General features: G+C 64.0%; 54 protein-coding genes (1 of these 54 cut by a window edge). 18 read left to right on the top strand and 36 right to left on the bottom strand.

Annotated features, from left to right (window positions below; translation table 11 throughout):
- Window positions 1-503 carry the 5' portion of a redox-sensing transcriptional repressor Rex gene (locus tag FDP28_RS03105; RefSeq protein WP_144659154.1) on the bottom strand. 205 nt of this gene lie to the left of the window's left edge, so 503 of the gene's 708 nt are visible here — the first part of the coding sequence; its start codon is at window positions 501-503; the stop codon falls past the left edge of the window.
- A gap of 76 nt (window positions 504-579) precedes the next feature.
- Window positions 580-834: a glutaredoxin family protein gene (locus tag FDP28_RS03100; protein WP_144659153.1), complete on the bottom strand. Its 255-nt coding sequence runs from the start codon at window positions 832-834 to the stop codon at window positions 580-582.
- A gap of 107 nt (window positions 835-941) precedes the next feature.
- On the opposite strand from FDP28_RS03100, the gene FDP28_RS03095 reads away from it, so the two are divergent.
- On the top strand, window positions 942-1760 hold the full coding sequence (locus FDP28_RS03095) for an HAD family hydrolase (RefSeq protein WP_144659152.1): 819 nt from the start codon (window positions 942-944) through the stop codon (window positions 1758-1760).
- Between the two features lie 528 nt (window positions 1761-2288).
- The gene (locus tag FDP28_RS20915; protein WP_313955637.1) at window positions 2289-2909 is read left to right on the top strand and encodes an endonuclease domain-containing protein; all 621 of its coding nucleotides are present in this window, start codon (window positions 2289-2291) and stop codon (window positions 2907-2909) included.
- Between the two features lie 300 nt (window positions 2910-3209).
- Here the strand turns inward: FDP28_RS20915 and FDP28_RS03085 are convergent, their stop codons facing one another.
- The 7 genes from FDP28_RS03085 to FDP28_RS03055 all read right to left on the bottom strand — a co-directional run bounded on the left by FDP28_RS03085 (window position 3210) and on the right by FDP28_RS03055 (window position 9801).
- Window positions 3210-3308, bottom strand: a complete 99-nt coding sequence (locus FDP28_RS03085) for a 30S ribosomal protein bS22 (protein ID WP_003792170.1) — start codon at window positions 3306-3308, stop codon at window positions 3210-3212.
- 163 nt (window positions 3309-3471) lie between these two features.
- Window positions 3472-3684: a helix-turn-helix domain-containing protein gene (locus FDP28_RS03080; RefSeq protein ID WP_017199160.1), complete on the bottom strand. Its 213-nt coding sequence runs from the start codon at window positions 3682-3684 to the stop codon at window positions 3472-3474.
- Window positions 3685-3822: 138 nt separating this feature from the next.
- Entirely contained in the window at window positions 3823-4953 is a 1131-nt protein-coding gene (locus tag FDP28_RS03075; RefSeq protein ID WP_144659150.1) for a 3-deoxy-7-phosphoheptulonate synthase, read from the bottom strand.
- A 219-nt stretch (window positions 4954-5172) separates the two neighbouring features.
- Window positions 5173-6180: an acetylxylan esterase gene (locus FDP28_RS03070; protein ID WP_144659149.1), complete on the bottom strand. Its 1008-nt coding sequence runs from the start codon at window positions 6178-6180 to the stop codon at window positions 5173-5175.
- A 139-nt stretch (window positions 6181-6319) separates the two neighbouring features.
- Window positions 6320-7696, bottom strand: coding sequence for an ABC transporter substrate-binding protein (locus FDP28_RS03065; RefSeq protein WP_144659148.1), 1377 nt, complete (start codon window positions 7694-7696; stop codon window positions 6320-6322).
- 235 nt (window positions 7697-7931) lie between these two features.
- Complete coding sequence (locus FDP28_RS03060) at window positions 7932-8864, bottom strand: carbohydrate ABC transporter permease (RefSeq protein WP_144659147.1); 933 nt, start codon at window positions 8862-8864, stop codon at window positions 7932-7934.
- Window positions 8857-9801 carry a carbohydrate ABC transporter permease gene (locus FDP28_RS03055; protein ID WP_144659146.1) on the bottom strand — a complete coding sequence of 315 codons (945 nt, stop codon included), beginning with the start codon at window positions 9799-9801 and terminating at the stop codon, window positions 8857-8859. The genes FDP28_RS03060 and FDP28_RS03055 overlap by 8 nt, the downstream gene beginning before the upstream one ends.
- Window positions 9802-10128: 327 nt before the next feature.
- Here FDP28_RS03055 and FDP28_RS03050 point away from each other — a divergent pair, with 327 nt between their 5' ends.
- The gene (locus FDP28_RS03050; protein WP_144659145.1) at window positions 10129-12177 is read left to right on the top strand and encodes a DUF6807 family protein; all 2049 of its coding nucleotides are present in this window, start codon (window positions 10129-10131) and stop codon (window positions 12175-12177) included.
- On the top strand, window positions 12174-13295 hold the full coding sequence (locus FDP28_RS03045) for a M24 family metallopeptidase (RefSeq protein WP_144659144.1): 1122 nt from the start codon (window positions 12174-12176) through the stop codon (window positions 13293-13295). Before FDP28_RS03050 ends, FDP28_RS03045 begins: the two co-directional genes overlap by 4 nt.
- A gap of 134 nt (window positions 13296-13429) precedes the next feature.
- Here the strand turns inward: FDP28_RS03045 and FDP28_RS03040 are convergent, their stop codons facing one another.
- The 5 genes from FDP28_RS03040 to FDP28_RS03020 are packed head-to-tail and all read right to left on the bottom strand — an operon-like array spanning window position 13430 to window position 19348.
- Window positions 13430-14881 carry an aldehyde dehydrogenase (NADP(+)) gene (locus FDP28_RS03040; RefSeq protein WP_144659143.1) on the bottom strand — a complete coding sequence of 484 codons (1452 nt, stop codon included), beginning with the start codon at window positions 14879-14881 and terminating at the stop codon, window positions 13430-13432.
- Window positions 14862-16010: a mandelate racemase/muconate lactonizing enzyme family protein gene (locus FDP28_RS03035; RefSeq protein ID WP_144659142.1), complete on the bottom strand. Its 1149-nt coding sequence runs from the start codon at window positions 16008-16010 to the stop codon at window positions 14862-14864. Before FDP28_RS03035 ends, FDP28_RS03040 begins: the two co-directional genes overlap by 20 nt.
- Complete coding sequence (locus FDP28_RS03030) at window positions 16010-16915, bottom strand: 5-dehydro-4-deoxyglucarate dehydratase (protein WP_144659141.1); 906 nt, start codon at window positions 16913-16915, stop codon at window positions 16010-16012. Before FDP28_RS03030 ends, FDP28_RS03035 begins: the two co-directional genes overlap by 1 nt.
- On the bottom strand, window positions 16912-17907 hold the full coding sequence (locus FDP28_RS03025; protein ID WP_144659140.1) for an NAD-dependent epimerase/dehydratase family protein: 996 nt from the start codon (window positions 17905-17907) through the stop codon (window positions 16912-16914). Before FDP28_RS03025 ends, FDP28_RS03030 begins: the two co-directional genes overlap by 4 nt.
- A gap of 28 nt (window positions 17908-17935) precedes the next feature.
- Window positions 17936-19348, bottom strand: a complete 1413-nt coding sequence (locus tag FDP28_RS03020) for a Gfo/Idh/MocA family protein (protein WP_144659139.1) — start codon at window positions 19346-19348, stop codon at window positions 17936-17938.
- A 179-nt stretch (window positions 19349-19527) separates the two neighbouring features.
- Here FDP28_RS03020 and FDP28_RS03015 point away from each other — a divergent pair, with 179 nt between their 5' ends.
- Window positions 19528-20556, top strand: a complete 1029-nt coding sequence (locus tag FDP28_RS03015; RefSeq protein ID WP_144659138.1) for a LacI family DNA-binding transcriptional regulator — start codon at window positions 19528-19530, stop codon at window positions 20554-20556.
- Window positions 20557-20575: 19 nt separating this feature from the next.
- Here FDP28_RS03015 and FDP28_RS03010 read toward each other — a convergent pair whose 3' ends face one another.
- Window positions 20576-21322, bottom strand: a complete 747-nt coding sequence (locus FDP28_RS03010; RefSeq protein ID WP_144659137.1) for a FadR/GntR family transcriptional regulator — start codon at window positions 21320-21322, stop codon at window positions 20576-20578.
- Window positions 21323-21400: 78 nt separating this feature from the next.
- Here FDP28_RS03010 and FDP28_RS03005 point away from each other — a divergent pair, with 78 nt between their 5' ends.
- A complete protein-coding gene (locus tag FDP28_RS03005) occupies window positions 21401-22732 on the top strand; it encodes an alpha-hydroxy acid oxidase (protein ID WP_144659136.1) in 1332 nt (443 codons plus the stop codon).
- 77 nt (window positions 22733-22809) lie between these two features.
- On the opposite strand, the gene gdhA is transcribed toward FDP28_RS03005, so the two are convergent.
- The 3 genes from gdhA to FDP28_RS02990 all read right to left on the bottom strand — a co-directional run bounded on the left by gdhA (window position 22810) and on the right by FDP28_RS02990 (window position 26090).
- The gene (gene gdhA / locus FDP28_RS03000) at window positions 22810-24147 is read right to left on the bottom strand and encodes an NADP-specific glutamate dehydrogenase (RefSeq protein ID WP_144659135.1); all 1338 of its coding nucleotides are present in this window, start codon (window positions 24145-24147) and stop codon (window positions 22810-22812) included.
- Between the two features lie 203 nt (window positions 24148-24350).
- Complete coding sequence (locus tag FDP28_RS02995; protein ID WP_144659134.1) at window positions 24351-24875, bottom strand: ArsR/SmtB family transcription factor; 525 nt, start codon at window positions 24873-24875, stop codon at window positions 24351-24353.
- Window positions 24876-24941: 66 nt separating this feature from the next.
- A complete protein-coding gene (locus FDP28_RS02990; protein WP_260842308.1) occupies window positions 24942-26090 on the bottom strand; it encodes an acetoin utilization protein AcuC in 1149 nt (382 codons plus the stop codon).
- Here FDP28_RS02990 and FDP28_RS20715 point away from each other — a divergent pair.
- The 3 genes from FDP28_RS20715 to FDP28_RS02980 are packed head-to-tail and all read left to right on the top strand — an operon-like array spanning window position 26089 to window position 28384.
- Window positions 26089-26226 (top strand): hypothetical protein, encoded by a 138-nt coding sequence (locus FDP28_RS20715; protein ID WP_260842307.1) that lies wholly within the window; start codon window positions 26089-26091, stop codon window positions 26224-26226. The genes FDP28_RS02990 and FDP28_RS20715 overlap by 2 nt on opposite strands.
- Before the next feature lie 45 nt (window positions 26227-26271).
- Complete coding sequence (locus FDP28_RS02985) at window positions 26272-27705, top strand: TrkH family potassium uptake protein (RefSeq protein ID WP_144659132.1); 1434 nt, start codon at window positions 26272-26274, stop codon at window positions 27703-27705.
- Window positions 27706-27745: 40 nt separating this feature from the next.
- Entirely contained in the window at window positions 27746-28384 is a 639-nt protein-coding gene (locus FDP28_RS02980; RefSeq protein ID WP_011775951.1) for a potassium channel family protein, read from the top strand.
- A 69-nt stretch (window positions 28385-28453) separates the two neighbouring features.
- Here the strand turns inward: FDP28_RS02980 and proC are convergent, their stop codons facing one another.
- The 7 genes from proC to FDP28_RS02945 form a co-directional block, all read right to left on the bottom strand.
- On the bottom strand, window positions 28454-29284 hold the full coding sequence (proC, locus tag FDP28_RS02975; RefSeq protein WP_144659131.1) for a pyrroline-5-carboxylate reductase: 831 nt from the start codon (window positions 29282-29284) through the stop codon (window positions 28454-28456).
- Window positions 29285-29568: 284 nt separating this feature from the next.
- The gene (locus FDP28_RS02970; RefSeq protein WP_144659130.1) at window positions 29569-30402 is read right to left on the bottom strand and encodes a sugar phosphate isomerase/epimerase family protein; all 834 of its coding nucleotides are present in this window, start codon (window positions 30400-30402) and stop codon (window positions 29569-29571) included.
- A 1-nt stretch (window position 30403) separates the two neighbouring features.
- A complete protein-coding gene (locus tag FDP28_RS02965) occupies window positions 30404-31528 on the bottom strand; it encodes a Ppx/GppA phosphatase family protein (RefSeq protein WP_144659129.1) in 1125 nt (374 codons plus the stop codon).
- Between the two features lie 78 nt (window positions 31529-31606).
- A complete protein-coding gene (locus tag FDP28_RS02960; protein ID WP_144659128.1) occupies window positions 31607-32053 on the bottom strand; it encodes an SseB family protein in 447 nt (148 codons plus the stop codon).
- 64 nt (window positions 32054-32117) lie between these two features.
- Complete coding sequence (topA, locus tag FDP28_RS02955) at window positions 32118-34841, bottom strand: type I DNA topoisomerase (protein WP_144659127.1); 2724 nt, start codon at window positions 34839-34841, stop codon at window positions 32118-32120.
- 124 nt (window positions 34842-34965) lie between these two features.
- Window positions 34966-35676, bottom strand: a complete 711-nt coding sequence (locus FDP28_RS02950) for a helix-turn-helix domain-containing protein (RefSeq protein WP_144659126.1) — start codon at window positions 35674-35676, stop codon at window positions 34966-34968.
- Complete coding sequence (locus FDP28_RS02945) at window positions 35673-37322, bottom strand: DUF7059 domain-containing protein (RefSeq protein WP_260842305.1); 1650 nt, start codon at window positions 37320-37322, stop codon at window positions 35673-35675. Before FDP28_RS02945 ends, FDP28_RS02950 begins: the two co-directional genes overlap by 4 nt.
- A 94-nt stretch (window positions 37323-37416) precedes the next feature.
- Between FDP28_RS02945 and FDP28_RS02940 the strand changes: the two genes are divergently transcribed.
- Both FDP28_RS02940 and FDP28_RS02935 read left to right on the top strand, forming a co-directional pair.
- A complete protein-coding gene (locus FDP28_RS02940; protein ID WP_144659124.1) occupies window positions 37417-37860 on the top strand; it encodes an SH2 domain-containing protein in 444 nt (147 codons plus the stop codon).
- A gap of 62 nt (window positions 37861-37922) precedes the next feature.
- A complete protein-coding gene (locus FDP28_RS02935; RefSeq protein WP_144659123.1) occupies window positions 37923-38450 on the top strand; it encodes a hypothetical protein in 528 nt (175 codons plus the stop codon).
- Window positions 38451-38458: 8 nt separating this feature from the next.
- Here FDP28_RS02935 and trhO read toward each other — a convergent pair whose 3' ends face one another.
- A complete protein-coding gene (trhO, locus tag FDP28_RS02930) occupies window positions 38459-39355 on the bottom strand; it encodes an oxygen-dependent tRNA uridine(34) hydroxylase TrhO (RefSeq protein WP_144659122.1) in 897 nt (298 codons plus the stop codon).
- 127 nt (window positions 39356-39482) lie between these two features.
- Between trhO and FDP28_RS02925 the strand changes: the two genes are divergently transcribed.
- Together FDP28_RS02925 and FDP28_RS02920 are read left to right on the top strand one after the other, a co-directional pair.
- Window positions 39483-40178 carry a GNAT family N-acetyltransferase gene (locus FDP28_RS02925; protein ID WP_186313490.1) on the top strand — a complete coding sequence of 232 codons (696 nt, stop codon included), beginning with the start codon at window positions 39483-39485 and terminating at the stop codon, window positions 40176-40178.
- Between the two features lie 84 nt (window positions 40179-40262).
- A complete protein-coding gene (locus FDP28_RS02920; RefSeq protein ID WP_144659120.1) occupies window positions 40263-42605 on the top strand; it encodes a DEAD/DEAH box helicase in 2343 nt (780 codons plus the stop codon).
- A gap of 11 nt (window positions 42606-42616) precedes the next feature.
- On the opposite strand, the gene FDP28_RS02915 is transcribed toward FDP28_RS02920, so the two are convergent.
- The 7 genes from FDP28_RS02915 to ssd form a co-directional block, all read right to left on the bottom strand.
- Window positions 42617-42979, bottom strand: coding sequence for an Rv3654c family TadE-like protein (locus FDP28_RS02915; RefSeq protein ID WP_144659119.1), 363 nt, complete (start codon window positions 42977-42979; stop codon window positions 42617-42619).
- Window positions 42976-43302, bottom strand: a complete 327-nt coding sequence (locus tag FDP28_RS02910; RefSeq protein ID WP_397320734.1) for a TadE family type IV pilus minor pilin — start codon at window positions 43300-43302, stop codon at window positions 42976-42978. The genes FDP28_RS02915 and FDP28_RS02910 overlap by 4 nt, the downstream gene beginning before the upstream one ends.
- Before the next feature lie 56 nt (window positions 43303-43358).
- Complete coding sequence (locus FDP28_RS20960) at window positions 43359-43511, bottom strand: DUF4244 domain-containing protein (RefSeq protein ID WP_397320732.1); 153 nt, start codon at window positions 43509-43511, stop codon at window positions 43359-43361.
- Window positions 43512-43842: 331 nt separating this feature from the next.
- Entirely contained in the window at window positions 43843-44430 is a 588-nt protein-coding gene (locus FDP28_RS02900; RefSeq protein ID WP_144659117.1) for a type II secretion system F family protein, read from the bottom strand.
- Window positions 44430-45281 carry a type II secretion system F family protein gene (locus FDP28_RS02895; RefSeq protein WP_397320729.1) on the bottom strand — a complete coding sequence of 284 codons (852 nt, stop codon included), beginning with the start codon at window positions 45279-45281 and terminating at the stop codon, window positions 44430-44432. The genes FDP28_RS02900 and FDP28_RS02895 overlap by 1 nt, the downstream gene beginning before the upstream one ends.
- Entirely contained in the window at window positions 45236-46429 is a 1194-nt protein-coding gene (locus tag FDP28_RS02890; protein WP_144659116.1) for a TadA family conjugal transfer-associated ATPase, read from the bottom strand. The genes FDP28_RS02895 and FDP28_RS02890 overlap by 46 nt, the downstream gene beginning before the upstream one ends.
- Window positions 46426-47544 (bottom strand): septum site-determining protein Ssd, encoded by a 1119-nt coding sequence (gene ssd / locus FDP28_RS02885; RefSeq protein WP_186313489.1) that lies wholly within the window; start codon window positions 47542-47544, stop codon window positions 46426-46428. The genes FDP28_RS02890 and ssd overlap by 4 nt, the downstream gene beginning before the upstream one ends.
- 190 nt (window positions 47545-47734) lie before the next feature.
- Here ssd and FDP28_RS02880 point away from each other — a divergent pair, with 190 nt between their 5' ends.
- On the top strand, window positions 47735-49423 hold the full coding sequence (locus FDP28_RS02880; RefSeq protein ID WP_144659115.1) for a bifunctional 3'-5' exonuclease/DNA polymerase: 1689 nt from the start codon (window positions 47735-47737) through the stop codon (window positions 49421-49423).
- Window positions 49424-49595: 172 nt separating this feature from the next.
- On the top strand, window positions 49596-49796 hold the full coding sequence (locus FDP28_RS02875; protein ID WP_144659114.1) for a YegP family protein: 201 nt from the start codon (window positions 49596-49598) through the stop codon (window positions 49794-49796).
- 21 nt (window positions 49797-49817) lie between these two features.
- Here the strand turns inward: FDP28_RS02875 and FDP28_RS02870 are convergent, their stop codons facing one another.
- The 3 genes from FDP28_RS02870 to FDP28_RS20955 are packed head-to-tail and all read right to left on the bottom strand — an operon-like array spanning window position 49818 to window position 51912.
- The gene (locus tag FDP28_RS02870; protein WP_144659113.1) at window positions 49818-50495 is read right to left on the bottom strand and encodes an NUDIX hydrolase; all 678 of its coding nucleotides are present in this window, start codon (window positions 50493-50495) and stop codon (window positions 49818-49820) included.
- Window positions 50492-51286 carry an endonuclease III gene (gene nth, locus FDP28_RS02865; RefSeq protein WP_144659112.1) on the bottom strand — a complete coding sequence of 265 codons (795 nt, stop codon included), beginning with the start codon at window positions 51284-51286 and terminating at the stop codon, window positions 50492-50494. The genes FDP28_RS02870 and nth overlap by 4 nt, the downstream gene beginning before the upstream one ends.
- 11 nt (window positions 51287-51297) lie before the next feature.
- Window positions 51298-51912: a hypothetical protein gene (locus FDP28_RS20955; protein WP_397320725.1), complete on the bottom strand. Its 615-nt coding sequence runs from the start codon at window positions 51910-51912 to the stop codon at window positions 51298-51300.
- Window positions 51913-52227: 315 nt separating this feature from the next.
- Between FDP28_RS20955 and FDP28_RS20950 the strand changes: the two genes are divergently transcribed.
- The 3 genes from FDP28_RS20950 (at window position 52228) to FDP28_RS02850 (ending at window position 56231) form a co-directional block, all read left to right on the top strand.
- Window positions 52228-52689 (top strand): hypothetical protein, encoded by a 462-nt coding sequence (locus tag FDP28_RS20950; protein ID WP_397320723.1) that lies wholly within the window; start codon window positions 52228-52230, stop codon window positions 52687-52689.
- A 551-nt stretch (window positions 52690-53240) separates the two neighbouring features.
- Window positions 53241-55286: an acetate--CoA ligase gene (gene acs, locus FDP28_RS02855; RefSeq protein WP_144659648.1), complete on the top strand. Its 2046-nt coding sequence runs from the start codon at window positions 53241-53243 to the stop codon at window positions 55284-55286.
- A 147-nt stretch (window positions 55287-55433) separates the two neighbouring features.
- The gene (locus tag FDP28_RS02850) at window positions 55434-56231 is read left to right on the top strand and encodes a DeoR/GlpR family DNA-binding transcription regulator (protein ID WP_144659110.1); all 798 of its coding nucleotides are present in this window, start codon (window positions 55434-55436) and stop codon (window positions 56229-56231) included.
- Window positions 56232-56299: the final 68 nt, after the last annotated feature.

Here is a 56299-nt window from a genome sequence, read left to right as displayed (position 1 = left end):
ATGTTCGTGTGCGTTCGCTCCAGGACGCGCTCAAGTTCGGCAGAGTCGCTGACGCGCAGCCAACCGACCTCGTTGCCGATCACCATCGGATCGGCGTCGAAAATGGCCACGACGTCGAACCCGCGGGACTCGAACCCGCCATACCGGGCCAGCGCCTTCCCGAGGTTACCGGCACCTACGATGGCCACTTTCCAGTCATGGGTCAGGCCGAGCGCTGCGGCGATGTGGCGGCTCAGGTACTGGACCTCGTAGCCGACGCCGCGGGTTCCGTAGGAGCCGACATAGGAAAGGTCCTTGCGGAGCGTTGAGGAGCTGACGCCCGACGCTTCTGCCAGCGCTTCGGAGGAGACGCGCTCCACGCCTTCGGCCAGGAGGGAGTTCAGCGCACGCAAATAGAGGGTCATCCGGGCCACAGCCGCGGGCGGGATCTGCTTGGCGGCAGGTTCGTTGTCCACGGAAATTGCTTCCGCGGACGGTTCCAGCGCAGTCACGGTATTCTCCATTGCGTCGCTTTGTTGTTCCACTCTATGACCCCCGGCCGGACTCAACAAAAGCCACCACAGCTGGCCGGCTCCACCCTCAGCCCGCCAAGGCTTTCTTCAGGGTGCGGGTCAGCCGGTCTTCGTCAATCTTCCAGAAATCGCGCTGGATACCGTTCACCAGCACCACCGGAATCTCTTCGGCGTAGCGCTCCTGAAGTTGGGGGTCGCCGTCGATCGACTGCTCGGTCCAGCCCAGGCCAAGGGCCTGGGTAACGCGCTCGACGGCGGAACGCGCCTCGGTGCAGAGGTGGCAGTCAGCTTTGGTGAGGAGAACGACGTCGGGAATAGCCATGTGCTTAACGGTAACCGCCCCCACCAACCCTCACTCACACCCCACCCCCTAGGGGCTTGTTCGTGCGCCCTCAGCGCGGGGTACCGGCGATTGACTAGACTCAAGTCATGCCCGAGGAGAAGAACGCCGCCGTTGCCGCATCTGCCCAAGTGCAGAAGCACATCGGTGAAGCAGCTTTCTTCGACGTCGACAACACGTTGATGAAGGGCGCCAGCCTGTTCCATGTCGCGCGCAAAATGTACGAACGCAAGGCCTTTACATTGCCCCAGGCGGCTGGCTTCGCTTGGAAGCAGTTCAAGTTCGTGATGCGTGGCGAGAACATGGAAGATGTGCATGCTGTTCGCGACTCTGCCCTGACTCTGGCAGCCGGAATCAGCGTTGAGGACATCAAGGCCCTGGGTGAAGAGGTCTATGACGAGATGATCGAGTCGAGGATTTGGCCCGGAACCAAAGCTTTGGCAGAACAGCACCTCAGGGTTGGCCGTAAAGTCTGGCTGGTGACGGCTACACCCATCGAGGTCGCAACCGTGATCTCCACGCGCCTCGGATTGACAGGGGCACTGGGCACAGTAGGTGAAGTTCATGAAGGTATGTACACCGGGAAACTGGTCGGCGACATATTGCACGGTCCGGCCAAGGCGGTCGCCGTCGAGCTCGTTGCCGAACGGGAAGGCCTTGATCTGGACCACTGCTGGGCCTACAGCGATTCCGCCAATGACATTCCGCTCCTGACCATGGTGGGGCACCCCGTGGTCATCAATCCCGACGCCAAGCTGCGGCGCCACGCCCGCGACAACAACTGGCCCGTCTACGACTTCCGTTCCGGTCGGCGCGCCGCAACACTGGGGCTGAAGGCGGCTACTGTAGGCGGGGCAATCTACGGCCTATGGCGGGGCTTCTCACGGTTCCGGGGCCCACGCCTCTAACCCAACCCTCACTCACATCCCCCCGGTTTAAACCCAACCCTCACTCACATCCCCCGGTCTTAAACCCAACCCTCACTCACATCCCCCGGTCTTAAACCCAACCCTCACTCACATCGCGGAGTCGGCCCAGCATACCTGTGGATAACTTCTGCACCCCCAACGCCATCTGGGTAACAATGCCGTATGCAGATACCGATTCCCGTCCCCTCCCAGCTGAGGTCCGCTCCGTTTACCCTTTCAGAGGCCAAAGAGGCCGGCCTGACTCAACGACATCTTTGGGGACGGGTCAGCATAGAACCGGTCAGCAAGGGCATTTACCGGCCGTCAACTTGGGACTTTGACCTTGAAGCAGCTGCACGATCACTTTCGTCTGCGAGCCCAGGGGCTTGGATATCGCATGTCACTGCCGCCAGACTTCATGGGTTTCCGCTCCCTCCGTGGCTATCCGACGCACATGAACTGCACCTGAGTAAGCCGCGGAACCTCCCGGCAGCTCGGCGGAAAGGGGTCACCGGGCACACTGTGGTGGTGGCCGAGGGGGAAGTTGAAATGGTGCGCGGGCTTTGGATCAGCACACGGTCCAGGACCTGGCTGGATCTTGCCCGCACGCTGCCCTTGAAGGAACTCATTTGCGTCGGTGACCACCTCATTCGCGTGCCGCGTGCCGAGTTCGAACAACGGGACACGGCCTACGCAACCACTGACAGCCTCCGCGCGATGGTGGACCGCCACAAGAACCTGCAAGGTGTCGTCCGCGCGCGGGACGCACTCGAACTCATGCGGGTAGGAGCGGATTCAGCGCCCGAATCCCTCCTCCGCCTTGCCATGCTTGATGCCGGCTTGCCGGAACCGGAATTGCAGGTTCCCCTGCGGATTGGCGATCGGCTGTCGCCTTCAGCCGACCTTGGCTACCGCGAGCGTCGGCTCGCTATCCAGTACGACGGCGGCCATCACCTTGAGGAGGAACAGATCCACAGTGACCGGCGCAGGGACAAGGCGTTCCGCGCAGCAGGCTGGACTGTCCTTGTCTTTGGGAAAGACGACCTCGCTGACGGCTTCGCCGATGCCACAGGGGAGATCAAACGAGCCCTGCGCAAGGCCTGGGTAGACCCTGCAATCCAGGCGGGCTTCGCAAGACCCCAAGGATGAGCGAGCGTCAGCAACAAACCCCGGGGAACGTGAGCGAGCGCCAGCAACAAACCAAGGGAACATGAGCGAGCGTCAGCAACAAACCCCGGGGAACGTGAGCGAGCGTCAGCAACAAACCAAGGGATCGTGAGCGAGCGTCCGCAACAAACCAAGGGAACATGAGCGAGCGTCAGCAACAAACCAAGGGAACGTGAGCGAGCGTCCGCAGGAAACCCGGGGAACGTGAGCGAGCGTCAGTGGGGATGCAAAAATGCCCGCCGCCTTGAGAGGCAACGGGCATTCACGCTTGGTGAAGTATCTCTACTTCTTATTGCGGCGCTGGTGGCGGGTCTTGCGAAGCAGCTTGCGGTGCTTCTTCTTGGCCATACGCTTGCGGCGCTTCTTAATAACTGAACCCACGAAAGTTCCTTACAAACTAGAAGGTCCTGTCTGTTGGAACGGATCCGCGGAAGCAGACAGTACAACTGACAGATTCTTACAATGACGTAAAACGTTCCTTAACAGAGTACCGCTTCAAAGAGGTACCCCATGACCACGGTCCACTGAACGGACCCCGGCGGCCTCAGGCGGTCTCGGATTGTCCGTCGACCACAGCACCTTTGAGGTACTGGGCTACGGCTTCTTCGGGAACCCGGAAGGAACGGCCAAACCTGACGGCTGGCATTTCCCCTGAGTGAACCAGGCGATACACGGTCATTTTGGAAACACGCAGGACGTCGGCCACTTCGGCCACCGTCATGAAACGCGCATTCGAGAAGTTAGTCTCCGCGGACATTTCCCATATTCCTTTGCTCTCAGCCGACAGGACACCCCCAGGAAACGGTGTGACGATGCTGAGCCATCCAACAACCATGTGCTAGATACTCTAGAGGCTGATGGGGCCTAAGTGAAAGCTTTTCGAGGAAGTGGGACACTACTCCCCCAAGACCTCCCTGCGCTTCCGGGCCGAGGCAGCAAGCTGTTCAAGCACCGACGCCGTGACATCCCACTCCATGCAGGCGTCCGTGACGCTCTGTCCGTACACAAGTTCCTGCTCGCCTGAAAGCTGCTTGGCGACGTCCAGGTTCTGCGCGCCGCCCACCAGGAAGCTCTCGAGCATTACGCCGGCGATGGGAGAAGACGCGCCAGCTTCGAGCTGGGCACCGATTTCCAGGGCAACTTCAGCCTGGCGGTGGTGGCTCTTGCCGCTGTTCGCGTGGCTGGCGTCAACGATCAGGCGCGGGTTGAGTCCCTTGTCCGCGAGCTTTGACGAAGCTGCGGCAACGTCGGCGGCGGAGTAATTCGGCCCCTTGCGTCCACCGCGCAGGATCACGTGCGTGTCCGGGTTTCCGGCCGTCGCCACCAAAGCCGCGCGGCCGTCGTCGTCGATTCCGAGGAAGGCCTGCTCAGCGGCAGAGGCGCCACAAGCGTCGATGGCTACCTGGAGGTCGCCGTCGGTGCCGTTCTTGAAGCCGATGGGCATGGAGAGTCCCGAGGCGAGCTGGCGGTGGATCTGGCTTTCGGTGGTCCGGGCCCCGATGGCGCCCCAGGAAACGAGGTCGGCCATGTACTGGGGGCTGATGGGTTCGAGGAACTCGGTAGCGGTGGGCAGGCCGAGCGCGGTGACCTGCTTCAGGAATCCACGTGCTGCGCGCAATCCTGCGGCGATGTCGTGGCTGCCGTCCAGGTGGGGATCGTTGATGAGGCCCTTCCAGCCAACCGTGGTCCGCGGCTTCTCGAAGTAGGTCCGCATGACGATCAGGAGGTCTTCCTTGTGCTTCTCGGCCTGGCTGACCAAGCGGCGGGCGTATTCAAGCCCGGCTTTGGGGTCATGGATGGAGCACGGACCGACGATCACGAGCAGGCGGTCGTCGACGCCGTCCATGATGGCACGGACCTGGTCACGGCCACGGTCGACGACGGCAGCTGAGCGTGCGTCCAGGGGCAGCTCTGCGATGAGGTCCTGCGGGGCCGGAAGCGGCTCGAAGCGGGCCACCCGAAGGTTGGAGGTGGCGGGCTGTGCGGATTCGTCCGAGGTCACGGTTTCGGGGGCGATGCTGGTCATTTCTGGGTCCTGTCCGGGATGCGGAGCGGGCCCCTTTTCAGAACCCGCCGGATATGGCGAAGGGCAGAGAATGATCTCTGCCCTGTTGGCTCTGAAGGAAAGTTGGATGCGTGTCAGTTAGACGCGGGCCCCTCCAGAGCCAACGAAAAATACGCATACCAACGGTTAGTCATAGCCAAACCATAACCACCTCTGGTCAGACCCCGCAAATCGTGTCCGTCATGATGACAGGAGTTTGCGCAGGAACTGCAACTGCTTGATCCAGTGGTGCTCCTGCCCGCCCTCGTGGTTGTTGAAGCGGTACACCTCGATGTCCTTCTGCGGCGACCCGCCAAGCGCACCGTAGTTGTGGTAGCTCGCGAACACCGTGGACGGCGGGCAGATGTCGTCCATCTGGGCAGCCGAGAACAGCGCTGGAACCGCGGCAGCCCTGCCCAGGTGCACGCCGTCGAAGTAGTTCAGCACAGCCAGCATTGGCTCGTAGCGGTCCCGGTGCCTGCCCAGGAAGGACGCGATCTCCGGGTAGGGACCGCGCGGGGCGATGTCGATCGCACGGGGGAAGTCCTGCAGGAAGGGGACGTCGGGCAGCGCGGCGATAACGCCGTCGAGCCTTCCGGCCGCCAGCCCGGCGGCGGCGACGGTGATGCCCCCGCCCTGGCTCACGCCGGTCAACACCACGGCGGAAGGGTCGACGGCGGGATGGCTCTGTGCCGCTTCGACGGCGCGGAAGGCATCCACGTAGACCCGGCGGTAATAGTAGTTGTCCTGGTGGTCCGCGCCCCGGGTCATGAGGCCCGCATAGTTGACCTCGCCCGCTGAGGGGTGCGGATCCGGGGTATCGCCGGAGACGCCGCCGTACCCTTGGCCGCGGGTGTCCATGATGAAGTGGGCATACCCGGCCTGCGCCCAGCGGGTGTTTTGATTCGCCAGGCCGCGACCGCCCGAGTAACCGATGTACTCCACCACCACGGGAAGCTGCGTGCCGGGTTCAAGATGCGCCGGAACGTGCAGCCACCCCTTGATCCGGTCGCCGCCGAAGCCCGAGAACGTGACATCGAAGGTGTCAATGACGCTGAGGTAGTTGTCCACTGGCTCGAACACGGCATCCAGGGGCAGCGACCGCGCTTCGGCGATGGTCCGGTCCCAAAACTGGTCCAGATCGGCTGGCGGCGTTGCTGCGGAGGTGTAGTCGCGAAGTTGCTCGAGCGGAAGGTCAAAGAGAGGCATGAGGTCATCCTACGTCATGGCTTGTGCGCCCCGTCACAGCGCCTTCGGACCGGTTGACGGCGGGTTTGGGCGCAGCGAAACCGCGGCCCCGGTCGATCACTACTGACCGGCCGGGGCCGCGGTTTCTGCTCCGAAGAAGCTAGCTGATGGCGGACTTCATTTCGTCCACAGCCTTCTTGCCTGCTTCCTCCGCGGAAAGCCTGTTGAACATGACCTCCGAGGTGTAACGCTTGATGATTTCCTGGATGGCACCGGCACCCTTCGGCGGAGCAGCCGGTGCGTCGCCGAGCTCATCCTTGATGGCACTGATGAAGTCCACTACCTTGACGTCTGCCTTTGCGAGCTTGGGCGCGATTGCTTCGCGGACCTCGGAGTTCGGGTAAACACCGCGGTCTGCCAGCAGGATTTCGCCGGCCTTGACGTTGTTTGTGAGGAAGTCGATGAACTTGGCGGTCTCTTCGGGGTGCTTGGTCCGTGATGAAGCCGACCAGAACTGCGAGGCCTTGTACCAAAGCTCCGCGTCATCAGCCTTGCCGGTCTTTGACGGGAAGCGGAGGATCTGCAGTTCGCCACCGGCGGCCTTCTCCAGGGCAGGAAGCTGGTTGGACCACCAGAAGGCCATGCCGTTCTTGCCGGTAGCCAGGCCGCTTTGGTCAAGCGGTGCAGCTTCGGCCTCAACGATTTCAGACGCCGTCGGGACGGCCTTCTTGTCGCTCATGTCCTTCAGGAATTCCCAGTAGCCCTTGATGTCGGAGGGCTCGAAGCCGAGCTTGCCGTCCTGGGTGTAGAGCGACTTGCCGTTCTGTCGCAGCCATACGCCAAGGGAGGCTTCATCCGTGCCATAGGCTGCGGCGCCATACGTGCCCTTAGGCGACTTGGCCGTCACTTCCGCGGCAATGCGTTCGAAATCGTCCCAGGTCCAGGTCTTGTCATCCGGGAGCGGGACGCCGGCGGCTTGGAACACTGCCGGGTTGGCCAGGATGGTGGCGGCGTTGATGCCTGCCGCGATGCCGGTCAGCCCCTTCTCGCCCTTGCCTGCGTTCAATGCGGCCTCGTCCAACTTGGAGGTGTCGATCTTGTACTTGGAGAGGTCAAGCAATGCGCCACGCGTCGAGTACTCGGTGATGTACTTTTCGTCCATCTGAATGATGTCCGGGGCGTCGTTGGCAGCCACCTGCGTTGCCAGCTTGTCCCAGTATCCGGACCAGTCGCCGAACTCCGCCTTGATGGTGATGTTCGGGTTTTCTGCCTCGAATGCCTTGATGGCTTCCTGCGTCAGCTGGGCCCGCTTGTCGCCGCCCCACCATGAGAAACGGAGCTCGACCTTGCCGTCGGCACTCTTGGCTTCGGACCCTCCACCGCAGGCGGTGAGTGCAAGGACCGCGGCCGCCGTGGCTGCGATCACAGCAGAGGCACGGAACCTGCGCTTGCTGCGTTTGGCCTTGGCAACCAAGGATCCTCCTGTGGATGGTGCTGCTGCGGGGGCGACTGCTTCACCCTCTGGATATGCGGGCACTGATGTCTCCGATCTTCGTTGATCCTGATGCGGTGTGTGTGAGAAAGCGTTTTCTTGAGTTTATGGTACAAGTCACATTCTTGTATTACAAGATACTGTCTTGTTCCTTTTGGCAGAAGTTCGACGGCGGTCCCGGAGGGACTGCGACGTCGCGGCGAGGGACTGGCTGGCCACCGGCGAGGGACTGGCTGGCCACCCGCGAGGCGTGGCACGCGGCCCGTCCAAGCCCTGGCGCCTACTTGATACCCGTGGTTGCGATGCCCTTGATGAGGAACCTCTGTCCGAAGAGGAAAACCAGGAAGACGGGCAACAGGGACACGATGGACATCGCGAAGAGCGAGCCCCAACTGGTGGCCGACTGCGAGTCGACGAACGCCCGCAGCGCAACCGGCACGGTGAACATGTCCGGGTCCGTCAGGTAGATCAGGGCGCCGAAGAAGTCGTTCCAGGTCCAGATGAAAGTGAAGATGGTGGTGGTGGCGAGCGCCGGGACCATCAGCGGCAGGATGACCCTGAGGAAGATCCTGGGGTGGCCTGCGCCGTCGATGCGGGCCGCCTCATCCAGGTCCTTGGGAATACCACGGATGAACTGGACCATCAGGAACACAAAGAATGCGTCCGTAGCCAGCAACTTGGGCACGATCAGCGGCCAGAAGGTATTCACCCAGCCGATCTGCGAGAACAGGATGTACTGCGGAACGATCACAACGTGGAACGGCAGCATGATGGTCAGGAGCATGATGCCGAAGAACAGCTTCTTGCCGCTGAACTGGAGTCGGGCAAAAGCGTAGGCGGCCATGGAACACGAGACCAGGTTGCCCACGATCGAGCCAAGGACCACGATCGCCGAGTTGATCATGTAATGCCCGAACGGGTGGGTCAAAGCGGACCAGCCGTCCGTGTAGTTGCTCATTTCGAGGTTGTTCAGCCACAGGCCGGGCTCCCGGAAGATAAGGTCGTTCGGGCGCAGGGAGGAGATCACCATCCACAGCAACGGGTAGATCATCACGCCGCCAACGATGATCAGGATGGCGTGCTTAATCAGGCCCTTGATGCGGGCACTGCGGCTGAAAGCCAGGTTGCCGCGGGATTCACGACGGCGAGGGTTCTTGCCTGATGCGGCCACGGAATCGCCGCTGGCCGCGGGGAGAGTCTGGAGTTTAGTCATCGTAGAACACCCAATACTTTGAAGCGATGAAGTTGATGGCGGTGAAGACACCGATGATGACCAGCAGGAACCAGGCCATCGCTGAGGCGTAGCCCATATCAAACTGGCCGAAGCCCTTTTGGTAGAGGTACAGGGTGAAGAACATCGTGGAGTCGGACGGGCCACCGTTTCCGCCGGAGACGATGAACGCCTGGGTGAACGACTGGAATGAGCCGATGATCTGCAGCACCAGGTTGAAGAAGATGATGGGACTCAGCATGGGCAGCGTGATGCGCCAGAACTGCTGGAGCGTGGTGGCACCGTCAACCTTGGCTGCCTCGTAGTACATGTTCGGGATCTGGCGCAGGCCGGCAAGAAAAATGATCATGGGGCTGCCGAAGGTCCACACGTGAAGCAGGATGATGGAGCCAAGAGCTGTGTTGGGATCCGAGATCCAACCGGGCCCTTCGATCCCAATCATCGCCAGGACCTGGTTCACCAGGCCGGTGGTGCCGAAGATCTGCTTCCACAGGATGGCTACGGCCACGGAACCGCCCAAAAGCGAGGGCAAGTAGAAGATGGAGCGATAGAACGGCAACCCGCGCAGGCCCTTGTCCAGGACCAGCGCAATCAGCAGGGCAACCGCGAGCTGGAGGGGAACGCCCACCAGCACGTAGGTAAACGTAACGCGCAGCGAGTTGTGGAGCCGGGCATCGCCAAACATGCGGACGAAGTTGTCCAGGCCCACCCATTCCGGCGGCTGCAGAAGGTTGTAGTCCGTGAAGGACAGGTACAACGACATGAGCATGGGTCCCACCGTGATGACGCCCAGGCCCAGCAGCCAGGGAAGGAGGAAGACGTAGGCGGCCTTGTTGTCGCGGCCGTTTGCCTTCTTCTCTTCCTTTGTCATGGGGCCCTTGCGGCGGGTCATGGATGAGAGTTCGCCAATAGCGCTCATTGCTTCCCCCTCACCGTCCCGCGAGCGCCTTGCGGCGTCCCCGCGTGTTCATATGCGGCCATGTGGTCTCCTTTGGTCATCGTGGCCATCCACGGAGTACGAGTGTGGTTGGTGCTTGCCTGCAGGACGTCGCCGGTTCTCTGGCGCTACCCCTTCGAAGTGCCAGGATCCGGGTCCCGGTTTCAGCGGCTCCGTACCAAAGTAAACGTTTTCTTGACCCATGTACAGCCTTTTGCTAATTTTTGAGAAAGCGTTTTCTGATGAAGCCGCTCCAGACATGCTCCAGACTCCCTTGACCTCCGTCCCGGACCCAGTTAGGACAATTTCATGACGCAATCCCTGGCTGCCGTCCCATCCAAGGACCCCGCGCGTTTGCCCCGCATAGCACTGGTGGGTGTCCACGGCTTCGGCGAACGCCACCTGGAAAACCTGGAGAGACTGTCCGCCGCCGGAATCCTGGAACTGGTGGCAGTGGCCGATCCGCAACCTCCTGCCCAGGACACACTCGCAACCGACGTGGCGGTCTTCGCCTCCTTGGACGAGCTCCTGGCAACAGGCCCGGCACCGGACGTCGTTATTGTCTCCACCCCAATCCAAACCCATGCTCCTTTGGCCCTCGCGGCCATCAGGGCAGGGGCCAACGTGTACCTTGAAAAACCGCCGGTCGCCTCCCTGGCCCAATACCGGGACATCATGGCAGCAGCAGCCAACGCCGGTTGCCTGGTCCAGGTTGGCTTCCAAAGCCTGGGTTCGGACGCCCTCCCGGCCATCGACGCCATGGTGGCTGCCAAAGCCATCGGTGAAGTCCGCGGTATCAGCGCCACCGGCATGTGGCTGCGCGACAAGGCGTACTTCAAACGCTCCCGCTGGGCAGGCAAGCGCAGCCTCGACGGAACCGATGTGGTGGACGGGGTGGCCACCAACGCTCTGGCGCACGCCGTAGCTACCGGGCTTCGGCTGGCCGGCGCCCGGACCCTGGATGACGTTCAGGCCGTCGACACAGACCTCTACCGGGCCAACGACACCGAGAGTGACGACACCTCAGTCGTCCGGGTCCGGACGACGCAAGGGACTGTGCTCACCTGTGCCCTGACGCTCAGCGCCCCCGAGCAGTCAGCACCCGTCGTCACCGTGTACGGCACCCTGGGCCAACTCACGCTCTATTACACGGAAGACCGCGTGGAGATCACCACCCCGGAAGGAACCAGGGAAGAAACATTCGGACGGACCGATCTTCTGGAAAACCTCCTGGCGGCACGCAGTGAAGCCGATTTGCTCAGCCCCTTGAGCGGTTCCGGTGCCTACATGGCGGTGCTGGAAGCCGTCCGGACAGCCCACGCCCCTCGCCCGATCCCCCAGGAGTTCATTGCGTGGGAAGGCCAAGGGGACCAGTCCCATGCCGTGGTGCGGGGCATCGGGTCTCTGATCCGCCGGGCGGCATTGGGCCAGGCCACGTTCGCTGAACTCGGTGTACCGTGGACGTCCTCGATGACGCCTGAACTCACGATCAACGGTGCCGCGGTCGCCAACGTCCAGGACGGCACGCACATCCGGCCCACGTCATCGCCACGGCCCTACCTCCATCCTGTGCGGACTCTCGGCGGCACCGTGGTCACGGACCACGTGCCGGAAGACCATGTGTGGCATTTGGGGGCCGGCGTGGCCCTGCAGGATGTGGACGGGACCAACTTCTGGGGCGGCCGGACCTACACCCGCGAGGCCGGGATGTACGTCTGGCGCAAGGACCACGGCAGGATCGTCACGGACTCCGCAGAACACAGCGACGGGTACCGGCGTGAGCAGCTGAGCTGGCTCGCTCCGGACCACTCGCCCATACTCCGCGAACAGCGTCAGTGGCGGTGGGCCGCCGTCGGACGTTCAGCCTGGCAGTTGAGGCTCGACTTCACGCTGGAATCGGCCACGGGACGTCCGGTGATGCTTGGCAGTCCGGGTTCCAACGGGCGGCCGCAAGGCGGCTACGGTGGCTTCTTCTGGCGGCTGCCCGCGGTTGCCGATGCCACTATCTGGACGCCCGAGGCACGCGGCGAGGACGCGGTCCACGGGAGCGTCGCGCCGTGGCTGGCCTGGTCAGGAACGTTCGACGCCGGTACCGCCGGCGCCGCGCACGCCACCGATGATCCCGGGCTGGGCCATCCCGCAACACTCGTGTTCCTTGCCTCGCCACAGGCACCGGACCCGTGGTTCGTGCGGCACGAGGGCTATCCCGGCGTCGGACTGTCCCTGGCATGGGACAGCCCGGTGTCCACCGAACCCGGCCGGCCGGTCCAGCGGACAGTGAGGGTCCTCATCGTGGACGGGTTCCTGGCAACGCATGACATTGAACAGCTCATCACCACTTTGGGGGAACCGGCATGACCACACCTACTCAATCCGCGACGACTCACTCGACGCCGGCTCCCGCAAGCGCAGCCCCCGGCAACGTCGCCGACCGTGCCGTGAAACGCCGTCGTGTCCTGGACATCCTGGATGCCGCCGGCCGCGACTCGCTCCTCCTGTCCTCCAATACGGCCCTCACCTGGTATCTGGACGGCAGCCGGGTCCACATCAGCTTGGCCGGCGATCCGATCGCCGCGCTCCTGGTGGACCGGGCAGGCGACCACCTGGTGACGTTCAACAACGAGGCCGGACGGATCGGCGCTGAAGAACTCCCCGAGGGGGTCAGCCTCGACACGGTGCAGTGGAACGGGCAACTGCACGCTGCGGCGGCGAAGCTGGCGGTCGACGGCGACCCTCTGGTGGAAGCCGCCGTCGCTACCGAGCTGCGGGCCGCCCGCCAACAGCTTTTGCCCGGCGAAGCCTCGCGGTATGCCCGGCTTTCAGCTGACGTAGCGCGCGCCATGACGGACGTCCTCCAGGCGGTGACGCCGCAAACGACCGAATTCCAGCTGGTTTCGGAACTCGCTGCCCGCATCGTGGCGATGGGCGCCGAGCCGCTCGTGCTGCTCTGCAACGGTGAGGCCCGCAGCAGCTTCCGTCATCCGCTGGCCACGCACTCCGCCATCGGTCGCCGTGCCATGGCCGTTGTGTGTGCCCGTCGCAACGGCTTGGTTGCCAACGTGACCCGCTGGGTGGCATTCGACGCCGGCACCCCCGGGGAGCTCGACGCCGAGGCACGCATTGCGGCAGTGGAGGCCGACATTTTCCGGGCCACGGTTGCGGGAGTCCGGCTCAACCAGGTCTTCAGCGAAATCCAGAAGGCCTACACCCGCCACGGATTCGGCGAAGACCAGTGGAAGCTCCATCACCAGGGCGGTCCGGCCGGATACGCGGGCCGCGACCCCCGTGTCACAGCCGACGTCACGGACCTGGTCGTCCTCAACCAACCGTTCACGTGGAACCCCTCGGGACCCGGCGTGAAGATCGAAGACACCGTTTTGCTTACGGATTCCGGCGTGCGGATCCTGACCGTAGACGAACGCTGGCCGACCACGGAAGTGGACGGCCGCCGTCGTCCCTTGACGCTTCGCCCCTGACCGGGGCCACCACGCACGAAAGGGGCGGGTCACCATTACGGTGGCCCGCCCCTTTTGTCCGTGGCGGACCCAACTAGGGGACAGCAACTGTCGCAATGAGGGCTCAATGCGACATTTGCTGTCCCCTACTTGGGTTAGCCGAGCGTCAGGATGCCGTCCACGCGTCGCGGGATGCCCAAGGGGTTCGCGTCGCGAAGGGCCGGATGCAGCACACTTTCCGGCGCATCCTGATACGCCACGGGGCGCTGGAAGCGACGCACCGCGGTGGCGCCCACCGAGGTGAAGAGCGAGGTTGTGGCGGGGTACGGCCCGCCATGCTGCTGGGCCCAGTTCACGGCCACTCCGGTGGGCCAGCCATCGAACAGTACCCGCCCCGCCAATCCACTCAGCTGCTCCACGAGTGACGAAACATCCTCATCCGGCTCTGCGTGGACAGTGCCCGTCAGGCTGCCCGGAACCTTCGCCAGGGCGGCAGACAATTCCTCCTGGTTGGCGTACTCGATGAGCAACGTCGTGGGGCCGAAGCATTCCTCCAGCAGCTCCCCCGGGCGTTCCAGGACGTTGCCCGCCGTCGTGGAGAAGACCACCGGCGCGGCGCCGTCCGAAAGGCTGTCCTGCTCCACCGAGCCACTGACGACGGCGACTCCCGGCTGGTCTGCCACGCTCCGCAGGCCGTCCGGGTAGGCTTCCGCGATGCGCTCCGTCAGCATGGCAGCGGTCGGCTTGTCCTTGCTCGCCCGGGCAAGCTGCGAGGCAAAGTCCGTCCCGGCGGGGATGAACACGAGCCCGGGCTTGGTGCAGAACTGGCCGGCGCCCATGGTGAAGGAGCCCGCCAGGCCCGCAGCAAGCTGTTGCCCGCGTTCGGCCAAGGCTTCCGCTGTGATGACCACGGGATTCAGGCTGCCCAGCTCGCCGTAGAACGGAATAGGTTCAGGCCGTGAAGCCGCGAGATCGAACAGCGCCCTGCCGCCGGGGATGGACCCCGTGAAGCCCACGGCCTTGATGGCAGGGTCCTGGACCAGTGCGGTCCCGGCCTCCCTGCCACTGACCAAAGCGAAAATACCGTCCGGAGCTCCGGCCTTGGACAAGGCTTCGGTGACGATCTCCGCCGTCCGCTCCGAAAGCCGCAAGTGTCCGGAGTGCGCTTTGACGATCACCGGGCACCCGACGGCGAGCGCTGATGCGGTGTCGCCCCCGGCAACGGAGAAAGCGAACGGGAAGTTCGACGCCGAGAACACCGCCACCGGACCGATCGGACGCAGGATGCGGCGCAGGTCGGGCTTGGGCGGGGTGGTTGAGGGATCGGCGTGGTCGATCACCGCTTCAAGGTAGGAACCCTCGGTGATGACCTGCGCGAACAACCTGAGCTGGCCGCTGGTCCTTGCGACTTCACCGGTCAGCCGTACCGTGCCAAGGCTCGTCTCGGAGTCGGCAATGGCCACCAGCTCTGTCACATTCGCGTCCAACGCGTCGGCGACGGCGGTCAACCAGGCCGCGCGTTCGGCGTCGGAAACTGCTGCGGTCACCTTCGCCGCTGCCGTGGCTGCTGCGGTGATGGAGGTCAGATCAAGAGTTGCTGTACTCACTGCGGTTTCCTTTGCTGTCAAGGGCTGAAGTGTCATAGGCCTGCTGCGGTTCCCCCGAAAATTGGAAGCCGAGTCCGGGAAGGCCCGCTGAGCTGAGCCTGGTGGTTCCCCTCATGTTGCTGATCCGCACGGGGCTGGGGCCGGCCAGGACTCCGAGTTGTCCGAACGAGGCATCCTCCACGTCTTCGACGCTGACCGGTTCAGCCAAGGTGAGCGCGAGCTGGCCCGAAAGTTCAGGCAGCAAATGCGGGGCCACCCGGATGCTGTGGGTACGGGCCAATTCAACGATCCTACGGAACGGTGTGATGCCACCAACCCGGACGATGTTGGGCTGGATGATGTCCACGGCTTCGGCCTCGATAAAGTCGCGGAAGCGGTACACGGTGTGGACGTTTTCACCCAAGGCAATGGGCACCGGCGAGTGCTTCCGCAAGCGGCGGTAGGCCCAGAGGTCGTCGGCACGAATGGGTTCTTCCAGCCATTCCAGTCCGTACTCCCCCAAAACCTCCAAGGCACGGAAGGTGTGCGCCAGGTCCCAGCGCTGGTTCGCATCGATCATGAGGCGCCGGTCCGGACCAATGACTTCCCGGACAGCGGCCACCCGCTCGGCGTCTTCGGTGAGTTCGGGCTTCCCCACCTTGATCTTCACGGCGTGGTGCCCTGCGGCGACCCAGCGCCGGGCTTGCTCCACGAGCTGCTCCAATGAATAGTGCAGGTTCACGCCGGAGCCGTAGACCTCCACGGACTCCTGGCGTTGCCCCAAAAGACCGGTTACCGAGGTCCCCGCCTGCCGCGCCTTCAAGTCCCACAGCGCGAGGTCGACGCCGGCCATTGCGATGGTGGTCAGGCCTCCCCCACCGGCTTCATGGAGCCGCTTCCACAGTTGGTCCCACACCGTCTCCGCATTCGCCTCGAGCCCGATGATGAACGGGGCGATGTCGTGGTCCAGGAGCGCTTTGACTGCTTGGGGACCAATGGTGGGGGTCCAGGAGAAACCGTGGCCCGTGCCGCCGTCGTCCGTTGTCAGGCTGGTGACAATCACATGGTTCTCCGGCGCCTCCGCACCCCAGCTGCGCAGCAGCGGAACCGTGATCAGCCGGGTAGACAGGCCAGTGATGCGGGCTGGCATCAGCTCTCCGCCAATTCGTGGCCCTTGGCCAGGATGGCCTTGAGCTCAAGGAGCTGCTCCTCATTGGGATCAACCAGCGGCGGGCGGACCGGGCCAACCGGCAAACCTGCCAGCCGGAGACCGGCCTTGATGAGCGAGACGCCAAAGCCCGGAGTCTGGTCCCGGAGGCGGACCAGCGGCGCGTAGAACCCTTCGAGGAGGGCATGGCGTCGTTCCTCATCACCGGCCATGTAGGCGTCGTAGTAGGCCTTGGCGATCTCCGGCGCCATGGCGAAAGCTGCCGAGGAGTACAGGGGGATGCCCAGTCCGCGGTAGGCGCCCTGGGTCAGTTCGGCGGTCAACAACCCGTTGAACAAGGCAAAGTCCGTGCGGCCGCTCGCGTTGATCGCAGACACGATTTCCTGGGCCAGGCCGACGTCGCCGATCCCGTCCTTGAAGCCCACCACTTTCGGGTTCGCGGTGAGGCGGGTGATGGCTTCGGCGGTGAACTTGGCGGTGCCCCGGTGATACACGATGACGGGCAGGCTGCTGGCGGCGGCGACGGCCTCAACGTACGCCACCACACCGTCTGTGGGGCCCGTGACCAGGTAGGGCGGAAGGACCAGGAGGGCGTCCGCGCCGGCTTCTTCTGCCACCTTGGCAGCGGCAAGGGCGTGCCCCAGGGGTCCGCCGGCACCGGAGACCACCGGGACGGTTCCGGCAACGGCCTCGACGGCGGCAGTCACCACAGTGCGGATTTCATCGAGGGAAAGAGCATGGAATTCACCCGTGCCGCACGCAGGGAAGACGCCTCCCGGCCCGAACGGCAGCCGTGAGGTGATGTGCTCCTTGAGCAGGGCAACATCGACGCTGCCGTCCTCGGCGAAGGGCGTGACGGGGAAGAACAAAACGCCGTCGAAATTCATGGTGTCTCCTTGGTTGCTCCCGCCGGTACCAGGCCGGCGTGGATCTCGTCATTGAGTGGTGCTCGGTGTGCTGCAGTGTCGGGGCCCGCATACGGCGGGGTAAGTTCGGTCCGCCAGGTGCGCTTCGGCTCCCACCCCAAAAGCTCGCGGGCCTTGTCGATGGAAAACGCCGGGCTGGTTCCGGTCAGGTGCGCGGTGAGGGGTCCGCTGCCGGGCAGGAAGCGCGGGAAGAGTTCAGCCAGCGGTGCTGTGGCCAAGGCATCCTTCGCGCCAACGAAGAACACTTCTCCGTTGGGAATGGTGTCCATTTTCGCCAGCAAAACATCCAGGAATTCGGCGACATCCCGGGCGTCCACGTAGTTGAACAGGGCCGGCGCGGACAGGGCGGGATCGTCCAGGCGTTCGCGTACCGTGTGGCCTTGCTGCGTGGGTGCTCCTTCCCATTCCTCCGGGGAGATCACGAAGCAGGGACGGAAAGCGGCATAGCGGATGGCGTTGCCCTGGGCCGCTGCGAACATCTGCACCGTCTGTTCGGCAATCAGCTTCGATAGTGCATAGGCGTTCCACGGCTTGGGCGGCGTCTGCTCGTCCAAGGGAAACGACGGCGGCAACCACCCGGCCGGCGAACCATAGCCTAGGGCGGTGGGGCTGCTGGCCGTAATGATCTTCGGTATCCCGGCGTCGGTCGCCGCGGCGAGCACCGCATAGGCGAGCCGGGTGTTGGTACTGAAAATGACGTCCTCAGGCGCGCTGAAAGGTACGGCAATAGCAGCGAGGTGGATGACGGCGTCGGGCGCTGTTTCGCGGATGAGCCGCTCCGCTTCCCCGGGCGCCAGCAAATCTGCCGTGTATTGCTCGGCTCCGGCGGGCAACTGATCGGCCGGGACGGCGTCGCGGTCGACCGAAATCACCTGGTGACCGGCCTCGGCGAGGCCGGACACCACGCTGCGGCCGAGCCTGCCCGAACCGCCGGTAACGAAAATCCTGCTCATGGTCTGTCTCCTTGTGTGGGAAAAGCGGTCAGGCCTGGTTGCGGCCGAGATCGACGCCGAGGCCAAGTTCGCTGATCCGGACGGGGAGGTCAGTCTCCAGGGATTGGTTGCCTGCGATGCCGACAGACACCGAGCGAAGACCGTCGATGTAGCCGGACGGACGGCCCAGCGGGTCGATGCCGGGGCCGTTGAAGAGGTCCGAAAGCAGCAGGTTGTCTCCGCCGCCGTGGCCGCCTTCACCGTTGATGATGGGCACCTCGTAGGCGGCTTCCCAGTGTCGCTGGACCACGAGCCGCTCACCATTGCGGCGAACGGCGTCGTCTTCCTCGATGGGGGTGGCGCTCGGGTCAACCACGGTCTTCTTGTCGGTGCTGGACTCGACGGCGGCACGCTCCACCACTTCGAGTTCGGCGCGGCCCTCGGTGCCGTTGACCGTGACGCGATAGCCCTCCCAGGGGCTGTGCGCGTTCAGCGAGTAGCTCAGGGTAGGCCCGCCCTGGTAATCCACCACCAAGGCAAGGTTGTCCTCGATGGTGATGCCTTCCGTGAAGACGTCCTGGTCGCGGAGGTAACCGTCGAATTTTTCGTTGTCGTAGTACAGGGCCTTCAGGCGCTCGTCCTCGCGCATGTCCAGGCGGAAGGGGTCGTGTTCCAGGCCATCGACAGTGCCGCGCTCGGGGCGGGCTCCCAGGCCACGTTCCGCGGCGTTCTTGTCGCCATAGAAGCGAAGGCCACCGGAGGCGAACACGCGCTCCGGAACGTCATTGATCCACCAATTGACGAGGTCGAAGTGGTGCGAGGCCTTGTGGATGAGCAGCCCGCCGGAGTTCTTCTTGTCACGGTGCCAGCGGCGGAAATAGTCCGCGCCGTGCACGGTGTCCAGCACCCAGCTGAAGTCGATGGACGTGACCTTTCCAATCACGCCGTTCTGGATGACTTCCTTGAGCGCGCTGTTGCGCGGCGAGTAGCGGTAGTTGAAGGTGACCACCACGTTGCGTCCGGTTTTGGCGACTGCCTCGGTGATGCGGCGGCAACCCTCGACGTCGATGGTCAGCGGCTTTTCAACCACGACGTCGGCGCCTGCCTCGACCGCCTCGACGATGTAGTCCGCGTGGGTGTAGTCGGGGGTCGTGACGATGACGCGCTCGATGCCGTTGGACTGGATGAAACCGGTGAGGTCGCCCGGCTCGAAGGAAGCCACAGGCTCCGTTCCGCCAAGTTCCTTGATGAGCTGCCTGTAGAAGTCCACGCGGCCCTGGTTGACGTCGGACAGTGCAACAAGCTGGGCTACGTCTGCGTGCTGTCCGTAGATGGCCCGGATGTACATTTCCGAGCGGCCGCCGGTTCCAATGAGGGCGATACGGGTCCGCTGCGTGCCTCCGGTCCGGGTTGTCGCGTCCGCTGGCGCGGTGCGGGTCTCGGCTGAGTCGACGTTGACCATGATTGTGCCCCTTTCAAAAGGCAGGAGTGAACCGCTTGACGGCCCGGATACGTGTGGAAGAATATGTGAGAAAGCGTTTTCTCAGAGGGTTATAAGCTTTCTATCAAGACTCTGGTGGTCACGTCAACCAGTGCGCCAACGACGAAGCACTCGGGGGACGAACAAAGGGAAGGGGCCACATGGCACGCAGGAACACCAACAGGCGCGTTGGTATTGCCGACGTCGCGGAGAAGGCCGGCGTCTCACACGCAACGGTTTCACGCGTCATGAACGGTAACGCCGCAGTTGATCCCGGTATCGCCGAACGGGTGCGCGCCGCCGCGGCTGAGCTCAAGTACCAACCCAACCCGGTCGGGCGAAGCCTGGCCCTGGGAAAGACCGACACCATCGGCATCGTCGTCCCGGACCTTGCCAACCCAACCTTCCAGGCCATCCTTCGGGGACTCAGCATCGCGGCGGCCCAGGACGGGTACCGCGTCCTCATCGCGGACTCCTCGGAAGTCACCAGTGAGGAAGCAATCCTGGCCGGAGAAGCCAGGCGGCGCTGCGACGGCGTGGTGCTCTGCGCTCCCCGCATGGGCGATGCCGAGCTCGAGGAACTGGCACCAACCCTGCATCCACTGGTCCTTATCAACCGCACCACGGTAGCCACTAACACGCCGAGCCTTAGCGTGGACTACGGCCAGGGCATCCAGGAACTGGCGCAGCACCTGGTATCGCTCGGCCACCGCCGACTGGCCTTCCTCTCCGGCCCCGAGCACAGTGCTTCGAACCGGCAACGCCTGGTTGGCTTGGACCAGTTCCGGGCGGAGCACCCGGAGATCGAACTGCAGATGCTCCCGGGCGGCTCCAACTTTGATTCGGGCCACGAATGCACCGACGCCATCATCGCCAGCGGCGCCACGGGCATCCTTGCCTTCAACGACCTCGTGGCCATGGGCCTGCTCAGCGGCCTGCACGAGCGGGGAATCCGCGTCCCGGAGGACATTTCCGTGACGGGTTTCGACGACATTCCCTTCGCCAAATACACCACTCCTCCCCTGACCACGGCGGCCGTGCCCATCAACGAGCTCGGGAGCCTGGCGTGGCGGCGGATGCGGGAACAGATCCAACAGTCGGACACAGCCCCAAGCCAGGCACAGGACGAATTCTCACCGCGCATGGAAATCCGCAAAAGCACCGCCGCCCCGGCCCTCAAACCCGCCTAGAAAAGCAACGCGGGGTCACTTATGGCCCCTTCGGAGGGCTTCCATGGGCCATAAGTGACCCCGCGTTGCTCCAGGACGCGTGGGATGAGCCCAGTCCTGCCTCCTTGTAGAAGCCTTGGATGTGGGCTGCCACCAGCTCAGCGGCTTTGCCGCCGTCGTTGCTGTTCACGGCGGCGAGGATGGCGCGGTGTTCGAGCCGCAGCCTGGCGCAGGTCGCGTGCCAATCAGGCAGGTTTTCCGTCAGTTCGCCCGCGTAGTTTTCGATCGCGCCACGCAGCGAGGCCATCATTGCGCTGACCACCGCGTTGCCTGCCGCCTCCGCCAGGGCAACATGGAAGCGGGCATCGAGGGCCAGGAAGGTCCCAATGTCCTGCGTCGTGTCCATCCGGTCCAGCAGTTCCGCGGCCTCCCCCAGCGCGGGTACGCCCACTCTGGCGCGCGCCGCCGCCCAGGATTCCAGCAGGACGCGGGTCTCCACGATGTCGGCCACGGGAAGATGGCGGGTTGCCACATGCAGCCGAAGGGTTGAACCCAACGCCGATCCCGGCTCAGCGATGACAATGGTCCCGGCATCCTTGCCGGAACCCACGCCGGCGCGCACCACACCCATGGCTTCGAGGATCCTCACTGCCTCGCGCACGGAGGTCCGCGATACCTGCAGCTGCTCAGCCATGGTCCGCTCCCCGGGCAGGCGGCCACCCAGGACGAGGTCTCCATCGGAGAGCTGCTTCTCGATCCATTGCAGGACAAGTTCGTGCGTTCGCATACCGGAATACTAGTTGATGTGGTCCGACCACATGGATTACAGTGTGGTTAGACCACACAGCATTCAAGGGAGAACAGCATGACCGACACCCTCGATCCCAAGATCACGGCCGCGCCCGCCAACGCCGGGAGCGACGAAAACGTGACCCGGCCGCCCCAGCCGCGACCCGCCGTCGTGCAGCCCCCGGCCCTGAAGCGCCGGGTTCCCAAAGTCTCCGACCTCGCGCCGCTCATGCAGTTCAAGAAGCCCGAATTCAGCAAAGCCGCACGGCTCAGGCGCGCCAGCACCATCTGGGAATTGCGCGACATCGCCAAGCGCCGCACACCAAAAGCGCCGTTCGACTACACAGATGGCGCCGCAGAAGAAGAGATCACTCTTCGCCGGGCACGCCAGGCCTTCCAGGACATCGAATTCCGGCCGGGCATCCTGCGGGACGTGTCCAGGATCGACCTCCGCACGGACATTCTCGGCAAGGAATCCAGGCTTCCGTTCGGCATTGCACCTACCGGCTTTACCCGGATGATGCAGTCCGAGGGCGAATATGCCGGCTCGCAGGCCGCTGAAGCCGCCGGAATCCCGTACACGCTGTCCACCATGGGCACCGCCTCCATCGAGGACGTTGCAACGGCCGCTCCGAACGGCCGCAACTGGTTCCAGTTGTACCTGTGGACCGACCGCGACCGCTCGCTGGAATTGATCGAACGCGCCGCAAAGGCCGGCAACGACACCCTTATGGTCACCGTGGACACCGCCGTCGCCGGTGCGCGCCTCCGCGACGTACGCAACGGCATGACCATCCCGCCTGCCCTTACCGTGAAGACTGTCCTGGATGCCTCCTACCGCCCGGCGTGGTGGTTCAACTTCCTGACGCACGAACCACTGACGTTCGCTTCCCTCTCGCGTTACACCGGGACCGTGGCCGACCTGATCAACTCCATGTTCGACCCCACCCTGACCTATGAGGACCTGGACTGGCTGCGCGAAATCTGGAAGGGCAAGCTGGTGGTCAAGGGCATCCAGACCGTGGAGGACGCCCGGCGCGTTGTTGACCACGGCGCCGACAGCATCATCCTGTCGAACCATGGTGGCCGCCAGCTGGACCGTGCACCCATCCCCTTCCACCTGCTGCCGGAGGTCACCGGGGCTCTCCAGGCGGACAACAGCAACGCCGATGTCATCCTGGACACTGGCATCATGAGCGGCGCGGACATCGTGGCAGCTCTGGCATTGGGCGCAGATTTCGCGCTGATCGGCCGCGCCTACCTCTACGGATTGATGGCCGGCGGTCGCGAGGGCGTGGACCGGACAATACAGATCCTGGAAAAGGACATGACCCGGACCATGGCGCTCCTGGGCGTCAGCAAGGTCGCGGACCTGAACCCGGACCACGTGCGGCTGCTCCAGCGCTAACCAAAGTAGGGGACAGTTCCTGTCGCAATGACTGCTCATTGCGACAGGAGCTGTCCCCTACTTGGGTGCCATGGGCGTTAGATGAGGCCCTGGGCGAGCATCGCGTCGGCTACCTTGACGAAGCCGCCAATATTGGCGCCCACCACGTAGTTCCCCGGCGCACCGTATTCTTCCGCTGTCTCGGCGCAGCGATCGTGGATGCCCACCATGATCTCGGTGAGCCGCTGCTCGGTGTGCTCGAAGGACCAGGAATCGCGACTGGCGTTCTGCTGCATTTCAAGCGCGGACGTAGCGACACCACCGGCATTGGCGGCCTTGCCCGGTCCGAACAGGATGCCGGCCTCCTGGAAGACGGACACCGCCGAACGGGTCGACGGCATGTTCGCGCCTTCTGCCACCGCGATCAGCCCGTTGCTGACCAGCTTGGCGGCAGCCTCGCCGTCGAGCTCGTTTTGCGTGGCGCACGGCAGCGCAACGGTGCCGTTGACGTCCCACACGGAACCTCCGGCAACATGGCTTGCCCCGGCGCGGCGGGCGGCGTATTCGGTGAGGCGGCCGCGCTCCACTTCCTTGATCTGGCTCAGAAGTTCGACGTCGATCCCCGCCTCATCCACGACGTAACCGGCGGAGTCGGAACAGGCCACCACCGTGGCGCCGAGTGACTGGGCCTTGGCAATTGCATGGATGGCTACGTTTCCTGAGCCGGAGACCACAACGCGCTGCCCATCGAAGGAGGCACCCCGCGTCTTGAGCATCTCCTGCGCGAAGATCACCGTGCCATACCCTGTAGCCTCCGGACGGACCAGCGAACCGCCCCAGGAAATGCCCTTGCCGGTCAGGACGCCGGACTCATAGCGGTTGGTGATGCGCTTGTACTGGCCGAAAAGGTAGCCGATCTCCCGGCCACCCACTCCGATGTCACCGGCGGGAACGTCGGTGTACTCGCCGATGTGGCGGTACAGCTCGGTCATGAAGGACTGGCAAAACCGCATGATCTCGGCATCGGAGCGGCCACGCGGGTCAAAGTCGGATCCACCCTTGCCGCCGCCGATGGGCATGCCGGTCAACGCGTTCTTGAAGATCTGCTCGAAGCCCAGGAACTTCACGATTCCCAGATACACGGAAGGATGAAAGCGCAATCCACCCTTGTACGGGCCGAGTGCCGAGTTGAATTCCACCCGGAAGCCGCGGTTCACGTGCACGCGTCCGGCGTCGTCGGTCCACGGGACGCGGAAGATGATTTGGCGTTCGGGTTCGCACAGTCGCTCCAGGACGGCACCTTCGAGGAACTCGGGGTGACGGTCGTGGACCGGGCCAAGGCTTTCAAAGACCTCGATGACAGCCTGGTGAAATTCCTTCTCCCCCGGGTTCCGTGCCAGAACTGTGTCGCGGACGGTTTCGAGCCTTGAATCCATGCGTCTTCCTATCCTCGGTGCGCCGGCGGCGGCGGAACGAATCGGTTCCGCCCATGCTTGCACCCCAGGACGTAGGATCTCCATCCGGGAACAATGTGACCCGGCCACGGGAGTTAACACAAGCGTAGAAAATCACCGGCAAGTCAAGGAACAGCTGGACGACAAGACATCACAATGTGACAAGCGTCACGCAATTCCGGAGGTTAACGCTTGCGCCCGAACTTGGGCAGATTGGGCAGGTTGGGAAGGTTCGCCAACAGATCGGCAGCCTTGGTGGCTGCCCGGCCGACCGTGCGGCCGATCTGCTGCGGAACGGTATCGTCCGACGCCGGGTCCAGTACGACGGCGGTATCGCTTGCGTGGACCTTCGCGGCCTGGTTGATGGCTTCGGGCAGCGTTGGCGATTCAGCGACGGGTTCCACAGCCGGGGACGGCACTGCCGGGGCGACGGCGGCGGGAGCGGCCGGTCCGACGTCGAACGTCTCAAGCCAGTTCGCGACGCCGGCGAGCGGCTTGGGATTGAGCGCATAGAACCGCTTCTGGCCCTGCGCGCGCATGCTGACGAGGTCGGCCTCGCGCAGCACCTTCAGATGCTTGGAGATGGTGGGCTGGCTCGCAGCCAGTTCTTCCACCAGTTCGCCTACAGCCTTATCCCCAGAGCGGAGGGAAACCAGGATGTCGCGCCTGGTTGCCTCAGCTATGACGGCAAATACGTCGTCAGTCACCATGCCTTACACCCTAGCGACATATACGCCACTTGGCATCCCTTGTTTCCTTGTGCTTTCGTGCAGGTTTCAGTCGAACCAAGGGTCCAGGCCGTACAGCGGGAAAATCTCCTTGCGCGTCGCGATGACCGTCCGGTCAACTTCGTCCGCGGGATCGTAGCCAACTTCCCAGGAGCGCCACCAGACGTCGACGTCGTCGCCCATCTTTTCAGGAGCCCACACACCGTAGCTTTCCTTGACGTACGTCCGCCACGCTTCCGGCACGGGAAGGCTCAGCGCCACCGGCCGCTGGGTCACCATCCCGATCAGGTGGCTCCAGGCCCTCGGCACCACGCCCGTGACGTCGTACCCGCCGCCGCCTGTGGCGATCCAACGGTTGTCGCAGTAGCGGGCGGCCAAACTGGCGACGGCGGAGGCGGCCTCGCGCTGCCCGTCGACACTGAGGTTCAGGTGCGTCAGGGGGTCGTCCCGGTGCGAATCGCAACCGTGCTGGCTGACGATCACTTCAGGTTTGAAGGCGCCGACCAGCTGGGGCACCACGGCATGGAACGCGCGCAACCATGCCGCGTCCCCCGTGAAAGTGGGAAGCGCGACGTTCACCGCGGTCCCCGGCGCGTCAGGACCACCGGTTTCGTTGGCAAAGCCCGTCCCAGGGAACAGGGTCAGGCCGGTTTCGTGGAGGCTGATGGTCATGACGCGGGGATCGTTCCAGAAAATGCCCTGCGTCCCGTCGCCGTGATGGGCGTCGACGTCGATGCTCACCACGCGCTGCACACCACCGTCGAGCAGTCTCTGGATGGCCATCGCGACGTCGTTGTAGACGCAGAATCCGCTCGCCCGGTCACGTGCGGCGTGGTGCATGCCGCCGCTGAAGTTGACCGCACGCACCGCCCGGCCGGACAGGACGGTGTCCGCCGCCAGCAGGGAACCGCCGGCCAGCCTGGCGCTGGCCTCGTGCATTCCCGCGAACGCAGGATCGTCCTCGGTCCCCAGCCCGCGGTCTTCCTCCGGGCGGCTTGGGTCGTTGCTGACCCGCCGGACCGCCTCAACGTACTCGCGGCTGTGGACGGTAAAAAGTTCGACGTCGGTTGCCAGGCCGGGTGCCTCCACCGCCACATGCTGGTGATCGAAGAGGCCCAGGGATTGGGCAAGGCGGGCTGTCAGTTCAAGCCTCTGCGGCGCCATGGGATGGCCCGGACCGAAATTGTAGGCAGTCATGGCTGGATCCCACACCACCGTCGTTGGCAGTGCGGAGCGCGTAATGCTGGAAGCAGTTGTTCCAAGCGTGGAGTTCATCCAGAACAGGCTACCTGAGGCTGGAACAGCCCAACGCCCCGGTTACGCGCGCGAATAGTGGTTTACTACTCAGGAAAGCTTGTTTCAACCAAGGAAGAGCGCCATGTCCCACAGCCAGTCGCGGTCCACCAGCCCGACCAACTGGCAACCCAACCAGCAGGAGCGTGAAGGTCTCTGGATCTTCACCCGTGTGCGCGACTTCATCGACAACATTGCCAACACCTCACCGGCGCGTTTGGCGTTGACTGTGTTCGCCGTGGTCATCCTGTTCTTCACTGGATTGCTTTCCCTGCCGGCAGCGTCAACGGAAGGGACTGTGACGCCGCTGCACCAGGCCATGTTCACAGCCGTATCGAGTGTCTGCGTCACCGGCCTGACCGTGGTCTCCACGGCAACCCACTGGACGTTCTTCGGCCAGCTCGTGATTCTGGTGGGCATCTTCGTGGGTGGTTTGGGCACCCTGACCCTCGCCTCGCTGCTGGCGCTCATGGTCAGCAAGCGCCTTGGCGTTCGCGGCAAGCTCATCGCCCAGGAAGCCATGAACAACGCCGGCCGCCTTGGTGAAGTCGGTACCCTGCTCCGGATCGTCATCACGACTTCCGTGGTCATTGAAGGAGCCCTCGCGCTGGCACTGATTCCGCGCTTCATCGTGCTGGGCGAAGACTTCTGGCAGGCAGTATGGCACGGCGTGTTCTACTCCATCTCAGCCTTTAACAACGCTGGATTCACGCCCCACTCCGATGGCATCGTTCCCTACGAAACCGACCTCTGGATCCTGGTGCCCCTCATGCTCGGTGTCTTCCTCGGCAGCCTGGGCTTCCCCGTGGTGATGGTCCTCCAGCAGAACGGGCTCAACTGGAAAAAGTGGAACCTCCACACCAAGCTCACCATCCAGGTTTCCTTCATCCTGCTGGCAGCCGGTACCGTCCTGTGGGCCCTGATGGAATGGGACAACGTGCGGACCATCGCCAACATGAACCTTGGCGATAAGATCATCCACTCGCTCTTCGCCTCCGTCATGACGCGTTCGGGCGGCTTCAACCTGGTGGACCAGAACCACATGGAGTCCACCACTATGCTGCTCACCGACGCCCTCATGTTTGCCGGCGGAGGCTCTGCCTCCACGGCCGGCGGCATCAAGGTGACCACCATCGCCGTCATGTTCCTGGCCATCATGGCAGAGGCCCGCGGTGACGCCGATGTGAAGGTGTACGGGCGCACCATTCCGCAGGGCACGATGCGTGTGGCCATCTCAGTGATCGTCGCCGGCGCCACGTTGGTATCCGTGGCAGCGTTCCTGTTGCTCTCCATCAGCGGAGCGTCACTGGACCGGGTGCTCTTTGAATCCATTTCCGCCTTCGCCACGGTCGGACTGAGCACGAACCTCAGCGCCGAGTTGCCGCCGTCGGGCGTTTATGTCCTGACAGCGCTGATGTTCGCCGGACGCGTCGGCACAGTAACCCTTGCAGCCGGGCTGGCACTGCGCCAGCGCAGCCAGCTGTTCCACTACCCGGAAGAGAGGCCAATCATTGGCTAGTTCCACAGGGGCCGCCAACCGCCCCGCACACAATGCCCCGGTGTTGGTCATCGGCCTGGGCCGGTTCGGCTCCGCAACGGCCGAGCAATTGGTCAAGCAGGGCCGCGAAGTCCTGGCCATCGAGCGCGACCGTACGCTGGTCCAGAAATGGGCTCCGGTGCTGACCCATGTTGTTGAGGCCGATGCCACCAACATCGATGCCCTCCGCCAGCTTGGCGCGCAGGAGTTCAGTTCCGCCGTCGTGGGTGTAGGCACGTCCATTGAGTCCTCCGTGCTCATCACCGTGAACCTGGTGGACCTGGGCATCCAGCACCTCTGGGTCAAGGCGATCACCCCGTCCCACGGCAAGATCCTCACCAGGATCGGCGCCAACCACGTGATCTACCCTGAGGCCGATGCTGGAGTCCGTGCAGCCCACCTCGTCTCCGGGCGCATGCTGGACTTCATCGAGTTCGACGACGACTACGCGATCGTCAAGATGTACCCGCCCAAGGAGACCGTTGGCTTCACGCTGGAAGAATCCAAGGTCCGTTCCAAGTACGGCGTGACCATTGTGGGCGTGAAGACTCCTGGCGAGGACTTCACCTACGCCCGGCCGGAAACCAAAGTCTCCGGCCACGACATGTTGATCGTCTCCGGACACGTGGACCTGCTGGAGCGCTTCGCCGCACGCCCCTGACCCCTATGGAGTTCTTGTACAGCCAACGCCCTTAAGACACCCTTTTGAGGGCGTTAGCTGAACAAAAAACTAGCCGAGCTGCTGGGTGATTTCGGCTGCGCGGGCCGCTGCGGCCCTGGCACCGTCGGCAATGATCCCGGGGATCCCGCCGTCGTCGAACGCAGCGATGGCTCGTTCGGTAGTGCCGTTGGGGCTGGTGACGGCGACGCGGAGGGCATGCGGATCCGCGCCCGGTTCGGCCAGCATGAAGCCAGCGCCCGCCACTGTTTCACGGGCGAGCATGACGGACAGTTCTTCGTCCAAACCAAGCTTCACGCCCGCTGCCGCCATGGCCTCGGCGAGGTAGAACGCGTAGGCCGGGCCCGAACCGCTGATGGCAGACAACGCGTCCACCTGCTCTTCGGGGATCTCCACGACCTTGCCGGCGCCGGCCAGCGCCGTCTTGACACTCTCAAGCTGTTCCGGAGTGCAATGGGTCCCCGGCGAAACGGATACGACGCCGCGGCCAAGCCGGGCGGGTGTGTTCGGCATGGTGCGGATCACCGGCTGGCCTTCCGGCAGTGCCGCTTCCAGCTGCGCGATGGAGACGGCCGCCGCGACGCTCACCACGATGGTGTCCTTCGCCAAGGCAGGGCTGATCTCCCGGGCCAGTTCCAGGATGCCCACCGGCTTGACGCCCAGAATGACCATGCCGGAGCCCTTGGTGGCCAACTTGTTGTTGTCGGGCTCTTCCTCACCGGCGATCGCCGTCACGCCGTGGCGCTGGGCGAGTTCTTCGGCACGCTCCGCCCTGCGGACCGTCGCGACGATGTCCGAGGGGTCAGTGCCCGCGGCGAGCAGGCCCCCCATGATGGCCTCGTTCATGGATCCACAGCCAAGGAATGCGATTCGGTTGCTCATGGCTCCATCATTGCAGTTGAGCTCGGACGGGGTCGAATGGGTTCCGGATTCACAGCTTGTTCCCAAGGTTATTGCAGGCAGCACTCATGCACGGTCCGTAACTTAGTAGTTACCTCATTGAGGGTGCGAGTGATGAGGCGGGCATGGGGATGTCCGCCAGCAGCACCGGTGGCCGGACGGGTTTTCCCCCATTTCCCGATTCGGCCGCCGGTGCTTTCGCTTTTAACCGGGCATTAACCGGCGCCTTTAGCCCGCGGTTTCGGCTTACCGGTCCGTGCTGCGGGTTACTGGTCCGTGCTGCGAACCAGCGGAACCGTGAGGTGTTGGCGTGCGAAACGCAGGGTTTCGGCCAGCATTTCCTCCCGCTCCCCCGCCACTTTTGCCTTGCGCGTTGAAATCTCGGCCACCACCACGCCGTCGAAGCCCGAAGCCGCCAGATGCTGCAAAGCGTCCGCGCATTGCTGGGTCCCCGTACCTGGAACCAGGTGCTCGTCCTTGCCCGAACCCGAACCGTCGGTCAGGTGGACGTGCCGGAGTTTGCTGCCCAGGGCTTTGATGGCTTCCAAACTGTTGGCCCCGGCAGTGGCGGCGTGCGAGAAGTCCCAGGTGACGTCGTCGTAATCCTGCCCCAGCGGGTCCCAGTGCGGCAGGTAGGCAACCGCTTCACGTCCGCGCACGCGCCACGGGTACATGTTCTCCACCGCGATGCGGACCTTGTACATGGTGGCGATTTCACGCACGCCCTCAACGAAGTTCTCCGCATAGTTGGACTGCCAGCGGAAAGGAGGGTGGACCACCACAGTGTCGCAGCCCACCTCGGTGGCCATCTGGCAGGACCGCTCGATCTTGTTCCACGCAGTCCCCCACACCTGCTGGGTCAACAGCAAAGTCGGGGCGTGGATCGACACGATCTCCTGGTTGTAGCGGTGGCTGAGCTGGATCAGGGCCGCAGGGTCCTGGCTCACGGCATTGTTGGTCACCATCACCTCAACGCCCTCGTAACCCAGGTCCTGGGCCACAGCGAAGGCGTCATGGACGCTCAGGGGATAAACGGAGGCGCTGGAAAGCGCCACGGGGATCTGGCGGTCATTCACTTCAGGTTCGACGTCGTTGCTCATCTCAGGAGGCCAGCCCGCCTGCCGCGGGGGCTGGTATGGGGGAAGGGGCAGGGGTATTTACCGGGACCGGAAACTCTTTCACATCCGGCTGGGATTCATCACTATCTGGGGTTGGGCTGCTCTCCTTGGCAGCTTTCTTCTTGGACTTGTCCTTCTTCTTCCTCTTTCCCACATGGGGAGCGGGATCCAAGGCCTCTTCGAAGACCAGCTGATCCAGTCGCCGCAGGATCAGGCCTTCCCGGAGAGCCCATGGGCAGATCTCCATGGTCGGGAATTCGAACAGTTCAAGGGCAGCTTCAGCCACCAGCGCACCCGCCAGCAACTGCCGCGCCCGCGCTTCCGAAACACCTGGCAAGTACAGCCTGTCCGCGACTGTCATGGCGGAAATGCGCTGCGCCCACAAGCCCAGATCTGCGGCATGAAGCTCGCGCTTCACGTAGGGACCGGCAGCACTCGGCGCGGCGCCGGCGATACGGGCCAGTGAGCGGAACGTCTTGGAGGTTCCGGCCACCAGGTTGGCGCGGCCAAGGTCGTGGAAGTCGCGGACCACTGGTTTCAACGTGGACCGGATGTAGCGGCGCAGTTCCTTGACGCTCTTGGCGCTGGGAGGGTCATCGTGGAGCCAGTCCCGCGTCAACCGGCTGGCCCCCAGCGGGACCGACGTTGCGAACTCGGGGAGCTCGTCCGTTCCGTACGCCATTTCGAAGGAGCCGCCACCGATGTCAAGGTCCAGGATCGGGCCGGCACCCCAGCCGTACCAACGCCGGACGGCGAAGAAGGTCATGGATGCTTCTTCGCTGCCGGTGAGTTCCTGGAGGGTCACTGTCGTTTCATGCTTGACCCTTGCCAGGACCTCCGGGCCGTTGGTTGCCTCGCGGATGGCGGAGGTACAAAAAGCCAGGAGATCCTCTGCCTTGTGGCTGGCAGCGAACTCCCAGGCCTCCAAGACAAATTCGATGAGCTCATGCTGGCCGGCGTCGCTGATATTGCCGTCACCGTCGAGGTACTGCACCAGGGAAAGCGGGCGCTTATGGGAAGCGAAAGCTACCGGGCGCGCGCCAGGGTGGGCATCCACCAGAAGCAGGTGGACGGTATTGGACCCGATGTCGAGAACGCCAAGACGCATTCTGCCATTATTCACCGATTCGAAGCCCGGTAAGCAACTTGGCAGTGACGTTTCGCCAACGGGAAGGAAGCCGGGTTCCTATTCCGCCTGATCCACCTGCGCCTGATCCACCTCGTCGGCGCGCTTGAAGTCACGCCGGATATTGGCGATGCCCTCGGGATCGATTTCGAAGCCGAATTCGCTGCCCGGGTTGATGACCATGCCGAGCTCGTCGCCGATATTGCCCAGGATCGCTGAACCCATGGTGCCCAGGACGTGCGGAGCGGCTTCGAGGAAGCGCTCGTCAACGCGGCTGGGGTGGCTGAAGACAGCCAAAACGGGTTGTCCGTCAGCGTTCGAGAGCACCAGCGGCTCAACCGAGGAGTCGGGACCATCGACAGCTTCCGAGCTGACAAGGTAGACCTCGTTGTTCAGGAACGCGAGGATGACGTCCACGGGGTTCGCATCCGGCTGGTCGGCCATGGCGAGCTTCGCCTCGAGGTCGTTCAAAGGTTGGTTGTCCGGTGAAACCGTCTGTTCAGTCATGGTTCTACTCGACCACGATGCCGGCCGGGGCGCAATTCGCGAATGCTCCCCGGCCGGCCCTCGACTACTTCTTGGCTGCTGCCTTCTTTGCAGGTGCCTTGCGTGTAGTGGTCCGTTTGACCGGTCCCTTGGCCCGCTTTTCGGCCAAAAGCTCGACGGCGCGTTCCCGGGTCAGTTCCTCAAGGGACGTTGAGCGCGGGACAGTGATATTCGTGACGCCGTCGGTGATGTAGGGCCCGAACCGTCCTTCTTTCACCACGATGTTCTTCTCCGAAACGGGGTCCGGTCCGAACTCAGCCAACGGCGGCACGGCCGCCCGTGCGCCGCGCTGCTTCGGCTGCGAGTAGATCTCCAGGGCCTGGTCCAGGGTGATCGTGAAAATTTCCTCTTCGGATCCGATGGAGCGGGAGTCCGTACCCTTCTTCAAGTACGGGCCAAAGCGGCCGTTCTGGACAGTGATGGGGTTGCCCTCAGCGTCCTCGCCCAGGACCCGCGGAAGGCTCATGAGCTGCAGGGCCTCATCGAGGGTCACGCTGTCCACCGTCATGGACTTGAACAAGGAACCCGTGCGGGGCTTGGCCTTGACCGGCTTCTTGGGGGGCTTCGGCTTGCCGTTCTTGTAGTACTCCACCGGCTGGTTGGCCAGTTCCTCTTCGGTCATCTCCGGGATGATCTCGGTGACGTAGGCACCGTAACGGCCGTTCTTGGCCACCACCGTGTGACCGGTGTGGGGGTCCGTTCCCAGGACACGTTCTTCGGGGGCGGCCGTCTCCATCAGCTCTTTGGCTTTTTCCGCCGTGAGTTCGTCGGGGGCAAGCTCTTCCGGGACGTTGGCGCGGGCGGACTCAACCACTTCGCCTGTCTTCTCATCGACGGTGGGGATGGAGCTTTCCAGGTACGGCCCGAACTTGCCCACTCGGAGGGTGATGCCCTCAGCGATGGGAACCGAGTTGATCTCGCGCGCGTCGATCTCGCCGAGGTTGTTGACGATGCTGAGCAGGCCGGGATCGGCGTCCTCACCGTAGTAGAAGTGCTTGAGCCACTCGGTCCCGGCAGCCTGGCCGTTGGCGATCTTGTCCAGGTCGCCTTCCATGTCCGCCGTGAATTCGTAATCCACGTAGTCCGTGAAGTGCTGTTCCAGCAAGCGGATGACCGAGAACGCGATCCAGCTGGGAACCAAGGCGGAGCCCTGCTTACGGACGTAACCGCGGTCCTGGATGGTGGAAATCGTGGACGCGTACGTTGACGGACGGCCAATGCCGCGCTTTTCCAGCTCCGCGGTGAGGGAAGCTTCGGTGTAACGCGGGGGCGGGGACGTTTCGTGACCAACAGCCACGATGTCCGACGCCGTCAGGGAATCATCCTTGGCAACGTTCGGCAGGCGGCGGGCTTCATCAGAATCGTCGTCGCCGCGGCTTTCGTCCTTGCCCTCTTCGTAGGCGGCCAGGAAGCCGGGGAAGGTAATGACAGTACCGGAGGCAGAGAACTCTGCGTCCCGCCCATCGGAGGCAACTGCACCCAGGCGGATCGTAGCCGTGGAACCCTTGGCGTCGGCCATCTGCGAGGCTACCGTGCGCTTCCAGATGAGCTCGTACAGGCGGAACTCGTCACCGCTGAGCTGTTTGGCAACCTGGGCAGGCGTACGGAAGGAGTCACCGGCGGGACGGATGGCCTCGTGTGCTTCCTGGGCGTTGGCGGCCTTGTTCGCATAGACGCGCGGGCTTTGCGGCACATACTCGGGCCCATAGAGTTCAGCAGCCTGGCGGCGGGACGCGGTCAGTGCTTCATCACTCAGCGCCGAGGAGTCCGTACGCATATAGGTGATGTAGCCGTTTTCATACAGACGCTGCGCAATCTGCATGGTGCTCTTGGAGGAGAACCGCAGCTTGCGGCCTGCTTCCTGCTGCAAGGTCGAGGTGGTGAACGGAGCTGCCGGCCTGCGGGTGTACGGCTTGGTATCGACGGAGCGGACACGGAAATCTGCGTTTTCCAGCCCAGCGGCCAAGGACGTGGCACGTTCCTCGTTCAGGTGGACCACGTTGGAGGACGTCAATTGGCCGTTGTCGTTGAAGTCGCGGCCGCTGGCAACCTTTGCGCCGTCAACCGCAGCAAGCTTTGCCTTGAACGAGCCCGATCCCGCACCGAACTGACCGGTCAGGTCCCAGTAGGAAGCCGCGCGGAACGCCATGCGTTCGCGTTCACGGTCCACCACCATGCGGGTCACCACGGACTGCACTCGACCAGCCGAGAGGCCCCGGGCAACCTTGCGCCACAGGACCGGGGAAATCTCATAACCATAGAGCCGGTCAAGAATACGACGCGTCTCCTGGGCATCAACGAGCGCACCGTCGACATCGCGCAGGTTATCCATGGCCCTGTGGATTGCTTCCTTGGTAATTTCACCAAAGGTCATGCGGTAAACGGGAACCTTGGGCTTCAGGACCTCCATGAGGTGCCACGCGATGGCTTCGCCTTCGCGGTCCCCATCGGTTGCGAGGTAGAGAGCGTCAGCGTCTTTCAGCTGGGCCTTGAGTTCGGCAACCTTTTTCTTCTTGTCGGGGGAAACGACGTAGTACGGCTTGAAGTCGTTTTCGATATCGACGGCGAACTTGCCCAGCGAGGTCTTCTTCAGTTCTGCAGGGAGGTCGGAGGGCTGCGGAAGGTCACGGATGTGGCCGATGGAAGCCTCGACGATGAAGCCCTCGCCAAGGTACTTGGCGATGGTCTTGCTCTTGGCCGGAGACTCCACGATCACGAGTTTCTTGCCGGTTTTTGCCTTGCTGGGCACGGTGCTCCTACAGAAAAAATGTGTAATTGGGCTGCTGCCCATATTGGCCTAGTTCACCATAGTTTGCAGAATCCTGCGCTTTGGGCCGGAAAACCAGGCGGTCCTTCGGGGACCTGGGATGGCGCTACTGCCCCGGTGCCACGCGGTCGTCCGGGATCATCGACCACAACGTTGCCATCCGGACGGCGCCCTCGGGAATCCGGGTGGGATCCTCAAGTTCGTACTCGCGAACGACCTCCCGGATTCGGTCCGCAAGCTCTTTCCTTTGCGGATTGGTCAAGTACAACAGATTGCTGGAGAGCACCACGGCTGCCGGTTCCTCCGCCGTTTCTCCCCTCTGCCGGCGCTCACCCCTGGCTTTGGCAAACGCCGAAGCACGGCGCCGGAAGGCATCGAGTTCGAGGTCCACCACCGCGATCTCCGGGCTGGCAACGCTGCCGCCCGAGATGGTGAAGTCCGTACCGGCCGCTTTCCATCGCCTTTCGCGTGCGTCTCCGGAGTTCTCCGCCGGAGCCACGATGCCCCATTTCTGGAGTGCCCGGAGGTGGTAGCTCATGGCGCTTGGGGTGAGACCCGTCCTTGCAGCTAGTTCAGTGGCCGTGTGGCTGACCTGAGTGGCGTAGAGCTCTGAGATGACCTCAATACGGGCAGCGTGCGCGAGGGCGCGGATGGCCTTGGGGTCGGTGATCTCAACCGTCTTCTCTGCCCGCTTCCGCCGAGGAAGGTCGCCTGGGGTTGAGGATGTCTCGTTGTTCGCAATCACTTCATCAGTGTAGTCAGCGTCACTAACAGGAGGGCCGGTCTTGGACGAACGACGCATGTCCGGGCCATTCATGCGCTTGGCCCGTCGGAGTCGGGAAGCAGGAAACCGTCCAGGGCAAGGTTGGTGACTTCGTTGAGGAGACCTTCACGGAAAGCGTCCTCGTCGAAGGATTCGTCACCGCCCAGGAGAGCCACCAACGCGGAAACAATTTGGCGGACCGACAGTTGTCCGTCGCAAGCCGAGACGAAACCCGCCAGTTCTGTGCTCAGCAGATTGGTTCTCCGCAGCCCGGCGCCCTGTCGTAGGAGTATTACTCCCGGGTGTTCGGCTCCCGGGCGCTGGTGCCGTTCCTCTGTAACGTCCTCGGCCACGACCAGATGTGCCTCTTGAATGGGGTTGGCGGCCACCCAATCTGCCCGCTCTACCGCAGCGCCCAGATGTGGACCGACCGGCTGTTCGATGGGGTAAGTGATCTCCTCGAACCGGCTCATGACTGCACTGTGGCCCGGCGCGGGGCGGCGCAGCCAGATCATGCCAAAGCCGATTCCCTCCACATCCCTGGACGCAAAGTCGTTGAGGTACGCGGCGTAGGCGTCTTTGTAGTGTTCGCCGTCGCGGTTCTGCGAGGCGTCCTGCAACCAGGTTTCCGCATATTGTTCAGGACCCACCTGCTCGCGCTGGATGAACCACGCATCCAGGCCGGAATCCTTGAGCCAGGCCTGGGGACGATCCTTCCAGTCAGTCCCCGCAGCAACCTCCCAGTTGCCCAGCATCTGCGCAGTGCCGCCGGGCTCCAGCACGGAGGCGAGGGTCTGCACCAGGGATGCCACGATCTCATCGCCGGGCAGTCCGCCGTCCCGGTACGTGAACTGGTCAGCGGAGGATTCCCCACCCGTCCGGGGCGTGATCACGAACGGCGGGTTGGACACCACCAGGCCGAAAGATTCCCCGGTCACTGGCTCCAGCAAGGAACCCAGCTTCAGGCTCACGCGGCTCTCAAGGTTGTTCGGGTCCAGATCCAGCTCCGCTGCGTTGAGCAACAGGTTGAAGCGGGTGAAGGCCAGCGCCCGCTCGGAGATGTCAGTCGCGGTGACATGCTCGCAGTGGTGCAGGAGGTGGAAGGTCTGGATTCCGCAGCCGGTCCCCAGGTCCAGCGCCCGTCCGGTGTGCTGCCGGATGGTGGTCTGGACGAGCGTTGTGGACGCACGTCCAATCCCCAGGACGTGATCGTGCCGCAGGACCCCCGGTTGCTGATGGGCAGCGAGATCACTGGCCACCCAGAGTTCCGCGCCACCACTGCCGTCGGCATTGGCGTCCCACCCATAAGGGCGAAGGTCCACTTTGGCGCGGACCATCCCGGAATCGAGGACTACAAGCCCCAGAGCATAAAGGCCACGGGAACCGGTTCCGGGAAGTGCGGCATCGACGTCGGCGACGGTCTGCGGAACCGCCAGCAGCCACAGCCGGACGATGGTCGACAGGGAGCGGACGGCAGGGTCTTCAGAGACTGCCAGCCGTTCACTGGCCAACAGCGCAGGTACCAGCTGGTCCCGGGACAACGCCTGCGAGGCCGACTCCCCCAGGAATTCCGCCACTCCATCCACGGTGTAGGAGATCGCACGAAGATCCGCGGCGAGGGCCAGGAGGAGGTCCGGCCGGTCACTGCGGGGAGCATCGTCAACGGAGCCGGCGGTAAACAAGGAAGCTGTGTCAGTCACCTTGCCAGTGTAGGGGTGGCACACCCGGCCCGCGGGTTCCTTGGCCGCGCTATGTGGACAATCAGGCCCTCCCGGACCCGGTAGCGTTGGATTCATGCTCAACTTCTCCTCCACAGGGCGCGCTGCCGGCCTTGTAGCCCTTTCCGCGGCGGCTCTTCTTGGGGTCTCAGCTTGCCAGGCTCCGGTCAACATCCAGGACGCGGACGTTCCCGCATGGAAAGGCAAAGTACTCCCCGCAGCCAGCAACACCGTGCTGGAGGATTCGGGCAAAATTCTCAACAGGGATCCGCTGGTCAAGGAGTCCGCCAACGTCCCGCCCGGAAACTACACGCTGACCATGGCCTGCGATGGCGGCGGCAAAGCCTACTTTGCGGTTTCTTCGGACGGGAAGAACATCACCGACGCCGCTGCAGCCTGCAACGGAAGCTTGGACGTCGTCAAAATCAAGGTACCGACGACGGGTATGTTGAGCATCTCGACCAGCAGTGTGGACGCGCCCTTGATCTTCGCTTACCACGTGGTACCGGCAGCAAGCTAGAACGTCACCACCCCTGCCAACGCGGCCTTCAGCCAGGGCCCGCAGCGGCGTAAAGTCAGTTCATGGGCAGCAAGGCAGCTCCCTCCGTAACGGTACAGCGGCTGGCGAGGACCGCCGTCGTACTCTTGATGCTCTGCGGAAGCGTGGCTGCTTGCGAATATACGTATGAGGACGGCGGTCGCGGTGAGCCCAGCGCTACCTCGACCGCGGCGAACGTAGTCCTGCCACCGGATCCTGCCTTGTTGGAAACCGTCACCGGGCAGGCCCTGGATGAGTGGGCGGCCGCGTCCTTGCCCGAATCGCAGGGGCAGTCGTTTTATTCAAGCAACGGCTATCTGGCCGCAGGCGAGTCAAAGACTGAGCAAACAGTGGTGCTGCCGGGTGGCACCTACGCGGTGACCTTGGCGTGCCGGGGTACACGCCGGGTGAAGTTCGCGGTGAAACTGGGAGAGGCAGAACTTATCGACCTTACCCTCGGATGCGCCAACGCGCGGGTCAGCGTAGTCCAGCTGGACAAGGACGCAGTGCTTTCCATCACCGTGGGGGCGGGGTCGGATGCCAACTTTGCCTACCGCGTCAGCAGGCTTTGAACCCTGTCTCAGACAGCTTCGCAGCCACCGGGGCAGCGGAGGGTCTCCGGGCTTGACGCGCATTCGGCGCAGTAAAGGGTCAGCGTGCGGCAGCTGGGATTGGAGCAGTTCTCGAATTTGCTGGTGGGCGCCGCGCACCTCACGCACTCGCCGATGGTCTTGGCTTCGTCGCTGAATTCGACGTGCATGCGCTTGTCGAACACATACAGGGAGCCTTCCCACAGGCCTTGGTCCCTGAAGGTTTCTCCATAGCGGACAATGCCGCCATCAAGCTGGTAGACCTCTTTGAAGCCCCGGTTGACCATCAGGCTGGAGAGCACCTCACAACGGATTCCCCCTGTGCAGTACGTGACCACAGGTTTGTCCTTGAGGTCGTCGTATTTGCCGGAGTCGAGTTCCTTGATGAAGTCATGGGTGGTGTCCACATCCGGGACGATGGCGTCCTTGAATTTGCCGATCTGTGCCTCGAACGCGTTGCGGCCGTCGAAGAACACGATGTCTTCGCCGTTGGACTTCTTGGCATCAACCAGGGCGTGAAGTTCTTCGGGCTGGAGGTGCTTGCCCCCGCCGACGACGCCATTCGCGTCAACCTTCAACTCGCCCGGTGCGCCGAAGGACACTATCTCGTCGCGGACCTTGACGCTGAGCCGCGGGAAATCATCTGCTCCGCCTTCGGACCATTTGAAGTCGATGCCGTGGAACCCCTTGTACTCCCTGGTGGTCTTCACGTACTGCTTCATGTTGTTCAGCTCGCCGCCCACGGTGGCGTTGATGCCGTCCTTGGAAATAAGGATCCTGCCCTTGAGGCCAAGCTTTTCGCAGAGGGCACGCTGCCATAGACGCACGGCGTCGGGATCAGCGATCGGGGTAAAGCCATAGAAGAGCACAATTCGGTTCAAAGCCACTGTTAAAGGGTACTTGGTGCAGTAAAACGCAGGTGCGGGAGATAGCCCACGTCACAATTCCATAAGCAAAGATTCTTCCGTTGACATCGCTCTGTTCCTTCAGGGAGCGCTGGCATACTCTCTCTACATGAGTCCAGACGCCTTGGTTGAAGACATTGCGCACCTTTTGGAAGTCTGGGTGGCCGGCTGGTCCGGCTGCCGGGGCTACGAGTCACGCCAGGAGGGCCGTTTCCCTGCGGCTTTTCGCGCCGACAAAACCGGTGACTGGGAGTACTTCGCCTATGATCCCTCCGACGACGAGTTCGCCGCACTGGCCGGCAAGACCGCAGAATCCTCCAGCCGGATCCTGACCATCCTCACCAATGACGTCCAACGGTACAAATACCTTGCCGAACAACATGGGCTGACCGTGACCTCCGCTTCGCAAACCATGATGATCGTCGACATGGAAACCCAGGACGCCGAGGACCCCTGGCTCCCCGACGACGACCTCGAACTTGCCACCTCCGAATCCAATGGAGTCCATCACGCAGTAGTGCACGCCGGCGAGCAGGTGGCTGCAAGCGGCAGGGTCTACGTGGTGGACGGGACCGCCGTGTTTGACAAGATCGTCACCGAGCCGGGGTTCCAGCGTCGCGGTCTGGGCAGCTTCATCATGAAAGCCTTGGCCGCGCAGGCTTTCTCGCACGACGTCGAAAACGGCCTCCTCCTTGCATCCCTCGACGGCCAAAAGCTGTACTCGCACTTGGGCTGGGACGTTGTCTGCCACGTCCTCATGATGTCCGTCAGCGGCGCGGAAGGTTCCGACCTCTCCGTGGCGTAGCTTCCGCCGTTGTGCGGCCCTGGTCGACGGCGGTTCCCTTGGGTGCCGCCATCGGGCGTCCCTGCAGGGTGACAGAATGATTTGGTGGCTGCACCTCATTCGTTGATCTCCCTGCTGGGCCGGACCCCGGACCCTGAGCAACTGCGCCATGTCCACACCATCCCGGCCCGGAAAGCGGTCAGCGAGCCCTGGCCGGCTTGGGTACACCCGGATGTCGTGGCCAGCTACGGGACACTGGGCATCCACGAACCGTACCGGCACCAGATCCAGGCCGCCGACATCGCCCATGACGGCCAGCACGTTGTCATTGCCACCGGGACAGCTTCGGGAAAGTCCCTGGCCTATCAGTTGCCGGCACTGGATGCGATCCATCGTTCCGAGTTGCGTGTCTTGTCCGACCCCGGAAAAATCCACGACGACGGCGCCGTCACCCTTTATCTCTCGCCCACCAAAGCGTTGGCCGCTGACCAACTGGCAGCCATCAGGGCGCTGAACCTCCCGACTGTCCGTGCCGAAACCTACGACGGCGATACTGATCCCGCCTCCCGGCGCTGGATCCGGGACCACGCCAATTTCATCCTGGCAAACCCTGACATGCTGCACTTTGGAATCCTTCCGAACCACACGTGGTGGGCAAGGTTCTTCCGAAGGTTGCGATACGTGATCGTGGACGAAGCACACAGCTACCGTGGGGTCTTCGGATCGCATGTGGCAAACCTCATGCGACGCTTGCGCCGGATTTGTGCCTACTACGGTGCAGGGACTTCCTTCCCCGAGCCGGTGTTCATCGCGGCCTCGGCCACCGCGTCCGATCCCGCTGTTTCCTTTGGTCGCCTCATTGGTGCGCCCGTCCGTGAAGTGTCCGAGGATTGCTCCCCGCACGGGTCCACCACAGTAGCGTTCTGGGAACCCGCGCTGACCGACATCAAGGGCGAAAACGGCGCTAAACAGCGCCGGACAGCAGTCGCAGAAACGGCCGACATCCTGGCCAACCTCGTGTCTTCGCGGATCCGCACCATCGCCTTCATCAAGTCCCGGCGCGGGGCGGAGTCCATCGCTTCCATCACCAAGCGGCTTCTGGACGAGGTTGACCCCAGCCTTCCTGGGCGGGTGGCAGCCTACAGATCCGGCTATCTGCCCGAAGAACGGCGAGCCTTGGAACAAGCCCTCAGGTCCGGTCAGTTGCTTGGAGTTTCGAGCACCTCTGCCCTGGAACTCGGCATCGATATCTCGGGGCTGGATGCTGTGCTGGTGGCCGGTTGGCCGGGCACCCGCGCTTCCTTGTTCCAACAGATTGGCCGGGCAGGACGGGCCGGGCAGGACGCAATTGCCGCCTTTGTCGCCAGCGACGATCCCCTGGACACCTACCTGGTGAACCACCCGGAGGCCATCTTCGACGTGTCCGTGGAAGCCACCGTCTTCGATCCCGGCAACCCTTACGTCCTGGGACCACACCTGTGCGCAGCGGCCGCCGAGCTGCCCATTGGCCCGGCCGAGCTCGATCTGTTCGGTCCCACTGCAGAGGGATTGCTTGATCGCCTGGTGACACAGGGGTATCTGCGCAAGCGACCCGCCGGGTGGTTCTGGACCCACCCCGAAAGTGCCGCAGGAATGGTGAACCTGCGGGCTGATGGCGGCGGCCCGGTGAGCATCGTGGACGCCGAGACCGGTTCCCTCCTGGGAACGATGGACTCGCCGCAGACGCATTACCAAGCCCACACGGGCGCCATTTATGTCCATCAGGGCGACAGCTACCTGGTGGAAGATCTCAACGAGACCGACCATTGCGTCATGGTGCGGCGGGTGAACCCCGACTTCTACACCACTGCACGGGATGTGACGCAGATCGAGGTTCTTGAGACCACGCGCTCGGTTCAGTGGGGAGACATCACAGTTCACTTTGGCGACGTCAAAGTGACCACCCAAGTTGTGTCCTTTCAGCGTAAGGCGTTGATTTCAAACGAGATCCTTGGCGAAGAACCCTTGGATCTGGGTGCCCGTGATCTGTTCACCAAGGCGGTCTGGTTCGTGGTGGACAACAGATCACTGCATGGAGCCGGCCTGGTGGAGGCCGAGTTCCCCGGAGCCCTCCATGCGGCAGAGCACGCGGCCATAGGGCTCCTGCCCTTGGTGGCATCAAGCGACCGGTGGGACATTGGAGGTGTCTCCACAGCCCTGCATGCTGATACCGGCGTACCGACGATTTTTGTCTACGACGGACATCCCGGTGGCGCCGGCTTCGCGGAGCGGGGCTTCGAGAAAGCGAAAACCTGGTTGACCGCCACCCGGGACGCCATCAAAGCCTGTGAGTGTGAAGCCGGCTGCCCGTCCTGTGTCCAGTCGCCCAAATGCGGGAACAAGAACAATCCTCTGGACAAGGCAGCCGCCATCACCCTCCTTGGCGTCCTGCTCAAGGATGCTGTCTAAGCACCCGGCGCTCACGGCGGTGGCCCCGCCTTGGCATGTCCCGTAGCAACGCCCCAGCTGAACGGATAGGCCAGTTCCGTCACGACCTCTACCACCTCGCCGCCGGTCACCACGCAAGAGCTGAGCGTTGCATTGTGATGTCCGAGCACCTCCGACACCACGGCACACGGCTCTCCCGAGGTCAGCCCACGGGCGGCATCTGCGCCTGCGAGGGCGGCAAGATCGGCAGCAGACGCGGCGCGTGAGGCCATCACCCCAGCCTGCGCCAAAAACAGCACGCCGACCAAGAGGGCCATGACCACGGCTCCCAGCGCCAGGGCAAGCACCGATCCGGAGCCGCGCTCGCTGTTGAAACTGACCGATCGCCGGATCACGGTGTTCCTGCCTCTGCGCGGGCGGACGCCGACGCCGTCAATCTCCAAGGGATCAGTGACCCCATGGCTCCCCCGACCGGTGATGAAGCAGTGACCGTAAGCCAGCCGCCGTCGGCTGTCAGCGATGAACTGGCGCCTTCCCCGGCCAGCCGCGTGACGGTCCCCTGCACAACAGCTGGCGTTTCGCCCCGCGCGGAAGCCCGGGCACCGGCCCTGGCCGCCTCCTCCAACCGCAACTGGGTGATGCCCGCAGCGCCGCCTGCCAGCAGGAAAGCCAGCAACAGAACCGCAGCCGGCAACGCGACAGCGAACTCGGCAGTCACGGCTCCGCCCTCCCGACGTTTCGGGGCGGCCATCCTGCGGACAAGCAGCACCTCCGTCATGGCAAGGACAGGGCCGTACGGATCACGTTGAGCAGGAAGCCGCGGACTTCTTCGCTGCGGAGGATGACCACCAGCAAACCGGCCAAACCAACTGCGGCCAGAGTGGTGATTGCGTACTCCGCGGTGGCCATGCCCGACTCCGAACCCATGAGCAGTCTCCGGGGTCTTGTCCGGGGCCGACTCCGCCGCCTCACGGGCTCGTTCCCACCCTCCGGGCCCCGGACCGCCACCATGGCCTGACGTGATTCGGCTCCGGCAGTGGTGGGCAGGGACGAGACGTGGCGGGTGACCGACCCGGCAGCAGGTGGAGTGAATGTTGATAACACGGTGGATTCCTTTCTAGGGGTGCCAGCGGTATCTGGCTGATTCGACTCTTCCGTGGTCCGGCAGGGGCTGAAAGTATGCGATTCGTGCAAGTGGATAACCCGTTCAAAAGGCCCAATGTGGAGGAAGAGTGCAGGTCGTGCGGTGGAGCAGAGTTCAGGCCGAAGGCAGCATGGCGATCAGCACTGGAACAATGCCCAGGCAGATGAAGGCCGGCAAAGAGCAAAGACCCAACGGCACCACGAGCTTCACGCCCAAGGCAGCCGCACGCTTTTCAGCGGCCCTGAAGCTTTCGCGCCGTTCCCTGGCGGCTTGGGCGTACAGGATCGAGGCCGACGGTGCTCCTGTGAGCGCAGCGAAGGCAAGTGCTTCCTTCAGCCGCAAGACCTCAGGTGTGTGCTGTGCAGGCGTGCGCCAGGCAGTTTCCCAGTCGGTGCCAATGGCCAATGCACCGGCGACAGGTCGCAGTGACTGGCTGATGGGAGGCGACGCTGCTCCAGCGAGCAGGTCCAATGACCTCCCGATTCCGGCGCCGGCGTCCAGCATGCAAGCCACGAGCTCCAGCATCATCGCCGGATCGCGAAGGCCGTCCACGGAAGTGCCCGCACTACCCGAAGCGCCGCTGGTCCCCGACGACCCGGGGCGGGCGGCAAGGAACAAGCTCGCCCTGGTGGGGACAGCGAAAGCGACGAACGCCGCAAGGGCCAGGATTCCCACCATCACCAGGACCCCGGCTCCCGCCATCAGTTGCCTCCCGCTGCGGCAGCGACCAATGTTGAGGACCAGATACGTCCGGCAACTGTGAGCAAAAGTCCGGCGGCAAAGGTGGCAACGCCCCAAGGGTTTCCCAGCAGGATTCCCAGGGGGTCCACACCCAGGATCATGCCGAGGACCAAGCCGAACAAGGGAAGCCATGACAGCAGCCGAACAGTGGCCTTCGGACCTGCGAGCGCGGTTTGGCGGGCAGCTTCGGCGTCTTCCTCAGCTTCGAGCTGTGCAGCGAACCGGGTCAGGAGATCCGCGAGCGGACAACCGCTCGCTTCGGCAACGTCCATGCAGGCAGCCAGTTCCATCCACACCCTCCGTTCGGAACTCCCGCGCGGTGGGTAAGTTTGCGCTGCTGTCCGGCGGATCGCCTCAGCGGGAGAATTCCCCAACGTGGAGGCGGCCCGTGCTGCGCCCAGCACCTTCAAGGACTCAGCGGAAAGGGTTGACCGAAGGGGCAGGGAACCCGTTCCACGGCCGGCTCCGGTCTGCGCGGCAGGTTCGCCCGCGGATCGCGGATCATGGACAAGCCACAATTCTTCCCACAGTGCCGACGTGCCGCGCCCGCCGCGCAGGAGGGCGGCCAACTGCTGAACGAGGACCACGAGTTTGAGCGGCTCGGGAGAACGGCGTCGCAGCAATCTTTGGGCCGGGGCTGCCCTGGGCGGACGGGAACCGGGGTCCCCCGGCTTGCCCAGGCTTCGTGTCCTGCGACGACGGCCCGCCTCGTCGCCCCGGAACTGCAGCCACGCCGCATAGGCCAGGACGAGAACCATGATGCTCATCATGGCTGCAGCTCCGGGAAAAGGCGCCTGGACAACTCCAGCCATGCCGGTCCTTCCACAATGCCGGCGGGGCCCAAGGTCAGCGCGGCCACTACTTCCGGACCTTTGGGGGTCTGGAGCATCATCCCGATGGACGTCACTCGTCGCCCCGCCTGGGTCCTGGCCACATGGATGACTGCGTCCAGGGCAGAGGAGACCTGCAACTGAACGGCCTCGGCGTTCAAGCCCGCGAGCGCACCGAGGGCCACGAGTCGTGCTGGTACCGCTTCGGCTGTGTTGGCGTGGATGGTGGCCCCGCCTCCGGTATGCCCCGTGTTCAGCGCCGTCAGCAATTCCCTGACCTCGGCGCCGCGACATTCTCCAACGATCAGCCGATCGGGCCGCATGCGCAGCGCCTGCCGGACCAGTTCAGCCAGGTCCACGCTGCCTTCGCCTTCCAGATTCCCGTGGCGTGATTCAAGGCAGACCACGTGTGGGTGGACCGGGTTGAGTTCGGCGGCGTCCTCGATCAGGACCAATCGCTCGTCCTGATCGCTAAGGCCCAGCATGGTGGACAGGAGGGTGGTTTTTCCTGAGCCCGTTGCGCCACTGATCAGGAAGGTCAGCCTCCGCTCAATGATGGCCCGGAGAACTGCCTCGATCCTTTCGGAGAACATTCCGCCTGACCTCAGCTCGGACAAAGTAAACACTTCTTCACGGCGTATGCGGATGGACAGGAGGGTCCCTGCAGTCGAGATGGGGGCGAGCACGGCATGGATGCGGTAGCCGCCTTTGAGCCGGACATCGACGCAGGGCGAACCATCGTCCAACCGGCGTCCTCCTGCGGCTACCAGCCGTGATGCAAGGGACCTGACATGGTGCTCAGCGTCGAACCGTACCGAACTGCGTTCCAGACCCCGCCCGCGGTCGAACCACACCGAGTCCGGCGCGTTGACGAAGATATCGGTAACAGAGGGGTCTTGGGCCAGTTGTTGCAGTGGGCCCAGCCCACTCAGTTCGGCGTTGATGGACTCTGCAGCTTCCAGGGCACCGGCGGTCCCCAGCAACCTGCCGCTGGCTTGGATGGCTGCCGCCACGGTGGACGGCGTGACCGGTCCCCGGCCAGCCAGGACCGATTCGCGGACTGTTTCAAGTAGCACCGTGTCGAGCTTTGGTGCCTGCTGGCGGCGCGGCCCTTCACGGAACCTGCTCATCGGTGGGCTCCGTGCAGCTCCAGTACGCTCCCAGTGAGGCGGCTGATGTCCTTACGGCGGCCCAGTTCCAGCAGCCTGCCCAGTTCCGTCCCGGCTGCCACGCCGCGTACCTCGGGAACCACCCCGACCAGCGGGATCCCGAGCGATTCCGCGATGAAAGTCGGCTGTACCTGCGAAGCGTTGCTGCCGCGCACCAGCAGGCCAGTGTCTACTGGCGGGAGCTCGTCCAGGATCCGGGCAGAAGCTACGGCCGACCTCAAGTGAGCGGTTGTCAGCAGCAACAGATTGTCGCAGTCCCATGAAAGTCTTCCCACGCCCTCACTGCTCCGTCCGAGGTCCACGAAGGTGAGCTCGAACGCCCGGCGTGCAGCGTCCATGATGGCAGCAATGGCACCGGCATCCGGACTTTGTACGGGCTCACGGGTGCCAGGCCAAGACAAGTACGTGAAACCACCAGCGACCGGCAGGGAATCCCTGAATTGGACAGGATCCATGCTTCCCCTGCTTTCCTGGAAGTCCGGCCACCGGAGACCCGGAACCGGCTCATCAGTGACAGCAAGTTCCAGTCCACCTCCCCATGGGTCGCCGTCGATGAGAAGCGTGCTGACTCCTTGGGAGGCCGCGGCCTGGGCAAGCCAAATGGCGGCCGTTGATGCCCCCGCACCGCCGCAGCCACCCACGATCCCCGTCACCGTCCCACCGGGATCGGGTGAACCCGACATGGTCAAGTGTTCGGCAAGCCAGGAGGCGGCGTCGGGAAGGACTGCCACGCGCTCTGCTCCCAGTGCGGCGGCCATGCGCCATAGTCCGTCTCCATCGCTGGCCTTGCCCAGCAACACCGAAGGCGCCCGCCGACGTGGCGGCAGTTCCCGGACATCACTGCCCACCAAGACAACATCTGCGCTGTCCCATCCGTGGACGGCCTCGCTGACGCCTTCAGCGGTTCGAAGAGTTCCTCCTGCCGCGGCCACTATCCGCTTTGCTTCCTCTTGAAGGTAGGGGTCCGCCGAAACCAGGAGCACCCCTGATGCCTCCCGCGGCAGCCAGTAGCCGCCCGGATCCCCTTCTTCGGGCTGGCCGATGGGTTGCCTGTGCCGACGAATTCGCTTGCTCATGACAACACCCTCGCCCAACCCCCCAAGCCCGGATAAGCCCCCAAAGGACCGTATGTGCAAAAAGCCCGCCCCTTTGCAGCCGGGAACGGCTTGTGGAGGACTAGTCAGGCGCCACAGGCCGCCGTTCCCGGCACGTCCCGGGCTGAAGAGTGCACAGCAGCAGTCCTTCCAACAGGGCAGAATGGGACGCATGTACTTGCTGCTTGCCGCCCACCCGGACGGCGCAGCCATACAGAGGATCTCTCCTGCAGGAAAAGCTACTGCGGACGCCCGCGTCGTCACCCGTGGTGAGTTGCCCGGCGTCGTCCGTGAGCTCGAAACCCAGCGGCCACGCTGGGTGTGGCACCGCGCCCAGGACTGGTATCCGGGACTGCTGGACCACGGCATCGAGCTGGAGCGGTGCCATGACCTGGCGCTCTGCGGAGCGATACTGGCACATTCGGAATTCACTGCCCACACGGACTACGCCCGGAACGCGGTTCACCTCACCCAGGACGACGACACCCCACCCCGCATCCTTCAGCCGCCACCGCCCTCCGCGGATCAAGGCGCGCTGTTTGAGGACCCCACGCCGTCGGATCCCAAGGCAGGCCTGGCGGAACTGAAAGCGGAATTCGCGGCCCAGCAAGAGGCGCTGGCACAGGTCGGCAGCGACCAGCAGCGCAGGCAGAGGCTCCAGTTGTTGCTCGCTGCTGAGTCGGCGTGCGCGATCATCGCCGTCGAAATGCAGCACGCCGGCGTTCCCTGGCGGGAAGAATTGCACCAGCAGATCCTCGCTGATGTCCTTGGCCCACGTCCGGCCCCCGGCAACAGGCCTCCGGCTTTGGAAGGGCTCTGCACTGAGCTCCGGACCATCCTCAACTCCCCGGGCCTGAACCCCGATTCGCCGCAGGACCTCATGCGGGCGCTCCATCGCAACGGCATCGAGGTGAAGAGTACGCGGCAGTGGGAGCTCCAGGAGTCGAAGCATCCCGCCATCCAGCCCCTGCTCGCCTACAAGAAACTCTCCCGCCTCCACACCGCCAACGGCTGGGCGTGGCTGGACGCGTGGGTGCGGGACGGGCGCTTCCACCCGGAATATGTGGTGGGTGGCGTGGTGTCGGGCCGTTGGGCCTCGCGCGGGGGCGGCGCCCTGCAAATTCCCCGCAACATCCGTGCGGCGGTGCACGCGGACCCGGGCCACAAGCTGATCGTCGCTGACGCCTCGCAGCTTGAACCGCGGGTTCTGGTGGCCTTGGCCCAGGACACCAAGATGGCTGAGGCTGCCCGCGACAAGGACCTCTACGCCGGCATCGCCGCCCAGGGGTTCGGCGGCGACCGGGCTAAAGCGAAAGTCGCGCTGCTGGGAGCCATCTACGGTGCCACCACCGGCGAATCCGGCAGGCTCATGCCACAACTGGCACGCACTTATCCCCGCGCTGTGGGGTACGTGGAACAGGCTGCGCGGGAAGGCGAAGCCGGCAGGACTGTCACCACGCGGCTCGGACGAAGCAGCCCGCCGCCGTCGGCCGGTTGGCTCCGGAGCCAACAATCAACCACTGCGGAGGAGCAACGCCGGGCCGACAACCTGGCCCGCTCCCGCGGACGCTTCACCAGGAACTTTGTGGTCCAGGGCTCGGCAGCTGAGTGGGCAGCGTGCTGGCTCGCGGAATTACGACGCCGGTTGCGGACCATGCGTGCCGAAGGCGCACCATCAGGGGAACTCGTCTTCTTCCTGCACGATGAAGTCATGGTCCACGCCCCCGATGACGCCGTGGATGCGTGCATCAGGGCCATCGAAGAGTCCGCCGCTGCAGCCAAGGACTTGATGTTCGGACCGATTCCCGTGGAATTTCCGGTGAGTGTGGCCGTCGTCGACTCTTATGACAAGGCGAAATAGCCGCACATTAGCGGCAAGCGTGCAGACTTTCCAGTCACATCTCGCCGGATGAGGTGCCATGACCTGCGGATGACGGGCGACTTTGGTTCGCCGCCGCTTCCCTATATTTTCACTAGGTAAGTGGACTTATCAGTCCACCGGGGCATGCAAGGAAGCATCATAAGGGGGAAGCATGGCAGGCAGGTTTGAAATTCTCTCTGACAACGGTCAGGGGTACCGGTTCCGGCTCACGGCCGCCGATGGGACTGTGGTGGCGGAGTCGCCAACATTCCCACACCTGGACGGCGTTGTGGCCGGGATCGAGGCCGTTCGGGAAAACGCGGCAACGGGGCTGATCGTGGATCGTTCGACGGCGGCCCGCAAGGCCGCCTGAACGGTCCCACCGGCGGCGTCGTCAGAGGTCGATGTCGTGGAGTTTGGCCCGATCCCAAGGAACGGTCCACCCCAGCTCGTCGAAAAGGCCGCTGAGGACCATTCCCGTAAAGCCCCACACCACCACGCCGTTGATGGTGAACCCCGGGCTCGTATAGGTGCGCCCGAAGCGGGAAATCGTGGCCGTGACCCGGTTGGCAGGGTCCAGGAGGTCGCGGACAGGAACCCGGAAAACCTGCGCGGATTCGGCGTAGTCCACCACTCGGACCGGGGACGGAGCATCCCACCACGCCAATACCGGGGTCACGCGGAAGTTGCTGCGAATGAGTCCAAGCTCGGGGATAACTCCAAGGACGCGCACACCATTGGCATCCAGCCCTGTTTCTTCCACCGCTTCACGCAGGGCAGCGGCCACCACGGACTCGTCCTCGGGGTCCACGCTGCCGCCCGGAAAGGCCACTTGCCCCGGGTGGTCGTCCAAGGTGTGGGCGCGTTCCAGGAGCAGGACGTCAAGGTCGGCCGGAGCGATGGGGCGGCCCGACTCCGCGGGGACGTCGTCAAGAACGCCAAAGAGCATGAGCACCGCAGCTGCACGGTTGGTCTCGGCCGTGACGGGGAGCATGTCCCAGAGGGCGGAGTGCTCCTGCTGACCGGCCTGGAACCTTGTCACCAAGGCGGTCAGTTCCTCAAGCGCGGTCACCCGGGCCTCCTTTGCGATTCCATCCGGATCTCGGCGGCGCGGTGTGTCTCGGCCAGCAGCTTTTCCAGCAGTTCCTCGTTGCCCGGGGCGAGCTCGTATTTGAGCAGTTTGGCGGCTTTGACGGGATCTGTTTCGCCTTCACCGTAGCTCGGGCACAGGCTGGCCACCGGGCATGCGCCACAGGCCGGCTTCCGGGAATGGCACACCCGGCGTCCGTGGAACACCACCCGGTGCGACAACATGGTCCAGTCCCGCGGTTCAAACAGTTCGGCTACATCGAACTCGATTTTTACGGGGTCGTCCGAAGTGGTCCAGCCGAACCTTCGGGCCAAGCGTCCAAAGTGAGTGTCCACCGTGATGCCGGGAACTCCGAAGGCGTTGCCCAGCACAACATTCGCCGTTTTGCGTCCGACGCCGGGCAGCGTCACCAGGTCCTCGAGCCTGCCGGGGACCTCGCCGTCGTATTCATCCACCAGCCGCGTGCTGAGCGCCAGTACGTTCCGGGCCTTGGCCCTGAAAAAGCCGGTGGGCTGAAGAATCACCTCCAGCTCAGCGGGGTCGGCCTCGGCCATGGCCCGGGCATCGGGGTAGCGGGCAAACAGGATCTTGGTGACCTGGTTGACCATCACGTCCGTGGTCTGGGCGGACAGGACCGTGGCCACCACCAGTTCGAAGGGATTCGTGAAGTCCAGCTCCGCGTGCGCGTACGGATACTTTTCCGCGAGGACCCTGTTGATCTTGCGGGCCCGGCGCTTGAGTGCGAGCAGTGAACCAGCTTCGGCGATGGCCACGTCGTCCCGTCCTAGCCGCGTTCGATGTTGCTGAGCTCCCGAAGAACCCCCAGCTTGCCGTCGGTGTCCTGGACCAGGAACTCATGGCCCCGGTCTTCGAGTGCGAGCACCCAGCCACCGGGTTCGATGGTGAAGGACGGGGCGCCCGTGCGTTCGTCGTAGGCAGTGCGCGGCTGGGCTACCGCGAACCAGAACGCCTCATACTGCGGCGCATCGGACTCCTCGGGGCGGCTCGCGGGATCGACCGTGGCACCGATGGTGTCGCTGACCCTGCGGGTGTCGCCGGAGACGATCGGGGTTGCCATGGTGGCTGCCCATGGCTGCTGGGCAGCGGGCTGCTGGGCGGCAGGCTGCTGGGCATGCTGCGTGGTGGCCGGCTCTGCAGCAGCGGACGGTGCTGCTGCAGGAGCTTCAGCGGGCTGCGCATCCTTGGCAGAGCCCTCCCGTTCAGTTGCCGGTACCGCAGCCGAGGCGCCCGCACCCGAGCTCCCTGCGACAGGTTCCTGACCGGCTGGCTCGCCGGGGAGCTTGCTGTCCGCAGAATGCACGACGGCGGGAGCTTCCGTTGCCTGCGACGGCTCGCTTCCGTAGCTGGCTGGCGGAGCGAAGGGGCTGGGTGCGCCCACGCTGGTGGCACTGGCAGCAGCTGCGCCGGGGGCGGTTGCACTGGCTGCGGTTGCGCCCGGGGCAGCGGGGGAAGGGGCGGCTGCGGTTGCACCGGTTGCAGTGCCGGCAGCCGGGTAAGCAGCAGAGGCTCCGGGGAAGCCCGCGCCCGCACCCGAGGTGCCGGCGCTGAAGGATCCCCCGCCGGAAGCACCGAAGGTGGCACCTGGCGTGGAGGTCGACGTGTTCGCGTTGGGAGCTTTTGGCGCTTTAGGTGCCTTCGGCGCTTTGGGAGCAGCAGGCTTGCGGCTGGGCACGGCTGCTTCGCGGGCAACCACATGGGCCGGAGTCTCGGCACGTCCCTTGAAGTCGGCGGAGAGGAAGGGAAGGTGTGGGGCAAGGACGGTCGCGGCAAGCAGGCCCACGGAACCAACCAAGCCCAGAAGGACGCTCCCATTGAACGAATTGGCGATGGTCAGGAAGAACAAAGGGAAGGCAAAGGATGCCGTGACGGAGGCGAATTGGTCAACGGACAGCGAACCGACGCGGACGATGGTTCCCGGCTGCAAGCGGCGGGCGACGAAGAGCGCCACCACGACCAACGGCAGGATGATTCCGAGCAGCAGGAAGAACAGGTTGCCGAGGTTCCAGAGGTTGTAGCGGGAGCCGAACATGGGCAAAAGGGACGCGACAAACATCAGGAGCGTGGAACCAAAGACGGTGAGGTCCCGGATGGTGAAGGGCCCGGCCACGGCGTCGAACTTGGTGGCGCCACCGGTTGTGGCATCGCTTTTTCCTGATGCTGCAGGCGTTGATTGCGCAGGGCTGGCAGCAGCTTTGCCATCTGGTCCAGTGGCCGTTCCAGCCGTGGTGTCCGGTCCCGTCGGCTGTGAGTCGTGCGGTCCTGGGCTCAGCTGGTTCATGTATTTCTCCTTTGTACGGCGGCGTCTTGGGCAGTCCGGTCCAGTGATTTCCACGGGATTCCGCAGGATCGCCGGACACGCCTGGGGGTGCGTCCCAAGACCTCTTCAGCCTATGCCACCCCCCTGACAGCCTTCTAGCCGAAAACGGCCATACGGCATCGCCCACAGCGAACTCCAAGGTTGCTTACAGAAAGCAGCACCGGTTTTGGCTGCTGAGAGCGCTGGGCGCGGACCGGCGTCGTACGTCATGTAAGCGTTTCCCAGCCGCCCAAGGTGCCATTCGGCGCTAAAAATGTGCCGCTCGCTGCCGCGTTTGTGACCACGCACACGTAGGACGTCTCGAGGCGATAGTGTGGAAGGCGGACAGTACTCTGCGGACCTAACGGCGGGCTCCGCGCAGCAAAGATCGATGAATGATGAGGTTCACCATGTCCCAGGACACCACCGGATCCACGGCCACCGCTGCAGCTGCAACGGCTCAGAACGGTCAGGCCCCCCACGTAGAGGCCCTTGAAAACCTCCTTCACGAGAACCGCAAGTTTGCGCCTTCGGCCGAGTTCGCCGCGAACGCCGTAGCAACAGCGGACGCCTACAAAGAGGCCGAAGCCGACCGCCCCGCGTTCTGGGCGAAGCAGGCCCGTGAGCTGCTGACGTGGAGCAAGGACTTCACCGAAACCCTGGATTGGTCCAACCCGCCCTTCGCCAAGTGGTTTGTGGGCGGAGAAATCAACGCCGCCTACAACGCCTTGGACCGCCACGTCGAAAACGGCCTGGGCGACCGCGTTGCCATCTACTTCGAGGGTGAACCCGGCGACACCCGCAGCTACACCTACGCGGAACTGACCGAAGAGGTCAAGAAGGCCGCGAATGCGTTCGAAGCCCTGGGCGTGGCCAAGGGCGACCGCGTGGCCGTGTACCTGCCCATGATTCCCGAGGCCGTTATCACGCTCCTGGCCTGCGCTCGGATCGGCGCTGTGCACTCCGTAGTTTTCGGCGGCTTCTCGGCCGACGCCTTGCGCTCCCGGGTCGAGGACGCCGAAGCCAAGCTCGTGGTCACCGCCGATGGCACCTACCGCCGCGGCAAGCCGTCCCCGCTGAAGCCGGCCGTGGACGAAGCCCTCAGCAAAGAAGGCCACACAGTCCAGAACGTGGTCGTGGTCAAGCGCAACGGGGAGGACGTCAACTGGGTCGAGGGCCGCGACCTGTGGTGGGACGACACCGTGGGCGTCGCTGGAACCGAGCACACCGCCGTCGGACATGACTCCGAGCACCCGCTTTTCATCCTCTACACCTCGGGCACCACCGGAAAGCCCAAGGGCATCCTGCACACCACCGGCGGCTACCTCACCCAGGGCGCCTACACACACAAGTCCGTGTTCGACCTCCACCCGGAAACGGACGTGTACTGGTGCACCGCCGACGTCGGATGGGTCACCGGCCACTCGTACGTCACCTACGCGCCCCTCGTCAACGGGGCCACCCAGGTCATGTACGAAGGCACCCCGGACTCACCGCACCAGGGCCGTTGGTGGGAAATCGTGGAGAAGTACAAGGTCTCCATCCTCTACACCGCTCCCACCGCCATCCGCACGTTCATGAAGTGGGGCCGTGACATCCCGGACAAGTACGACCTCTCCTCCATCCGCGTTCTTGGCTCCGTGGGCGAATCCATCAACCCCGAGGCTTGGATGTGGTACCGGGACGTCATCGGCGGAAACGCCGGCAAGAACGGTGGGAAGAAGGAACACCCCGCGCCGATCGTGGACACGTGGTGGCAGACCGAAACCGGCGCCCAGATGATCGCACCGCTTCCCGGCGTCACCGCCACCAAGCCCGGCTCGGCCCAGGTCCCGCTTCCCGGGATCGCCGTGGACGTCGTGGACGAGAACGGCGCTTCGGTGGCCAACGGCGAAGGCGGCTACCTGGTGGTCCGCGAGCCGTGGCCCTCCATGCTCCGTGGCATCTGGGGCGACCCCGAGCGTTTCAAGGACACCTACTGGTCCCGGTTCGAGGCCATGTACTTCGCAGGTGACGGCGCCAAGAAGGATGAAGACGGCGATGTTTGGCTCCTGGGCCGCGTGGATGACGTCATGAACGTCTCCGGCCACCGCCTCTCGACCACCGAGATCGAATCCGCCCTGGTGAGCCACCCGTCCGTCGCCGAAGCAGCGGTGGTCGGTGCCGCCGACGAGACCACCGGCCAGGCCGTCGTCGCGTTCGTCATCCTCCGCGGCGACGCCGTAAACAACGGTGACGAAACCGTGCTGGAACTGCGCAACCACGTGGGCAAGGAAATCGGCCCGATCGCCAAGCCGAAGCAGCTGCTGATCGTTCCGGAACTGCCCAAAACGCGCTCGGGCAAGATCGTCCGCCGCCTCCTGAAGGACATCGCAGAAGGCCGCGATACCGGCGACGCCACCACCCTGGCAGACCCCGGCATCATGACCCAGATCGCGGAATCGCTGCGTAAGTAGCGTCACCGGGTCCAAACGCACGACGACGCCGCTCGCCTCCCGGGGTGGGCGGCGTCGTCGTGTATTTAGCGCTTATTTACGGGGACCTCGGCCTAGACTGGTGCCAGACCCAGCCCCATGTTTGACGAGGTTCCCAGAAAGGCCCTGATGCTTCAGGCAGCACGCCACTCCGCCATCATCGAAGCCGTCCAGCGCGAGCGCGTGGTACGGGTCTCCGACCTCGCCCACTTGCTGGGCGTCTCCCCCATGACCGTGCGGCGCGACATCGAGGCCCTCGAGGAAACCGGCAGAGTGGAACGCATCCACGGCGGAGCCAAGCTGCCCGGTGACGCCAGCACGCATGAACCCGGCTTCGAGCTGAAATCGACCCAGCTCACGGCCGAGAAACATGCGATCGCGGTGGAAGCTGCCTCCATGGTCCAGGAGGGCATGGCCATTGGTTTGGGCGCAGGGACCACCACCTGGGCGTTGGCCAAGGAACTCGTCAACGGTCCCCGGATCACCGTGGTGACCAACTCGGTGCGGATCGCGGACCTGTTCCACCACGGCGCGTCCTCCGGTCCGGGGCGGTTCGGTTCCACCGTCATCCTGATTGGCGGCGAGCGCACCCCCTCCGATGCCTTGGTGGGGCCGATCGCCACGGCATCGTTGAAACAGCTGCACCTCGATGTCCTCTTCCTGGGGGTGCATGGCATGGACGCACAGGCCGGCTTCACCACCCCGAACCTGCTCGAAGCCGAGACAGACCGCGCCTTCATGTCCTCGGCACGAAGCACCGTGGTCCTTGCCGACCACAGCAAGTGGGGCGTGGTTGGCATTGCCTCGATCGCCGCGCTGGAAGAGGCTGACGAGCTCATCACGGATTCCTTGCTGGGCGATGACGCGCGCAGGGTGCTGGAGGAGAACGTGGCCAGGCTCAGGATCGCCGACGCCGTCCCCAACTAATATGTAGTTTCTTTTGTCAATGGGCGTGGGGAAGCGGCCTCGGTTTGTGTCCGGGGTCGCTTCCTTTT

This window comes from Paenarthrobacter nicotinovorans (genome assembly GCF_007670255.1).
GTDB lineage: Bacteria > Actinomycetota > Actinomycetes > Actinomycetales > Micrococcaceae > Arthrobacter > Arthrobacter nicotinovorans_B.
This window is presented reverse-complemented; position numbering and strand designations above follow the sequence as displayed.

Bases quoted from the DNA above. Each gene is read 5' to 3' on its own strand.
- FDP28_RS03100 (WP_144659153.1), bottom strand. From the start codon at position 834: ATGGCTATTCCCGACGTCGTTCTCCTCACCAAAGCTGACTGCCACCTC.
- FDP28_RS03095 (WP_144659152.1), top strand. From the start codon at position 942: ATGCCCGAGGAGAAGAACGCCGCCGTTGCCGCATCTGCCCAAGTGCAG.
- FDP28_RS03080 (WP_017199160.1), bottom strand. From the start codon at position 3,684: ATGTCCGCGGAGACTAACTTCTCGAATGCGCGTTTCATGACGGTGGCC.
- FDP28_RS03075 (WP_144659150.1), bottom strand. From the start codon at position 4,953: ATGACCAGCATCGCCCCCGAAACCGTGACCTCGGACGAATCCGCACAG.
- FDP28_RS03070 (WP_144659149.1), bottom strand. From the start codon at position 6,180: ATGCCTCTCTTTGACCTTCCGCTCGAGCAACTTCGCGACTACACCTCC.
- FDP28_RS03060 (WP_144659147.1), bottom strand. From the start codon at position 8,864: ATGACTAAACTCCAGACTCTCCCCGCGGCCAGCGGCGATTCCGTGGCC.
- FDP28_RS03055 (WP_144659146.1), bottom strand. From the start codon at position 9,801: ATGAGCGCTATTGGCGAACTCTCATCCATGACCCGCCGCAAGGGCCCC.
- FDP28_RS03050 (WP_144659145.1), top strand. From the start codon at position 10,129: ATGACGCAATCCCTGGCTGCCGTCCCATCCAAGGACCCCGCGCGTTTG.
- FDP28_RS03045 (WP_144659144.1), top strand. From the start codon at position 12,174: ATGACCACACCTACTCAATCCGCGACGACTCACTCGACGCCGGCTCCC.
- FDP28_RS03035 (WP_144659142.1), bottom strand. From the start codon at position 16,010: ATGCCAGCCCGCATCACTGGCCTGTCTACCCGGCTGATCACGGTTCCG.
- FDP28_RS03030 (WP_144659141.1), bottom strand. From the start codon at position 16,915: ATGAATTTCGACGGCGTTTTGTTCTTCCCCGTCACGCCCTTCGCCGAG.
- FDP28_RS03025 (WP_144659140.1), bottom strand. From the start codon at position 17,907: ATGAGCAGGATTTTCGTTACCGGCGGTTCGGGCAGGCTCGGCCGCAGC.
- FDP28_RS03020 (WP_144659139.1), bottom strand. From the start codon at position 19,348: ATGGTCAACGTCGACTCAGCCGAGACCCGCACCGCGCCAGCGGACGCG.
- FDP28_RS03015 (WP_144659138.1), top strand. From the start codon at position 19,528: ATGGCACGCAGGAACACCAACAGGCGCGTTGGTATTGCCGACGTCGCG.
- FDP28_RS03010 (WP_144659137.1), bottom strand. From the start codon at position 21,322: ATGCGAACGCACGAACTTGTCCTGCAATGGATCGAGAAGCAGCTCTCC.
- FDP28_RS03005 (WP_144659136.1), top strand. From the start codon at position 21,401: ATGACCGACACCCTCGATCCCAAGATCACGGCCGCGCCCGCCAACGCC.
- gdhA (WP_144659135.1), bottom strand. From the start codon at position 24,147: ATGGATTCAAGGCTCGAAACCGTCCGCGACACAGTTCTGGCACGGAAC.
- FDP28_RS02995 (WP_144659134.1), bottom strand. From the start codon at position 24,875: ATGGTGACTGACGACGTATTTGCCGTCATAGCTGAGGCAACCAGGCGC.
- FDP28_RS20715 (WP_260842307.1), top strand. From the start codon at position 26,089: ATGGCTGGATCCCACACCACCGTCGTTGGCAGTGCGGAGCGCGTAATG.
- FDP28_RS02990 (WP_260842308.1), bottom strand. From the start codon at position 26,090: ATGACTGCCTACAATTTCGGTCCGGGCCATCCCATGGCGCCGCAGAGG.
- FDP28_RS02985 (WP_144659132.1), top strand. From the start codon at position 26,272: ATGTCCCACAGCCAGTCGCGGTCCACCAGCCCGACCAACTGGCAACCC.
- proC (WP_144659131.1), bottom strand. From the start codon at position 29,284: ATGAGCAACCGAATCGCATTCCTTGGCTGTGGATCCATGAACGAGGCC.
- FDP28_RS02970 (WP_144659130.1), bottom strand. From the start codon at position 30,402: ATGAGCAACGACGTCGAACCTGAAGTGAATGACCGCCAGATCCCCGTG.
- FDP28_RS02965 (WP_144659129.1), bottom strand. From the start codon at position 31,528: ATGCGTCTTGGCGTTCTCGACATCGGGTCCAATACCGTCCACCTGCTT.
- FDP28_RS02960 (WP_144659128.1), bottom strand. From the start codon at position 32,053: ATGACTGAACAGACGGTTTCACCGGACAACCAACCTTTGAACGACCTC.
- FDP28_RS02950 (WP_144659126.1), bottom strand. From the start codon at position 35,676: ATGAATGGCCCGGACATGCGTCGTTCGTCCAAGACCGGCCCTCCTGTT.
- FDP28_RS02940 (WP_144659124.1), top strand. From the start codon at position 37,417: ATGCTCAACTTCTCCTCCACAGGGCGCGCTGCCGGCCTTGTAGCCCTT.
- FDP28_RS02935 (WP_144659123.1), top strand. From the start codon at position 37,923: ATGGGCAGCAAGGCAGCTCCCTCCGTAACGGTACAGCGGCTGGCGAGG.
- FDP28_RS02925 (WP_186313490.1), top strand. From the start codon at position 39,483: ATGAGTCCAGACGCCTTGGTTGAAGACATTGCGCACCTTTTGGAAGTC.
- FDP28_RS20960 (WP_397320732.1), bottom strand. From the start codon at position 43,511: ATGGGTTCGGAGTCGGGCATGGCCACCGCGGAGTACGCAATCACCACT.
- FDP28_RS02900 (WP_144659117.1), bottom strand. From the start codon at position 44,430: ATGGCGGGAGCCGGGGTCCTGGTGATGGTGGGAATCCTGGCCCTTGCG.
- FDP28_RS02895 (WP_397320729.1), bottom strand. From the start codon at position 45,281: ATGGCTGGAGTTGTCCAGGCGCCTTTTCCCGGAGCTGCAGCCATGATG.
- FDP28_RS02890 (WP_144659116.1), bottom strand. From the start codon at position 46,429: ATGAGCAGGTTCCGTGAAGGGCCGCGCCGCCAGCAGGCACCAAAGCTC.
- ssd (WP_186313489.1), bottom strand. From the start codon at position 47,544: ATGAGCAAGCGAATTCGTCGGCACAGGCAACCCATCGGCCAGCCCGAA.
- FDP28_RS02880 (WP_144659115.1), top strand. From the start codon at position 47,735: ATGTACTTGCTGCTTGCCGCCCACCCGGACGGCGCAGCCATACAGAGG.
- FDP28_RS02875 (WP_144659114.1), top strand. From the start codon at position 49,596: ATGGCAGGCAGGTTTGAAATTCTCTCTGACAACGGTCAGGGGTACCGG.
- FDP28_RS20950 (WP_397320723.1), top strand. From the start codon at position 52,228: ATGGGCCGGAGTCTCGGCACGTCCCTTGAAGTCGGCGGAGAGGAAGGG.
- acs (WP_144659648.1), top strand. From the start codon at position 53,241: ATGTCCCAGGACACCACCGGATCCACGGCCACCGCTGCAGCTGCAACG.
- FDP28_RS02850 (WP_144659110.1), top strand. From the start codon at position 55,434: ATGCTTCAGGCAGCACGCCACTCCGCCATCATCGAAGCCGTCCAGCGC.